The sequence below is a fragment of the Tsukamurella pseudospumae genome (genome assembly GCF_001575195.1).
Classification (GTDB): domain Bacteria; phylum Actinomycetota; class Actinomycetes; order Mycobacteriales; family Mycobacteriaceae; genus Tsukamurella; species Tsukamurella pseudospumae.
On the sequence record NZ_LSRF01000001.1, the window covers coordinates 965,525 to 1,012,984 of the forward strand.

Annotated in this window: 47 protein-coding genes, 1 tRNA gene, 2 rRNA genes and 1 pseudogene (1 of these 51 running past the window's edge); 9 read left to right on the plus strand and 42 right to left on the minus strand. The window is 70.3% G+C overall.

The window, feature by feature from the left end; all coding sequences use genetic code 11:
• From AXK60_RS04520 to AXK60_RS04560, 9 genes are all read right to left on the minus strand, one after another.
• Positions 1 to 1,169 carry the 5' portion of a macrolide family glycosyltransferase gene (locus AXK60_RS04520; RefSeq protein WP_068569814.1) on the minus strand. Its footprint begins 28 nt before the window's first position, so only the first 1,169 of its 1,197 coding nucleotides appear in the window; the start codon lies at positions 1,167 to 1,169; its stop codon lies off the left edge, out of view.
• Between the two features lie 54 nt (positions 1,170 to 1,223).
• Positions 1,224 to 1,853 (minus strand): MerR family transcriptional regulator, encoded by a 630-nt coding sequence (locus tag AXK60_RS04525; protein WP_082777809.1) that lies wholly within the window; start codon positions 1,851 to 1,853, stop codon positions 1,224 to 1,226.
• Between the two features lie 178 nt (positions 1,854 to 2,031).
• Positions 2,032 to 2,550: a bifunctional nuclease family protein gene (locus tag AXK60_RS04530; protein ID WP_068569815.1), complete on the minus strand. Its 519-nt coding sequence runs from the start codon at positions 2,548 to 2,550 to the stop codon at positions 2,032 to 2,034.
• Positions 2,551 to 2,577: 27 nt separating this feature from the next.
• Complete coding sequence (gene ftsR / locus AXK60_RS04535; RefSeq protein ID WP_483368393.1) at positions 2,578 to 3,309, minus strand: transcriptional regulator FtsR; 732 nt, start codon at positions 3,307 to 3,309, stop codon at positions 2,578 to 2,580.
• A 5-nt stretch (positions 3,310 to 3,314) separates the two neighbouring features.
• On the minus strand, positions 3,315 to 3,755 hold the full coding sequence (gene odhI / locus AXK60_RS04540) for an oxoglutarate dehydrogenase inhibitor Odhl (RefSeq protein WP_068569817.1): 441 nt from the start codon (positions 3,753 to 3,755) through the stop codon (positions 3,315 to 3,317).
• Positions 3,756 to 3,922: 167 nt separating this feature from the next.
• Positions 3,923 to 4,327 carry a glycine cleavage system protein GcvH gene (gcvH, locus tag AXK60_RS04545; protein WP_068569818.1) on the minus strand — a complete coding sequence of 135 codons (405 nt, stop codon included), beginning with the start codon at positions 4,325 to 4,327 and terminating at the stop codon, positions 3,923 to 3,925.
• A gap of 86 nt (positions 4,328 to 4,413) precedes the next feature.
• Positions 4,414 to 5,043: a CDP-alcohol phosphatidyltransferase family protein gene (locus AXK60_RS04550; RefSeq protein ID WP_068569819.1), complete on the minus strand. Its 630-nt coding sequence runs from the start codon at positions 5,041 to 5,043 to the stop codon at positions 4,414 to 4,416.
• A 7-nt stretch (positions 5,044 to 5,050) separates the two neighbouring features.
• Positions 5,051 to 7,357, minus strand: coding sequence for an accessory Sec system translocase SecA2 (gene secA2 / locus AXK60_RS04555; protein WP_068569820.1), 2,307 nt, complete (start codon positions 7,355 to 7,357; stop codon positions 5,051 to 5,053).
• Positions 7,358 to 7,422: 65 nt separating this feature from the next.
• Positions 7,423 to 8,865, minus strand: a complete 1,443-nt coding sequence (locus AXK60_RS04560) for a M28 family peptidase (protein ID WP_068569821.1) — start codon at positions 8,863 to 8,865, stop codon at positions 7,423 to 7,425.
• Between the two features lie 75 nt (positions 8,866 to 8,940).
• Between AXK60_RS04560 and AXK60_RS04565 the strand changes: the two genes are divergently transcribed.
• Both AXK60_RS04565 and AXK60_RS04570 read left to right on the plus strand, forming a co-directional pair.
• Positions 8,941 to 9,402 carry an OsmC family protein gene (locus tag AXK60_RS04565; protein ID WP_068569822.1) on the plus strand — a complete coding sequence of 154 codons (462 nt, stop codon included), beginning with the start codon at positions 8,941 to 8,943 and terminating at the stop codon, positions 9,400 to 9,402.
• Positions 9,403 to 9,418: 16 nt separating this feature from the next.
• Positions 9,419 to 12,352 (plus strand): FAD-binding and (Fe-S)-binding domain-containing protein, encoded by a 2,934-nt coding sequence (locus AXK60_RS04570; RefSeq protein ID WP_068569823.1) that lies wholly within the window; start codon positions 9,419 to 9,421, stop codon positions 12,350 to 12,352.
• Here AXK60_RS04570 and AXK60_RS04575 read toward each other — a convergent pair.
• Positions 12,315 to 13,148 carry an alpha/beta fold hydrolase gene (locus AXK60_RS04575; protein WP_068569824.1) on the minus strand — a complete coding sequence of 278 codons (834 nt, stop codon included), beginning with the start codon at positions 13,146 to 13,148 and terminating at the stop codon, positions 12,315 to 12,317. The two genes, AXK60_RS04570 and AXK60_RS04575, sit on opposite strands and share 38 nt — an antisense overlap.
• Positions 13,149 to 13,200: 52 nt before the next feature.
• Here AXK60_RS04575 and AXK60_RS04580 point away from each other — a divergent pair, with 52 nt between their 5' ends.
• Positions 13,201 to 13,770, plus strand: coding sequence for a maleylpyruvate isomerase N-terminal domain-containing protein (locus tag AXK60_RS04580; protein ID WP_068569825.1), 570 nt, complete (start codon positions 13,201 to 13,203; stop codon positions 13,768 to 13,770).
• On the opposite strand, the gene AXK60_RS04585 is transcribed toward AXK60_RS04580, so the two are convergent.
• The 5 genes from AXK60_RS04585 to AXK60_RS04605 all read right to left on the minus strand — a co-directional run bounded on the left by AXK60_RS04585 (position 13,771) and on the right by AXK60_RS04605 (position 16,641).
• Positions 13,771 to 14,388 carry a hypothetical protein gene (locus tag AXK60_RS04585; protein WP_068569826.1) on the minus strand — a complete coding sequence of 206 codons (618 nt, stop codon included), beginning with the start codon at positions 14,386 to 14,388 and terminating at the stop codon, positions 13,771 to 13,773.
• 74 nt (positions 14,389 to 14,462) lie between these two features.
• Positions 14,463 to 14,903, minus strand: a complete 441-nt coding sequence (locus tag AXK60_RS04590) for a nitroreductase/quinone reductase family protein (protein ID WP_068569827.1) — start codon at positions 14,901 to 14,903, stop codon at positions 14,463 to 14,465.
• A 216-nt stretch (positions 14,904 to 15,119) separates the two neighbouring features.
• Positions 15,120 to 15,716 carry a sugar O-acetyltransferase gene (locus AXK60_RS27775; RefSeq protein ID WP_068569828.1) on the minus strand — a complete coding sequence of 199 codons (597 nt, stop codon included), beginning with the start codon at positions 15,714 to 15,716 and terminating at the stop codon, positions 15,120 to 15,122.
• Positions 15,717 to 15,753: 37 nt separating this feature from the next.
• Positions 15,754 to 16,500 carry an NAD(P)H-dependent oxidoreductase gene (locus tag AXK60_RS04600; RefSeq protein WP_139057731.1) on the minus strand — a complete coding sequence of 249 codons (747 nt, stop codon included), beginning with the start codon at positions 16,498 to 16,500 and terminating at the stop codon, positions 15,754 to 15,756.
• A 64-nt stretch (positions 16,501 to 16,564) separates the two neighbouring features.
• Positions 16,565 to 16,641 (minus strand) — tRNA-Pro (locus AXK60_RS04605).
• A 107-nt stretch (positions 16,642 to 16,748) separates the two neighbouring features.
• Here AXK60_RS04605 and AXK60_RS04610 point away from each other — a divergent pair.
• Entirely contained in the window at positions 16,749 to 17,207 is a 459-nt protein-coding gene (locus tag AXK60_RS04610) for a hypothetical protein (protein ID WP_139057732.1), read from the plus strand.
• On the opposite strand, the gene AXK60_RS04615 is transcribed toward AXK60_RS04610, so the two are convergent.
• The 4 genes and pseudogenes from AXK60_RS04615 to AXK60_RS04630 all read right to left on the minus strand — a co-directional run bounded on the left by AXK60_RS04615 (position 17,204) and on the right by AXK60_RS04630 (position 20,725).
• On the minus strand, positions 17,204 to 17,938 hold the full coding sequence (locus AXK60_RS04615; RefSeq protein ID WP_068569831.1) for a tyrosine-protein phosphatase: 735 nt from the start codon (positions 17,936 to 17,938) through the stop codon (positions 17,204 to 17,206). The genes AXK60_RS04610 and AXK60_RS04615 overlap by 4 nt on opposite strands.
• A gap of 34 nt (positions 17,939 to 17,972) precedes the next feature.
• Positions 17,973 to 18,835: pseudogene (locus AXK60_RS04620) on the minus strand (DUF1684 domain-containing protein).
• Positions 18,720 to 19,286, minus strand: a complete 567-nt coding sequence (locus AXK60_RS04625; protein WP_139057733.1) for a hypothetical protein — start codon at positions 19,284 to 19,286, stop codon at positions 18,720 to 18,722. The pseudogene AXK60_RS04620 and the gene AXK60_RS04625 overlap by 116 nt, the downstream one beginning before the upstream one ends.
• 68 nt (positions 19,287 to 19,354) lie before the next feature.
• The gene (locus AXK60_RS04630) at positions 19,355 to 20,725 is read right to left on the minus strand and encodes a DUF2252 domain-containing protein (protein ID WP_068569833.1); all 1,371 of its coding nucleotides are present in this window, start codon (positions 20,723 to 20,725) and stop codon (positions 19,355 to 19,357) included.
• A gap of 104 nt (positions 20,726 to 20,829) precedes the next feature.
• On the opposite strand from AXK60_RS04630, the gene AXK60_RS04635 reads away from it, so the two are divergent.
• From AXK60_RS04635 to AXK60_RS04645, 3 genes are read left to right on the plus strand one after another with little or no spacing between them, the layout of a single operon-like run.
• Complete coding sequence (locus tag AXK60_RS04635) at positions 20,830 to 21,618, plus strand: siderophore-interacting protein (protein ID WP_068569834.1); 789 nt, start codon at positions 20,830 to 20,832, stop codon at positions 21,616 to 21,618.
• A gap of 21 nt (positions 21,619 to 21,639) precedes the next feature.
• Complete coding sequence (locus AXK60_RS04640) at positions 21,640 to 22,905, plus strand: glycosyltransferase 87 family protein (RefSeq protein WP_244881009.1); 1,266 nt, start codon at positions 21,640 to 21,642, stop codon at positions 22,903 to 22,905.
• An 11-nt stretch (positions 22,906 to 22,916) separates the two neighbouring features.
• The gene (locus AXK60_RS04645; RefSeq protein WP_068569836.1) at positions 22,917 to 24,044 is read left to right on the plus strand and encodes an MlaD family protein; all 1,128 of its coding nucleotides are present in this window, start codon (positions 22,917 to 22,919) and stop codon (positions 24,042 to 24,044) included.
• A gap of 377 nt (positions 24,045 to 24,421) precedes the next feature.
• Here AXK60_RS04645 and AXK60_RS04650 read toward each other — a convergent pair whose 3' ends face one another.
• The 15 genes from AXK60_RS04650 to steA all read right to left on the minus strand — a co-directional run bounded on the left by AXK60_RS04650 (position 24,422) and on the right by steA (position 38,344).
• Positions 24,422 to 25,738 carry an MFS transporter gene (locus AXK60_RS04650; RefSeq protein WP_068569837.1) on the minus strand — a complete coding sequence of 439 codons (1,317 nt, stop codon included), beginning with the start codon at positions 25,736 to 25,738 and terminating at the stop codon, positions 24,422 to 24,424.
• 4 nt (positions 25,739 to 25,742) lie between these two features.
• Complete coding sequence (der, locus tag AXK60_RS04655; RefSeq protein ID WP_068569838.1) at positions 25,743 to 27,185, minus strand: ribosome biogenesis GTPase Der; 1,443 nt, start codon at positions 27,183 to 27,185, stop codon at positions 25,743 to 25,745.
• The gene (gene cmk / locus AXK60_RS04660; protein WP_068569966.1) at positions 27,182 to 27,901 is read right to left on the minus strand and encodes a (d)CMP kinase; all 720 of its coding nucleotides are present in this window, start codon (positions 27,899 to 27,901) and stop codon (positions 27,182 to 27,184) included. The genes der and cmk overlap by 4 nt, the downstream gene beginning before the upstream one ends.
• A 14-nt stretch (positions 27,902 to 27,915) precedes the next feature.
• Entirely contained in the window at positions 27,916 to 28,860 is a 945-nt protein-coding gene (locus AXK60_RS04665; RefSeq protein ID WP_082777785.1) for a pseudouridine synthase, read from the minus strand.
• Positions 28,861 to 28,902: 42 nt separating this feature from the next.
• Positions 28,903 to 29,502: a hypothetical protein gene (locus tag AXK60_RS04670; protein WP_068569839.1), complete on the minus strand. Its 600-nt coding sequence runs from the start codon at positions 29,500 to 29,502 to the stop codon at positions 28,903 to 28,905.
• Positions 29,495 to 30,148: an SMC-Scp complex subunit ScpB gene (gene scpB, locus AXK60_RS04675; protein ID WP_068569840.1), complete on the minus strand. Its 654-nt coding sequence runs from the start codon at positions 30,146 to 30,148 to the stop codon at positions 29,495 to 29,497. The genes AXK60_RS04670 and scpB overlap by 8 nt, the downstream gene beginning before the upstream one ends.
• Complete coding sequence (locus AXK60_RS04680; RefSeq protein ID WP_175399922.1) at positions 30,145 to 31,077, minus strand: segregation and condensation protein A; 933 nt, start codon at positions 31,075 to 31,077, stop codon at positions 30,145 to 30,147. The genes scpB and AXK60_RS04680 overlap by 4 nt, the downstream gene beginning before the upstream one ends.
• Positions 31,074 to 31,961 (minus strand): ParA family protein, encoded by an 888-nt coding sequence (locus tag AXK60_RS04685; RefSeq protein ID WP_068569968.1) that lies wholly within the window; start codon positions 31,959 to 31,961, stop codon positions 31,074 to 31,076. Before AXK60_RS04685 ends, AXK60_RS04680 begins: the two co-directional genes overlap by 4 nt.
• Before the next feature lie 105 nt (positions 31,962 to 32,066).
• Entirely contained in the window at positions 32,067 to 32,411 is a 345-nt protein-coding gene (locus AXK60_RS04690) for a type II toxin-antitoxin system PemK/MazF family toxin (protein ID WP_068569841.1), read from the minus strand.
• The gene (locus AXK60_RS04695; RefSeq protein ID WP_068569842.1) at positions 32,405 to 32,653 is read right to left on the minus strand and encodes a ribbon-helix-helix protein, CopG family; all 249 of its coding nucleotides are present in this window, start codon (positions 32,651 to 32,653) and stop codon (positions 32,405 to 32,407) included. The genes AXK60_RS04690 and AXK60_RS04695 overlap by 7 nt, the downstream gene beginning before the upstream one ends.
• A gap of 160 nt (positions 32,654 to 32,813) precedes the next feature.
• Positions 32,814 to 33,767 (minus strand): site-specific tyrosine recombinase XerD, encoded by a 954-nt coding sequence (gene xerD, locus AXK60_RS04700; protein ID WP_068569843.1) that lies wholly within the window; start codon positions 33,765 to 33,767, stop codon positions 32,814 to 32,816.
• A gap of 2 nt (positions 33,768 to 33,769) precedes the next feature.
• Positions 33,770 to 34,453, minus strand: a complete 684-nt coding sequence (locus AXK60_RS04705; protein ID WP_244881010.1) for an NUDIX domain-containing protein — start codon at positions 34,451 to 34,453, stop codon at positions 33,770 to 33,772.
• Positions 34,434 to 36,167, minus strand: a complete 1,734-nt coding sequence (locus AXK60_RS04710) for a CTP synthase (protein WP_068569844.1) — start codon at positions 36,165 to 36,167, stop codon at positions 34,434 to 34,436. Before AXK60_RS04710 ends, AXK60_RS04705 begins: the two co-directional genes overlap by 20 nt.
• Before the next feature lie 65 nt (positions 36,168 to 36,232).
• On the minus strand, positions 36,233 to 37,153 hold the full coding sequence (locus tag AXK60_RS04715; RefSeq protein ID WP_068982473.1) for a copper transporter: 921 nt from the start codon (positions 37,151 to 37,153) through the stop codon (positions 36,233 to 36,235).
• Complete coding sequence (steA, locus tag AXK60_RS04720; protein ID WP_068569846.1) at positions 37,154 to 38,344, minus strand: putative cytokinetic ring protein SteA; 1,191 nt, start codon at positions 38,342 to 38,344, stop codon at positions 37,154 to 37,156.
• Positions 38,345 to 38,726: 382 nt separating this feature from the next.
• Between steA and AXK60_RS25570 the strand changes: the two genes are divergently transcribed.
• Positions 38,727 to 39,281: a hypothetical protein gene (locus AXK60_RS25570; RefSeq protein WP_175399923.1), complete on the plus strand. Its 555-nt coding sequence runs from the start codon at positions 38,727 to 38,729 to the stop codon at positions 39,279 to 39,281.
• A 719-nt stretch (positions 39,282 to 40,000) separates the two neighbouring features.
• Here the strand turns inward: AXK60_RS25570 and recN are convergent.
• From recN to AXK60_RS04750, 6 genes are read right to left on the minus strand one after another with little or no spacing between them, the layout of a single operon-like run.
• Positions 40,001 to 41,788: a DNA repair protein RecN gene (recN, locus tag AXK60_RS04725; protein WP_068569847.1), complete on the minus strand. Its 1,788-nt coding sequence runs from the start codon at positions 41,786 to 41,788 to the stop codon at positions 40,001 to 40,003.
• A 4-nt stretch (positions 41,789 to 41,792) separates the two neighbouring features.
• Positions 41,793 to 42,695: an NAD kinase gene (locus tag AXK60_RS04730; protein ID WP_068569848.1), complete on the minus strand. Its 903-nt coding sequence runs from the start codon at positions 42,693 to 42,695 to the stop codon at positions 41,793 to 41,795.
• Positions 42,692 to 43,507 (minus strand): TlyA family RNA methyltransferase, encoded by an 816-nt coding sequence (locus AXK60_RS04735; protein ID WP_068569849.1) that lies wholly within the window; start codon positions 43,505 to 43,507, stop codon positions 42,692 to 42,694. Before AXK60_RS04735 ends, AXK60_RS04730 begins: the two co-directional genes overlap by 4 nt.
• Positions 43,508 to 43,511: 4 nt before the next feature.
• The gene (locus AXK60_RS04740) at positions 43,512 to 43,730 is read right to left on the minus strand and encodes a hypothetical protein (RefSeq protein ID WP_231855569.1); all 219 of its coding nucleotides are present in this window, start codon (positions 43,728 to 43,730) and stop codon (positions 43,512 to 43,514) included.
• 10 nt (positions 43,731 to 43,740) lie between these two features.
• Positions 43,741 to 44,691 carry an HAD-IIA family hydrolase gene (locus tag AXK60_RS04745; protein WP_068569851.1) on the minus strand — a complete coding sequence of 317 codons (951 nt, stop codon included), beginning with the start codon at positions 44,689 to 44,691 and terminating at the stop codon, positions 43,741 to 43,743.
• Complete coding sequence (locus tag AXK60_RS04750) at positions 44,688 to 45,389, minus strand: hypothetical protein (RefSeq protein ID WP_197466826.1); 702 nt, start codon at positions 45,387 to 45,389, stop codon at positions 44,688 to 44,690. The genes AXK60_RS04745 and AXK60_RS04750 overlap by 4 nt, the downstream gene beginning before the upstream one ends.
• Here AXK60_RS04750 and AXK60_RS27880 point away from each other — a divergent pair.
• Positions 45,378 to 46,184 (plus strand): hypothetical protein, encoded by an 807-nt coding sequence (locus tag AXK60_RS27880; RefSeq protein WP_068569852.1) that lies wholly within the window; start codon positions 45,378 to 45,380, stop codon positions 46,182 to 46,184. The genes AXK60_RS04750 and AXK60_RS27880 overlap by 12 nt on opposite strands.
• Before the next feature lie 225 nt (positions 46,185 to 46,409).
• Here the strand turns inward: AXK60_RS27880 and rrf are convergent.
• A 5S ribosomal RNA gene (gene rrf, locus AXK60_RS04760) occupies positions 46,410 to 46,526 on the minus strand.
• 139 nt (positions 46,527 to 46,665) lie between these two features.
• Positions 46,666 to 47,460: ribosomal RNA gene (locus AXK60_RS04765) — 23S ribosomal RNA — on the minus strand; the annotation flags it as partial.

Consider the following 47,460-nt stretch of genomic DNA (forward strand, 5'->3'; position numbering starts at 1 on the left):
TCGACCGCGCGGGTCAATCCGCCCAGCTCAGCGAGTTCGTGCGCGAGTTCCCGGGCGCGGGGCGACAGGGCCAGCGCAGCGTCGCACGCCTCGCCCAGCGACCCGCCGGACAGCTCCTCCGGCGCGGGTACTCCGATCCCCGCGGCGGCGAGCATCGTCGCGTTCTCGAACTGGTCGGCCGCCTGCGGCGCGGTCACGACCGGCGTGCCCGTCAGCATCGCCTCGCTCGACCCACCCATGCCCGCGTGGGTGAGGAAGATGTCGGTCTCCTGCAGGACGGCCACCTGGTCGATCCACGGGTGCACCTCGACGTTCGGCGGCACCGCACCGTCGGAGGCGGTCACCGTCGACGGGTCCGTACGTCCGCCGACCTGCAGGATCACCCGCCAGTCGGGCCGCAGGGCCGCCAGGTCGCACGCCGCGCGGTAGGTCTCGGGTTGATCCGTGAAGGCGGAGCCGAAGGAGACCAGGAGCGTCGTCCGGCGGTCCGCGCCGCCCGACGATGCCGCCCGCACGTCCGGTAGCCGTCGAGCGGGACCGGTGAAGGTGTAGACGCGACGGTCCACGCGGTCGGCGTTCGGCTGCATCGAGGGCACGATGAGGACGAGGGAGCGTTCCGGACGCCCCAGGAAGTGCAGCGAGTCCTCCTCGATCCCGTGGCGCGCGAGTAGCGCGTCCTGCCGCTCGAGCATCGCGATCCCGCGCGGGTCGGTCCGGAGCATCGTGTGGAAGTCCGCCATGTCCTCGTCGTAGCCCTCCCACGCCACGTAGGTCGGTGAGATCTGGAGCGTCGGGATCCCCCACGTACGGGCCAGGACGACGCCCATCGCGCCGGCGATGTCGTAGACGATCAGATCGGGACGGTCGTCCTCGTACAGGGCGAACCACTGGGGCAGCTGGTTCTCGTACTCGTCGGTGAACACCGTGAGCTGATCGATCACGTCACCGGAGAACGCGTCGCCGTCCGCCGCGGAGGCCGCTTCACCGATGGCCGGGAGGACCGACCGGTAGGGCTTGAGTTCCGCGCCGGTGGCCTCGATCGCGGACCGCATGGACGGATCGTTCGCGTAGGTGACGCGGTGGCCCCGCCAGACCAGCTCGGCGAGCACGTCGAGCGCCGGGAGTACGTGCCCCGGAGCGGGAATGGAGAACATCGCGATATGGGCCATATCGCCCAAACTAGGCGACGTGCCGATAGCGCGTCGAACGTTTTTCCGAGACCGCTACCCGGTGGCGCGGGCGCGGTTGCGGCGACGCGAAGCCAGTTCGTCCTCCGGGGCGGCCTCGGCGGCCACGCCGTCGGCACGCTCGCCCGGGAAGTCCGCGATGGTACCGGTGAGCTCGCGCATGGCACCGGAGACGGCGATGCCGAACACGCCCTGGCCGTGCTGCAACAGATCCACGACCTCCTCGGCGCTCGTGCACTCGTAGACGGTGGTGCCGTCGGAGAAGAGGGTGATCCGGGCCAGGTCCTCGACGCCGCGCTGGCGGAGGTGATCCACGGCGACGCGGATGTTCTGCAGGGAGATACCGGTGTCGAGGAGGCGCTTGACGATCTTGAGGACCAGAACGTCCTTGAAGGAGTACAGGCGCTGCGTGCCCGAGCCACCCGCGCTGCGGATGGACGGCACGACCAGCGAGGTCCGTGCCCAGTAGTCGAGCTGGCGGTAGGTGATACCGGCGATCTGGCAGGCACTGGGGCCGCGGTAGCCGAGAAGCTCATCGGGGATCGTGTCGTTCGGGAACAGGCCGGGCGCGATGTCGTCCAGCGAGCCCTGGGTGCCCACAGCGGAATCCGCCTGCGGCGCGTTCTGCCCGGTGCCGTCCTGATCGGTCACTGCCGTCTCCCTCATGAGGTCCGTGCGCACTCCTGAGAGTACGCCTGCCGCGTGCAGGCCGTCGGTGTAATTCCCTCGGTGCCATTCGCGGTGTTCGGCGTGAACGCTATGGCGCGAAGGGCGCCGAATCAACGCGACACACCCACAACCTCAAGTTGAACTTTAGGTCGAGACCGAATCGTGACCAAACCGGTCAGGACTCCCCCGGCGCCTTGAAGTCGTCGGCGGAGATCGAATCGAGGAACTCCTTGAACGCCTCGACCTCCTCATCGGCGGGCGCCTCTTCCGCGGATTCGCCTGTCTCCGAATCGGTCTCCTCGTCGGGCAGCAGGAGCCCCGCCTCGGCGAGCACCTCCTCCTCGGCGAAGATCGGCACCTCGAGGCGGACCGCCATCGCGACGGAGTCCGACGGCCGGGCCGAGACGGTCTGGTCACCGTCGAGCACGAGATCCGCGAAGAACGTGCCCTCCTGGAGGCCCGTGATGCGCACCTCGGTGACGGAGCGACCCAGGGTCTCGAGCAGGTCGACGATCAGGTCGTGCGTCAGCGGGCGCCGCGGCTCGACGCCCTGCAGCTTGATCGCGATCGCCGTGGCCTCACCCTGCCCGATCCAGATGGGCAGGTACCGGGGGCCGGAGACCTCACGCAGGAGCAGCACCGGATCGTTCTGCGGCGGGTCCATCCGGATGCCCGCGACGGTCATCTCGATCATGCCTTCAGCTTACCGGCGCACCGGTCGTCAGCGAACGGCGTCCTTGACCGCGGCCTTGACCAATTGAGTGTGGAAGGTCACCGACAGGGCGGCCAGCTCTCGCACCAGCTCCGCGGCGCGCTCCGCGGCCCCCGCGTCGCCGCCCCGGGCGATCGGGTTGGCGATCTGTGCGATGAGGCCGGCCTCGCGGTCGGCGGAGGTCTTGAAGGCGCGCAGGTGCCGCGCCTCGAGTCCGTACTCGGCAAGCGCCTTGGCGGCCTGCACGAGCGCGACCGCGTCCTCGTCGAAGAAGCCCGCCTTGCCCGAGGTGAGGAGCGCGGAACGCTCCAACTCGCGGAGGAAGGCCTCGTCGGCGCCGGACCGTGCGAGCAGGTCGGCGCGGCTGATCCTGGTCTGCCGGCGCGCGGAGAAATCGGTGGCGGGCGCCGTCTTCGAGGACACCGCCGCGAGCGCGCGGGGCGCGCGCGGGGCGGGGCCCTCGACGGCCTCGCCCCGATCGTGCGCGTCCAACTGCTCCTTGATGATCTTCAGCGGCAGGTAGTAGTCGCGCTGCGCGGTGAGCACGTACTTGAGCCGCTCGCAGTCCTTCGGCGAGAACCGCCGGTACCCCGACGGGGACCGGTCCGGCGTGACCAACCCCTCCGACTCGAGGAATCGGATCTTGGAGATGGTCACGTCCGGGAACTCGTCACGAAGACGTTCGAGGACCGCCCCGATCGACATCGCGCTCGGGGCGGTTTCCTGACGTGGTGCCGTCACAGAGTTCAGCCGGCCGCCGGGACGAAGAACACCAGACGGAACTTGCCGATCTGGACCTCGTCACCGTTCGCCAGGGGCGAGGCGTCCACCGGCTCGCGATTGACGTACGTGCCGTTGAGGCTGCCCACGTCGACGACGGTGAAGCCGCCCTCGACGGAACGGAACTCCGCGTGACGACGCGACACGGTCACGTCGTCCAGGAAGATGTCGCTGTCGGGGTGGCGGCCGGCCGAGGTGGTCTCCTGGTCCAGCAGGAAGCGGGAACCCGCGTTCGGGCCGCGCTTGACCACGAGCAGTGCCGCGCCGGCCGGGAGGTTCTCGAGGCCCGAGACGGGCGCATCGCTCTCGGTGCCGCCGGAGGCGTCCATCTCGCGGATGATGTCGGCGCGGAACACCGAAGTGGTCTCAACGGGGGCCGAGTCGTTGCCCTGGTCGTTCTCGCTCACATCGCTCCTTCGTCAGTGATTACTGCACAGGTCTTGTCGTGCACGGAACCTGGTGGACCTACCGTCCACGGTACCGCGCCCGGCGCCCGAAAGGCGGCCGGATTCAGCGGCTCTAAAGCCGCTCTAAGGAAAAACATCGGTCGCGGGACAACCGTCCCGCGGGTGTGTCAGGCCTCGGCCGTGAGCGCCTTGTAGGCGTCCGCGTCGAGCAGCTCGCCGAGCGCGGTCTCCAGGTCCTCGGGAGACGCGGCCTCGATCTCGACGATCCAGCCCTCACCGTACGGATCCGAGTTGATCAGGTCGGGGCTGGAATCCAGCTCGCCGTTGATCGCGACGACGGTGCCGGCCAGCGGCGCGTAGATGTCGGAGACGCTCTTGGTCGACTCCACCTCCGCGAACGAGTCACCCGAGGCGACCTCGGCGTCGTCCTCCGGCAGCTGCACGAACACCACATCACCCAGCTGATCCTGCGCGAAATCGGTGATCCCGATCCGCACCACGGTGTCGCTCTTCTTCAACAGCCACTCGTGATCGGGGGTGTACAGCAGTTCTCCGGGAAAGCTGGCGCTCAACGTGAGAATCCTTTCGCGAGGGCGGCGCGGGTTGCGCAGCGCTTACAACTTAGTGGGCGGGCGTGGGATCGAGCAACACACCCCGGCTACCGGGCTTGGGGCGGCAGCCGTTTCACCACCAGCACCGTCTGGCACCAGTAGAGCACCAGGGTCCACCAGTACATGCCCAGCCCCCAGATCAGGAACGCCCAACCGAGCGGGTGCATGACGGCGCCGAGCCAGTTGTCGAAGGTACCCGCCAACAGCATCGGCAGCGCGTACATCAGCGCCATGGTGGCGGCCTTGCCCAGGTAGAGCGTCGGCAGCGCGGTCAGCCCCCGACTGCGCAGCAGCGGAACGGTTCCGGCAAGGATCACCTCGCGGCCGATCACCAGGCCGATCACCCACCAGGGCAGGATCTCCCGCACGCCGAAGGCGATGGGGATCGCGATCATGTACAGCCGGTCGGCGGCGGGGTCGAGCAGTTCGCCGAGCCGCGTCTGCTGGTTCAGCAACCGCGCCAGTTTGCCGTCGAGCCAGTCGGTGAATCCCGAGATCATGAGCACCAGCAGCGCCCAGCCGTCACTGTGCTGCACCAGCAGCAGCCACAGGAACAACGGCACGCCCAGCAGGCGCAGAACGCTGAGCGCGTTCGGGACGTTGAGGGGGCTGCTCGCGCTCCCCCGGTCCGACGGTGCGCCCTCGCCCCCGGATTCGGTCCTCCCGGACGTGTTCACGTGCGGCTCAGATCATCCCGAACATGTTCGCCATGCCCTTCGTGGCGAACGGATTGTCGTGGACCATGTAGGTCCAGGTGAGGGTGTTCCGATCCAGATCGGCGGCGACGAGGTCGATGCCGTCGGCGGTGATCTCGGCCTCCCGCAGCGTCTCCCGGGCGCGGCCCAGTGCGTCGTCGGGCAGCTTGCGGAACTCCTCGATCACGAGCCGGTGGAACTCGTCGAGCGGCGACTGCCGGCCCAGCGCGCGCAGGTGGATCGTGGTCTGCACCTCGGACACGAAGGCCAGGTGCTCGGCCCACGTGCGATCGAGGTGGAACAGGAAGGCCTCGCGGGCGGCCTGCTCGAGCACCTCATCGGAGACGCCCGCCTCGCGCAGCTCCTCGAGCCGCTCCGGCTCGAGCTCCGCGAAATCGACCAGCGGCCGGTCGGTGGTCAGCAGCGTGTGGCGACGGGCCATCACCAGGTCGCGCTGCTGATTGACCAGCTGGTTGTAGCGCCACGTGTTGGCGTGGGTCTCGAGCATCCCGCCCTCGGCGACGCGCTGCGCCGAGTCGAGCATGTCGGCGGCCTTGCCGCGGGGGAACTCACCGGAGTCGGGGTCGGCACCGCCGGGGGAACGCTTCAGCGGCAGGTGCCGCTCGACGATCGGGTCCTCGACGGAGGCGAAGATGACCGAGGTGCCCGGATCGCCCTGCCGGCCGGCGCGGCCGCGCAGCTGCTGGTCCAGGCGCTCGGTGTCGTGCAGGCCGGTGCCGACGACGGCGAGGCCGCCCAGCTCCGCGACCTCGTCGTGTTCCGCGCTCTCGTCGCCCGCGTCGTGGCCGCCGAGCTTGATGTCGGTGCCGCGGCCCGCCATCTGGGTGGAGACGGTCACGGCGCCCTTGGTGCCGGCGTCGGCGATGATCCGGGCCTCGTCGGCGTCGTTCTTGGCGTTGAGGACCGTCGCGATCACGCCGGAGATCTTGAGCATGTGCGCGAGTTCCTCGGACTCCGCCACGTCGTGCGTGCCGATGAGCACCGGCTGCCCGGTCTCGTGCACCTCGCGCACGTACTCGACGATCGCCGCGACCTTGTTGCCCTTGTTGTCGAAGACACGCATCGGCTGATCGACGCGCACCGTCGGCGTGTTCGGCGGAATCTGCGAGACGCCCAGGTCGTAGAACTGGCGCAGCTGCTCGCCCGCGGCGATCGCGGTGCCGGTCATGCCGCACACCAGCGCGTAGCGCTGGAGGAGCGCCTGCACGGTGATCGTGTCGATCACCTCGCCGGAGTCGGTCTGCGAGAGCCCCTCCTTCGCCTCGACCGCGGCCTGCAGACCGTCGGGCCAGCGCTGCAGCTCGGCGACGCGACCGCGGGAGGAGTTGATGAGTTTCACCTGGCCGTCGCGCACGATGTAGTGCACGTCCCGCTCGACGAGCGAATAGGCGTGCAGCGCGATGTTCACCTGCGGGAGCGTCGACGCCACGTGCGCGTCGGAGTAGAGGTCGATGCCACCGAGCTCCGCCTCGACCAGCTGCGCGCCCTCCTCGGTGAGGAAGGCGGACTTGCCGTCCGAATCGATCTCGTAGTGCTTGCCCTGGCGCAGCCGCGCCACGACCTCCATGATCGCGGCCTGCGGCACGTCACCCTTGACCGAACCCGCCAGGACCAGCGGGATGAGGGCCTCGTCCACGAGCACGGAATCCGCCTCGTCGACGATGGCCACGTCCGGCTTCGGCGAGAGCAGGTCCTCGGCGCGGGTCGCGAGCTGGTCGCGCAGCACGTCGAACCCGATCTCGTTGACCGAGCCGTAGACGACGTCCCGGGCGTAGGCCTCGCGGCGCTCGGCCCGGGTGGACGATTCCGCCACGTAGCCGACCGTGACGTCGAGCAGGTCGAAGAAGGGCTTCATCCACTCCGCGTCGCGCCGAGCGAGATAGTCGTTCGGGGAGATGACGTGGACGCTGCGACCGGCGAGCGCCATGCCGGCGGCCGCGACCGCGCCGGCGAGGGTCTTGCCCTCGCCGGTCGCCATCTCGACCACGTCGCCCTCGAGGAGCCGGTCGGCGCCCTGCAGCTGGACGTCGAAGGGCCGCAGACCCAGGGCCCGGTCAGCGCCCTCCCGCGCGATCGCGATGAACTTCGCGCGGTCCTCGGACTTCTCGTTGTAGACGTCCAGCGCGAGGGCGGCGTCGGGGAACTCCTCGTCGGACAGGCCCTGCGCCCACTCGTCGAAGTCCGCGGACCGCTCGATCAGCGCGACGGACCGGGACTGGTTCCGCGTGCTCTGCGCGCCGAGCACCTTCCACACCTTGCTGCTGAACCTGCCCACGTGACCTCCGCACTCGACGCTCGACCGCTTGCGCAGTCGAGACTACCGGTGCCGGTCCGTCCGGTTCAGAGCGCCGCGAAGTACGCCGTGGAGAACGCCACCGATCCGATGGACACGCGGTACATGTCGCGGTTCACGTTCTGCAGGGTGTCGCGGGCGCTGTGGTAGTTCGGGTCGTAGATGTCGCCGACGGTGCCGCCCCACTGCCGCTGCTGGTCCTCGGTCTTCTTCCCGTCGGCGCCGGTGTCCATGCCGCCGGCCGCGATACCGACCTCCTTGAAGGGCCCGTAGTCGGAGCGGCCGTCGAACGCCGAGGCCTCGACGTGGACGTTCCGCCACGCGAAGTAGTTCCGGAAGACCTGCTCGATGACGCCGGAGCCGGCCGGTCCCGCGCCGCCCTCGAGCTTGGAGGAGCCGTCACCGTCGAAGGTGAAGTAGCCGCCGTTGGGCGAGCCGAGCATGTCGAAGTTGAGGTAGCGCTTGATCTTCGACGACTCCTCCGGGCTCAGCGAGGTCACGTAGTGCTCCGAGCCGACGAGGCCCTCCTCCTCCGCGCCCCACAGGGCGAACCGGACCTTGTTCTTGACGTCCGCGTTCACCCCGAGCTTGACCGCCGTCTCGAGCACGGCGGCCGAGCCCGAGCCGTTGTCGTTGATGCCGGGGCCTTCGGGGACGCCGTCGAGGTGCGCACCGACCATCTGGACGTTGTCGGCGTCGCCCTTCGCGGTCTCCGCGAGGACGTTCCAGGTCCTGGCCTTCTCGGTCTTCGCGTCGACGGTGAGGACGAGGTCCTGCCCGTCGGCGATCGCCGCGTTCTGCGCGACCCCCACGACGGGGATGGAGGCGCCGTCGTCGAGGCCCAGCGTGCCGCCCTTCCAGTCCCCGTCGGCGTTGTTGGTGATGACGAGCGCCTTCGCGCCCTTCGCCGCCGCGGCCTTGTACTTCTCGCCGAACTGGCACTTTCCGCGCTGCACCACCGCAATGGAGCCGGGCGTGACCTTCTGCAGGTCCTCCGCGGTGCAGCCGAGATTGCCGGTGACGACGGCCTTGGCGGTGAGGGCGCCGTCCGTGGCGCCCGAGTACTGCAGAGCCGCCGCCTTGACCGGCGCTCCTGCGGACTGCAGTTCGACCTTGGTCGCGCTCCAGCTGGCCTGGGTGAACTCCTGCCGGACCGGGCTGTAGCCCGCGTCCCGGAGCACCTCCTCCACGTACTCGACGCTCTGCTCGTAGCCGGGCGTCCCCAGTGCGCGGTTGCCGCCGTTGCGGTTCGCGATGTCCTGGAAGGCCTCCAGGTGCTTGACCGCGCCGTCGAGGGTCACGGCGTCCGCGAGCGCCTTGGCCTTCTCGGTGGCACCGGCGTCGTCGGCCGTGCCCGCGGGCGCGGGCCGGGCGGAGCTCGGGACTCCCGCCGCGGACGACGACGCGCCCGGCGTGCTGGACGACGCGGCATCGTCGCCGGAGGTGCCGCACCCGGCGGCCACGAGACTCACGGCGGCCAGTGCGGACACGACCCGGACAGTGGTGGATTTCCTTCGCCTCTGCAACATGAACCCATTAGACACACATGGGAGGAGGATTGCGGCGTGAACACGCACACTTATCCGGTGGAGGTCGAGTGGTCGGCGCCGGGCGGGACCGCCGACTACCGCACCTATCCGCGCGAGCACCTGCTCAGCTCCGCGGCGACGACGTCGATCGCCGCGTCCGCCGACCCGCACTTCCTCGGCGATCCCGCGCTGTGGAACCCGGAGCAGCTGCTCGTGGCGGCGGCCGCGAACTGTCACATGCTCTCCTACCTCGCACTGTGCGCGCTGCGCGGCGTCACGATCGTCGAATACACCGACACCGCGGTCGGCACGATGGTCGAAACCTCCGGTGCCGGAGGCCGGTTCACCGAGATCCGGCTCGCCCCGCGCGTGGTGCTGGCGCCCGGCGCCGATGCGGACCTGGCGCTCGCGCTGCACCACGAGGCGGGCGAGCAGTGCTACATCGCCGCCAGCTTGAGCTGCCCCGTGACGCACTCCCCACGGATCGTGACCGCGTAGCGATACCGTCCCGGGTATGGCCGAGACACGATCCACCGCCACCGACCCCGCCGGAGCGGAGCTCGCCCACCGCCTCGCCGGGTCGGGAATCGCCGTCGAGACCTCGGCGCTGCGCCGCGCGCAGTACGCGTACGACGCGTCCAACTACCGGGTCGAGCCCGTGGCGGTCGCGTTCCCGCGCACCGTCGACGACGTCGTCGCTGCGGTCCGCGCGTGCGCGGAGCTCCGGGTCCCCGTCATCGGGCGGGGCGGCGGAACATCGATGGCGGGCAACGCGATCGGCCCGGGTCTCGTGCTCGACTTCTCCCGACACATGACGCGCATCCACACGATCGACGCGGCGACCGGCATCGCCGACGTCGATCCCGGCGTCGTGCTCTCCGTCCTGACCCGCACCGTCGAGGAGCGGACCGGGGGCGCGATGACCTTCGCCCCGGACCCCTCGTCGCGGACCCGGGCGACGGTGGGCGGCGCGGCCGGCAACGACGCCTGCGGCAATCACTCAGTGCGGTACGGCCGGATGTCCGATCACGTGCTCGAGCTCGACCTCGTCACCGCCGACGGTGCGCGCCTCACCGCCGGCCCGGGCGGCCTGCGCGCGACCGACCCGTCCGACGCGCACACCGCGACGCGCACCGAGGAGCTGAACGGTCGACTCCGGGCCCTCGCCGCCGAGAACCGCGCGCGGTTCCGGCTGGAGCTCAGCACGATCCCGCGCCAGGTGTCCGGGTACCACCTCGACCACCTGCTGCCGGAGCGCGGGTTCGACGTCGCCCGCGCCCTGGTCGGCTCGGAGGGCACCTGTGCGATCGTCGTCCGCGCCCGGGTCCGCCTCGTGCCGCGCCCGGCGAGCGCGCTGCTGGTGTGCCTGGGCTACCGGGACGTCGTCGAGGCGGCACGCGACATCGAGACCGTTCTCGCCTTCTCCCCCGCCGCGGTGGAGGGCGTCGACGACGCCATCGTCACGACGATGCGCGCCCGCCGCGGCGCCGACTCCGTGGCGGCTCTGCCCGAGGGCGCCGCCTGGCTGTACGTGGATCTCGACGGCGACGACCCGGACACCGTCGCCGGACGGGCACAGGACCTTCTCGTCGAGCTGAGCGCCGCAGGACGGCTGGTGGACGGCCGCACCGTGCCTGACCCGGCCGAGCGTGCGTCGCTCTGGCGCGTCCGGGAGGAGGGAGCCGGGCTGTCCTCGCGCCTGGCGTCCGGGCGGGAGTCGTGGCCGGGGTGGGAGGACTCCGCGGTGGCCCCCGAGCGGCTCGCCGACTACCTCGCCGACTTCCGCGATCTGCTCGCCGAGCACGGCCTCGACGGCGTGATGTACGGGCACTTCGGCGCGGGTTGCATGCACATCCGCATCACCTACGACCTGCGTTCGGAGGCGGGCCTGTCCGTGTTCCGGCGATTCACCGCCGCGGCCGCGGAACTCGTCGTCCAGCACGGCGGTTCGCTGTCCGGCGAGCACGGCGACGGTCGCGCCAGGTCCGAGTTCCTCCCGGTCATGTACTCGCCGGCGATGCTCGCCGCGTTCACCGCCTTCCGCCGGATCTTCGACCCCACCGGCCTGCTCAATCCCTCGTCGATCACCGATCCGGCGCCGGTCGACGCGGATCTCGCGTTGGCGGGCGTGCCGGACCGCGCCTGGCCCACCCGGTTCGCCCTGTCCGACCCCTGGGCGGCGAGCCTGCAGCGGTGCATCGGCGTCGGCAAGTGCCGCTCGGACGTGGGCGGGGTGATGTGCCCCAGCTACCGGGCCACCGGCGACGAGACCGACTCCACCCGCGGGCGCGCGCGGGTGTTGCAGGAGATGGTGCGCGGCGCACCGTCGGTCGACCGGGGCTGGCGGTCGGAAGAGGCGCGCGAGGCCCTGGATCTGTGCCTGTCCTGCAAGGCGTGTTCGACCGACTGCCCGACCGGCGTCGACATGGCGACCTACAAGTCGGAGTTCCTCTCCCACTACTACGAGGGCCGGCTGCGGCCACTCTCGCACTACTCGATGGGTCGGCTTCCGTTGTGGCTGAAGATGACCGGATTCGTCGCACCCGTGGCGAACGCGGCGCTGCGCACGCCCCTCGCCCGTGTCGCGCGCAGCCTCGGCGGCGTCGCCCCGGACCGGCTGTTGCCGCGGTTCGCCTCCCGCCGGGAGTGGCGGCGCGCGGTGCGTGACGCGCTCTCCGCCCGGCCCGTACCGCCCGACGGTCCACGCGTGGTCCTGTTCGTCGACACCTTCACCCGGGGCCTGCGTCCCGCTGCCGCGGGAGCCACCGCCCGCGTGCTCGCGGATGCGGGCCGGCGCGTGGATTGCACCGCCGCCGCGTGCTGCGGCCTGACCTGGATCTCCACCGGCCAGCTGGGCACCGCGCGCACGCTCCTCCGCCGCGCGGCGGACGCGCTCGACGACGGCACCGACGACCCGATCGTCGTCGTCGAGCCGAGTTGCGCCGCCGCGCTGCGGATGGACCTGCCGGAGCTCGTTCCCACCGACCGCGCACGCCGGGTCGCCGCGCGGGTGCACACCGTCGCCTCCTACGCCGATGCGATGCTGCGCGCGGGCTGGCGCCCCGCGCCCGCGGTGCCGCTGCCGGACGAGGTGGTACTGCAGACGCACTGCCACGAGTACGCCGTCTTCGGCGCCGGTGCCCATCGCCGGGTGCTCGCCGCCGCGGGCACCGTGCCGCGCGACGCGACCGGATGCTGCGGCGTCGCAGGCAACTTCGGGTTCGAACGCGAGCACTTCGCCGTCAGCATGCAGGTGGCGGAGCAGGCCCTCGCCCCGGCCCTGCGCGGCGCGCCCGACGGTGCCGCCGTCGTCACCGACGGCTTCTCCTGCGCCATGCAGGTGACGCAGCTCGGGCTGTCGGGGCCGGGCTCGCACCTCGCGGAACTGCTCGATCCGGGCCCGCCCGCGGTCACGTCGCGTCGAGGTGCTCGAGGATCAGCGTCGTGATGGCCTCGGGCGCCTGCTCGGGCGCCCAGTGCGAGACGTCCTCGAGCATCTCGAACCGGTACGGCCCGGTGCAGTGCTCGCGCGTCCCGAACGCAGCGACGTCGCCGAACGCCGCGTCTTCGGTGGACCAGACGTAGAGCGCGGGGGTCTCGACGGCGCCGATCGCCGCGGGCGGGCGCCCTGCCCGGTACCAGTTGAGCGCGGCCGTCATCGCGCCCGGTTCCTGCAGGCGCTGCACGTACTCGTCGACGGCGTCGCGGGGCACGTCGCGCCCGAACACCTGCCGGAGCGCGCGGGCATCGTCGGCCAGCATGGCCTTCTCCGTCGCGGGCGTGTTGCGCCACTCGGTCATGTACCGCGACCGGTTCGCCTGGTCCTCGTCGGTCCGCATGGCCACCGCCAGCGCGGCCGGATGCGGCGTCGAGACGACGGTGAGCGACCGCAACCGGTCCGGATGCTCGGCAGCGGTCCACCAGGCGACGGCGCCGCCCCAGTCGTGGCCCACCAGGTCGAACCGTGCCCAGCCCAGCGCGTCGGCGATCGCGATCACGTCCTCGATGAGGGAGGTGATGCCGTACTCCGCGGGACGCTCGGGCCGCACTCCTGGCGAGTAGCCGCGCTGGTCGGGCGCGACGGCGCGGAATCCACGCTCCCCCAACACCGCCACCTGATGACGCCATTCGATCGACGCCTCGGGGAATCCGTGCAGCAGGAGCACGGGACGGCCGTCCTCGGGCCCGGCGGCGATGGCGTCGAAGGAGCCCGCGGCGGTGGGGATGCTCAGATGTTCGGTCACGGATCTCACGCTAGGCCACGCGCGTGTGGGTGGGGCGTGCGACAGTGACGCCATGACCGAACTCAGCACCCTGTCCCCCGCCGAACGGCACCGCGCCGTCGCTGCGACCTTCGCCGGCGTCGCCGACGCGATCACTGACTGGGATGCACAGACGCCCGTCCCCGAGTGGAGGGCGCGCGAGGTCGTGGGCCACCTCGTCGAGTGGCTTCCCGGCTTCCTCGCGATGACCGGCGTGGAGCTGCCGGGCGCGCCGTCCGACGCAGCGGAGCCCGCCGCGGCCTTCGGTCAGCTGACGGAGGCGGTGCAGGCCCTGCTCGACGCGCCGGACGCATCGCGGATCGTGAGCACGCAGATGTTCGGCGACAAGCCGGTCGACGGGCTGATCGACCAGTTCTACACCGCGGACGTGTTCATGCACACGTGGGATCTGGCCCGCTCCAACGGGATCATCCCCGACCTGGACCCCGCGTTCGCGAAGACCCTGCACGACGGCCTCGAGGCGATGGGCCCGATGCTGCAGCAGTCGGGTCAGTTCGGCGCGCCGATCCCGGTACCGGACGGCACCGACGAGGCGACCGCCCTCATGGCCTTCATCGGGCGGGATCCGGCGTTCGGCGCCTGATCAGCGCGCCTGGATCTGCAGGCCGGACACCATCGTGCTCCGTGCGGCACGGTACGCGGGTGCGTCGCCGCGCGAGGTCATCAGGGTCAGGGTCACGGTGTGCACGCCCCCGCGCGAGGGGACGCCGACCGCGACGAGGGTCGCAGGGTGCGGCTTCGGCTCCGCACTGCTGGTGAAGTCGTAATCGACAGTGGCACTGGGGAAACCGCACACGGTACCGGTGCGCACCGACTTCGCCCCGAAGGAGGAGCGGATCGCCCCGACCTCACGGTCGACCGCCGCCTTCGCGTTCGCGTTGTCGCTCTTGTCGACGGTGACGACGGCGACTGGCGCGAACTCATCAGCGATGAGCGAACGGTTGACGAGGGCGAGCCGAACGTCCCGGCCGGCGGTGTCGAAGCGCTCCCATCCGGCGGGCTTGGGCACCTGAACGATCGGCTCCGTCGCCGCGCGGGAGGGCACGGTGACGAGCTGCGCGGTGCTCGCCGCACAGCCCGGCGCCGCCGAGGCCGCGGGAGCGAGCAGCGTGCCGGCCGTCGCGCCCACCGTGAGCGCGAGGGCGAGGCCCGCCGAGCCAGCGATCGTCGCGGTCTTGAAGCGAGCATTCAGATCAGTCATATACGGACGGTAACACCCCGATTTGCGATGATCAATACCGCTCGTTCGGTGCCGGTCGCCGGGCAGCGATCACCTCAGCGCGGCGTGCAGATCACGACGGGAATGTCGCGATCGGTGCGCTTCTGATAACCCTCGTAGCCGCTGTAGGCCTTGACGATCTGCGGCCACAGTGCCGCCTTCTCCTCCGTCGTGGCGGCCTTCGCCGTCCAGGGCGTGGTCACCTCGTCGACGGTGATCTCGACCTCCGGGTTCGCGGCCAGGTTCTTGAACCAGTCGGGGTTATCGGAGTGCCCGCCCTTGGACGCCACGACCACGACCCGGTCCGGCGAGTACAGCGGAGCCGTGAGCATCGTCGAGCGACGCTGCCCGGACGTGCGGCCGATCGTGTGCAGCTCCAGCGTCTGCATGCCCAGCACGCGCTTCGGGAACCGCCCGCCGGTGACGGCGAGCAGGGCGCGGTGCCCGTTCTCCAGTCCCCACGCGCCCATCTCGGTGACCTTGTCGGAAAGACTCATGCGGTCATTGTGCCCGGCAGGGTGTCCCGGCGCTCGGGAGGGCGGCCCCGAACCGCCCCGTCACGACCACGAGCCCCCTGAGGCACGACGATCACGGGTACCGCGAGAATGCCGACCTCGGCATCCGGGCGGACGGCGAAGGAGGCGAGGCGAGGGGCTGCCGCCTGAGCCGGCCATGATGAAGCTCCCCCCGGACGTACGTCCCTCAGGACGGAATCACCTGCGTGGTTCTCGACGGTGCCCGGTCCACACCGGAGGGGACTCGGCGGGCGCCAGCGCCCGGCGTTCGATGTGACCGGCGCTGCTGACGACGCAGTTGGCCGGAACGTCCCTCGTCACGAGCGCGCCCGCAGCCACGACGGATCCCTCACCGATCCGCACCCCCGGCACCACCGTCGAGTTCGCGCCGATCCAGACGTTCGGCCCGATGTCGATCGGTGCGGTCGTGATCCCGTCGAACCTGCCGGCAGGGTCGACCGGGTGCCCGGCCGTCGTCAGCGTGACGCCGGGGCCGATCATGGTGCGGTCGCCGATGCGGATACCGCCGATGTCGTAGAACGAGCAGTTCTGGTTCACGAAGACGCGCTCGCCGAACTCCAGGCCGAGCCCGTGGTCGCAGTAGAACGGCGGGTACAGGGTGAGCGTCGCGGGCGCGGGACGCCCGAGTATCCGGCTGAGCAACTCCCGCCGCGCCTCGATGTCGCTGTGCCGGAGGCTGTTGAGCTCCGAGGTGAGCTCCATGACCACCTGCGTCCGTTCGGTGACCGCCCGCGACGCGGGCGTGCCCCGGGGGATCAGCCCTTTCTCACGCACTGGACTCCCATCTTCGTCACCGCGCTCAGCTGCGCCATCACGCCCGCCGACGACGATGGGCGGCTCCACCGGTCAGCCCCGGCGAGACGTGCGGGCGCAGAGCGATCGAGTGGTCGTAGTACTCGTCGGTCATGGGCAAGTACGGTATCGGATCCTCGGTCCCGACGGCGCCGAGCCGTTCCGCCAGATCGTCGCCGAGCCGCCGGACACCGTCGGCGTCGATGCCGTGCACGTTCGTGACCAGATGCGGCTCCAGGACTTCCATACCCGAGTACCAGAAGGTGCCGTGCAGCAGCGGCCAGAAGACGTCCTCGACGTCGCCGCTGATCCCGCGCGGCGAGATGGAGCCGGGCCTGTCGCCGGCGGTGACCACGGCCAGAGCCCGGCGCCCGGCGAGGCCGCCGTCGCCGTACTTGCGGTTCCTCCCCGTGCTGGGATCGGGCACGTCGTAGGCGAACCCGCGCTCGAAGACCCGGTCGATCCACCCCTTGAGCATCGCCGGCGGCCCGTACCACCAGAGCGGGAACTGCAGCACAACGAGGTCGGCGGCGACAAGACGTCGCTGAGCGGCACGGACGTCGGCACTACCTTCCTCGACGAGGATCGGATCGAAACGCTCGGCGTAGAGGTCCGCGACGTCGACGGTCCAGCCGTCCCGCCGCAGCCGCTCGACGCCGGCATCCCGCAGCGCCGAGTTCAGCGATTCCGCCCGCGGATGCGCGTAGACCCAGTGTGCGTGCTTGTGCGCGTCATCGCCCATATCCGGAGCAACGATACGGATCACCGACCGATTCCATCGACCCGGGGAACGCAAAAAGTCCCGAGACACCTTGTGTCTCGGGACTTCTTGGTCGGGCTGACAGGATTTGAACCTGCGACCACCTGACCCCCAGTCAGGTGCGCTACCAAGCTGCGCCACAGCCCGTGGCCCGCTCTTGCGTGCTGTCAGAGAGTACCCCATGCGTCTCTCGGACAAGAAATCGCCAGTACTGCACCCCCGACGGTCGGTGAATCCGCGCTACAGTCGACCGCATGAGGCGTGGACTACTCGTGCTGGCGGCCGTCGTGGGGTCCGTCGCCGTCGCGACGCCCGCGCTCGCGGAACCCGCCGTCGACGCCGACCGGTACCGCACCGACGGCGGCGACTACGCCTTCGTGTACCGCTACGACGGCGGCAAGCGCATGTGCACCGTCTCCGCCGATCCCACCACCGTGCGGTGCGGAATATCAGCCCCCGCCGGCACCCGGATCACCGTCAAGGGGCGCAGCGTGCGGCCCGAGGCGATCGAGATCACCGGCCGTGGCTGGCACTATCTGGACCGGATGACCTCACAGGACCGCCCCCGCACGCTGCCCGAGGGGGCACGGCTGTCCGTGCACGGCGCTTCCTGCACATCGATCCGCGACGGTGGCCTCGAGTGCTCCATCGACTCCGTCGGCTTCAAGCAGGACGACGGCCGGTTCTCCACCCGGGGCACGAAGACGGGCTAGGCCACCAACTTCGCGCGCAGCCGCTCGACGATGCCGTCGTTCAGGCCCAGGCCGTCGCGCACGTAGCCCTCGAACCCGCCGTACTGCGCGTCCGCCTCGGCGAAGGCCGCCTCGAGCGCCTCGGGGAACACACCGGCCAGCACCCGCGCGGCCTCGCCCACCGCCGCGCCGCGCTCGGCGGCGGCGCCCGCGGCGATCTTGTCGATCGTCGCAGCCGAGTACTCGTTCGTGAGCAGGTAATCGGCCATCACGTCGTCCGCGGACACCCCGACCAGACGCTGCGCGATCGCCGCGGCCCAGCCCGTCCGGTCCTTACCCGCGCTGCAGTGGAAGACCTGCGCACCGGGATCGCCCGCGATCGCCCGCACCAGGCCGGCGAACTGGGCGCGCGCATTGTCCTCGGTGACGAACATCCGGTAGACGTCGGTGAGCAAGCCCCGAGCACCGTCGGCGTCCTTGAGCGACCTCGGATCCAGGGCACCGAGCTCGACCTCGTCGCCGATCACGTTGAACCGGACGTACCGCGCACCGTCGGGCACCACATCGGGCTTCGGCGTGACCTCGACCGTCATCCGCAGGTCGAACACGCCCGTCAGGCCCGCCGCCGCGAGCCGCTCGGCGTCGATCGACGTCGCGTCGAGGGCGTTGGAGCGGTAGAGCACCCCTCGCCGCATGCGCCCACCCTCGGCCGCGTATCCGTCCAGCCCTGCCACATCGCGGAAATTGTCCACGCCCCGAGCGTAATCGACCGCCCGGGCCGGCCGGTCAGCGCCGCTCGTGGGGGATCTTCTCCCCCGCCGTCACAGCGAAGGGCAGCCGGTTCCCGGCGGGCGGAAGCGGGCACGTCGCGAAGTCGATGAACGCGCACGGCAGGTTCACCGCGCGGTTCAGATCGACGGTCACGGGTCCGCCCCGGACGAGAGTCCCGGCGTCCAGCGGGACCGACACGCTGCGGTTCGCGGCGTAGGTCGACACCCCGAGGTTTCGTCGGTGAACAGCACCTGCAGCCCGCCGGCTTTGCCGTTGAAGGCGACCAGGCGGTGCTCGGACCCGTCGCGCTCGACCACGATCTCGCCCGGGGCGAGGTACACGTGCTCGAGCCCCTCGGCGACCGCCCCGACCGTGATGGACCGCGGCGCGGCGTAGGGCTCGAACCGGCCGGTCAGCACCCACGCGGGGTCGGGGGCGAACGCGGGCACCCCGCGGAAGTCGCGCACCGTCGAGGCGCTCGGGTCGTGCACGCGGATCAGGTACCCGTGGCCACGGTGCGCGACCTCGATCTCGACGGCGCCGGCGGCCACGAGCTCACCGGCGGCGACAGGGCCCGATTCGAATCGGCGGGTGCCCCGAACCGCGATGTCGTCGCCGGGCCCCGCGGTCACGTACGCGGCGACCCCATCGTGGTGCCACCGGCCCGGGATCCCGTCGAACCGTTCCGGTTCCGAGCCGAGTCGCTCGAGCCGTGTGATCGACAGCCAGCCGTTCGACGCCGCGAGCTCGCGCTCACGCTGCTCATGCCAGTCGTTCCAGGCTTCGGTGTACTCCGGTGTCGCGGTAGCGGCGGTCATCGTTTCTCCTCGGATCGTTGAACTTCCCCTCGGTCCAACTCTCGCGGCCGGCATCGCCATCGCATTGCACGCACCCTGCGCGAAGACCTGGCGTCCTGACGCCGTGCGGCATCCGCAGCGCGAGCGCGATCAGCGCATCGACCGGCACGTCGACCGGCACCTCGACGCGGGCGGCGAGCCGAGCACCGTCGCACCCGCGGACCAGCAGTTGGCGCATCCGCGCCCCGGCGAGCCTCGCCCCCGGCCACGCGACATCGGCGAGCTCGGCGTGCGCGGGGACGGCACCGTCGATCTCGCACAGGACGACGGGGCCGGAGCGCACCAGGCGCGCGATCCGCACGACCGCCACGGGGTGGCCCGACGGTCCGCCGCCGGCCAGCAGGGACGCCGGGATGCCGGCGATGAGTACCTCGTCGCCGTCCATCGCGGTGCCGTCCGGCCAGATCGTGGGGTCGAAGGACCGGGCGATGCCGGCGCGGGCGAGTGAGGGCAGAACCTCCATCAGAGTCACGACTACCGGTCTACGCGGGCCGTGGCACGGGCGGAAGGTCCGGCGCCGTCAAGGTCGCGCTAAGAGTGTCAGACGCCGTCCTCGGCGCACGGGAGGACGCCGGCCTTCACCGCGGCTCTGACTGCGGCGTAGTCCTTCTCGTTCTGATCGGCGTAGGTGCCGGCGAACCGAGCGATGGCCTCGTCGAACTCCGTGGACTTGCCGAGATAGGCCGAGGCCGACGCCGCGCCGGGCGACTGCGCGTGCGCCCGCGCGAGCACCACCGCGCACGCCCGGCCGTACTGCGCGAACTGGTCGACGGTGAGCAGCTCCGGCGCGATCGAACCCTTCATGTCGCGGAATTGGCGCCAGTAGAAGTCGTACCCGCTGATGGTGGGCGTGTAGCCGAGGAAGGAGTCGGACTGGGCCTGCAGCGTCTGCTGTCCGGCAACGACGCGCCAGGCCTGGGCCCCGCTCGACGGTGCCCGGGGCGGCATCACTGCGGGGCCGAGCTTGCCGTAGGTCTGCAGGACCGACTGACTCGCCTCCTTGACCTGCAGAAAGAGCGTTTCCGTGGTGCCGTCCGCGGTGTCCCGGCCGAGGAGCACGATGAAGCAGCGGGTACCGACGCTGCCCACGCCGACCACCCGCAGCGCCCAGTCGAGCACCCGGAACTGGCCGAGTAGCGCGGCCGCGTCGGGGCGCAGGGTGTCGAGGTAGCGGCCGAAGACGCCGTCGAAGCCCTCGACGAGCTTGGCCGGAGCGGGGACCAGCGTGGGAGGGTCGGCGACGATGTGCGGCTCGCCGTCCTCCCGGGTGGCCGTGATCTTCTCCACCATGCGGGCCGAGGTGCGCTTACGGGCCTTCTTCGCCGTCTGCTCGATGAGCTCCTTGAGGGGCTTGTCGCCCGCCGCTCGGGCGGTGAGCTCGTCGACGTCGACCGACGCGTAATAGCGGTCGAGCGCGGTCATCGCCGTCATCCGGGTGAGCGTCGCACGGTAGGCGCCGACCGCGCCCACGACCGCGTCGTGTCCCTGCGCCTCGGTCTGCCCGTTGTCGCGCGCCGAGATCATGACGCTGGCCGCGAGGCGCTTGACGTCCCACTCCCACGGTGCGTTGCCCGCCTCGTCGAAGTCGTTGACGTCGAACAGTTGCCTCCGCTCCGGCGAGGCGAACAGGCCGAAGTTGGCGATGTGCGCATCGCCGCAGCTCATCACGGTGACCCTGGTGTTCGGCTGATCGGAGAGGTCGTGCGCCATGAGCGCGGCGCCGCCGCGGTAGAAGGCGAAGGGCGAGTGCAGCATCCGCGCGATCCGCACCGGGACCAGTTCCTGGATCCGCGTGCTGTTCTGCTCCCTGATGATCGCGACCGGATCGCGACCGTCCGGGGTGAACACCGCCTGCGACGCTCGGAAGACCGTCTTGCGCAGATCCTTGCCACTCGCAGCACGTGCCGTCATGGTCAACGATCGTAGTCGCGCGACGCCCCGTCGAGGGTGTGGTCCGCGCCGTCGGCGCACCGTCGAATTAGGACACCCTAAGAATCGAGGCGTACGGTGGAGACGTGACTAATACTGAAACCGATAACCGCACCGCACCCTCCCGCCGCCAGCGCCCCGTCCACGAGCTGACGGTCGTGCGCACCGAACCCATCGGGCGTCACCTCGTCCGCGTGACCGCGGAGGGCGAGTCCCTCGCGACCTTCGGCGACCCGGACCTGCCCGGCCTGGCAGCCACCGACTCCTACGTCAAGCTCCAGTTCGGCGACGCCACCCGCACGTACACCGTCCGCTCCTTCGACCGCGCCGCGCGGCGGATCGCGATCGACTTCGTGGTGCACGGCGACGAGGGGCTGGCCGGGCCGTGGGCGCAGCGCGCGCAGCCCGGCGACACGATGCGCCTGATGGGACCCGGCGGCGCCTACTCCCCCGACCACGGCGCCGCCTGGCACCTGCTCACCGGCGACCTGTCGGCCGTGCCGGCGATCACCACCGCGCTGGAGGCCCTGCCGGGCGACGCCCGCGGCGCGGCGATCATCGAGGTCGAGACCGACGACGACCGCGTCGATCTGCGCCCGCCCGCGGGCGTGGACGTGCGATGGGCGGTCAATCCGGACGTGACCGACACCGAGTTCCTGGCGCGGCAGATCGCCGTCGCACACTGGCCGGCGGACCGGACGAGCGCGCAGGTCTTCGCGCACGGCGAGCGCGAGTCGATCAAGGCGATCCGCAAGGTCCTGCGTGAGCTGGAGGTGCCGCGTGAGCGGATCTCCATCTCGGGCTACTGGGCCCGCGGCCGCGCAGAGGACGCCTTCCAGGCGGAGAAGCGCCAGCCCATCGGCCAGATCGACTGATCCGCGGGCTACCCTGGCTCGGTGCCGAGCCCGATGCATCATCTGTCATCCGCGATATCCACCCCGCGTCGCCGGGTCGCCGCAGCGGCGGCCCTCCTCGTGGCCGCGACGGTCATCGGACTGCTACTGAACACCTGGCACGGGTTCCTCGACCTGCTCGTCTACCGGCTCGGCGCGCGCACCTGGCTGGACGGCGGCGCGCTGTACGGGCAGCTGCCGCCCATCGGCGACATCGCACTCCCGTTCACCTACCCGCCGCTCGCCGCGATCGCCTTCGCCCCGCTCGCGATGCTCCCGGAGGGAGCCGCCGGGGCGGTGATGTTCGCGCTGTCGCTGGGTGCGATCGGACTCACGCTGTGGCTGGTCCTCGCCCGGGTGCGGCCCTCGATGGACCGGGGCACCCGGCTCGCGATCGTGCTCGCCGGCACGGCACTGGCCGAGTACCTGGAACCCGTCCGGCAGACCCTCGGTTTCGGTCAGGTCAACGCACTGCTCATGGCAGCGATCGCGGCCGACGTGCTGGCCCGGAACCCGCGCTGGCCGCGTGGACTGCTGATCGGCATCGCGATCTCCATCAAGCTGACCCCGGCGGGCTTCCTGCTCCTGTTCCTGTTGCACCGCGACTGGCGCGCCCTCGCGACCAGCATCGCCGGGGCCGCCGGTTCGGTCGCGCTGGCGTGGGCCGTGATGCCCGACGAGTCGCGCCAGTACTGGTTCCACACTCTCAAGGAGACGAGCCGGATCGGACCGCCGTACTTCGCCGGCAACCAGTCGATCAAGGGCATGGTGTTCCGCCTCGGATTCGACAAGGGGATCTCGACCGCGCTGTGGCTGGCACTGTCGCTGGTCGCCGTGGCGCTGGCCGCCGTGTGGATGCGCCGCCTGCTCGCCGACGGCGCGCTCCCGGTCGCCCTGATGGTCAACGCCGCCGCGGTGCTGCTGATCTCGCCGGTGAGCTGGTCGCACCACTGGGTCTGGGTGGCACCGGCACTACTCCTCGGCGTCCTCGCCATCGCCGACGGTGCGCGTGGTGCCGCGTTCCGCCGGACGGTCGCGTTCGCGACGGTGCTGTTCTACATCGGGCCGCACTGGCTGCTGCCGAGCCGCTCCGACCGCGAGTTGGCGTGGGCGTGGTGGCAGCAGATCATCGGCAGTTCGTACGTGCTGTTCACCGTCGCCGTCCTCGCCGCCGGGGCGTGGAGTGTGCGCCGTCACACCGACGACACACAGGTGACAGTCAGCACAAATGCACCTCGTGGAGCGGGGATTTCAGACAACACCGGATAATTTGTCTATTCGTGGATCTCAATCCGGTGCCGGGCTTCTCCCCGTCCTCCGCCCAGCTCCGGCGACGCGGCGTCGCGTTCATGGTGTGCGTCGCTCTCATCGCGCTCGCGGTGTGGGGCGTGCAAGCCCTCCGCCCGCAGGACGTGTTCACCTTCACCCTCCGCACGCCGACGGTGGCCGCCGGAATCACCGAGGGCGCGAAGGTCCGTATCCAGGGCGTCGAGGTCGGCACCGTCGCCTCCATCGCCGCGCTCGGCAACGCGCAGCAGGGCGTCACCCTGCGGCTCGACGGGCCTCAGGGCCGCAGCCTGACCAACAACGTCGAGGCGGCCTTCTCGGCCGGCAACCTGTTCGGCGTCTCCGAGGTGATCCTCACCCCGCACGACGGCGGCGGCGCCCTGCGCGACGGCGCCGAGCTGGCCCCGACCAGGCAGATCAAGGACAGCACCGTCTCGAACATGATCGCCACGATCGGCGATGTCAACAACGACGCGCTGCGACCGCGGATGAGCCAGGTCCTGATGAACGTCGACGCGTCCTCGAAGGCGATGCTGCCGCTGCTCACCGCGCTGGGAAGCGTGGCGCAGGCGATGCAGGACACGCAGCGGCTCTCGACCGCGACGACCTTCCCCACCGTGGTGGCATCGATCAAGGCCGCGGACCCCGCCATCGGCGCGATGATCCCCGCCTTCCGCTCCGCGCTCGACTTCAAGCCCCTGCACAACGGCGACTCGAAGCGCGTCATCGCGATGCTCGACCAGATCAACAACAAGCGCTACGGGTTCACCGCCGCGCTCGAGGCCATCCTCACCCCCGACGCCATCGAGGGCCTCAAGACCGCCTCGCCGATGCTGGTGAGCCTGATGCAGCCGATTCTCGCGGCGTTCCCGGGCGGCAGCGCCACCGGCGTCGGCATCCAGCTCGGACAGCTCATGGACAATGTCCGCAAGGCGATGCCGAACACCGCTAACGGGCCCGTACTCAATCTGCGCCTGTCCGTGGACTACCCGGCCATCGCCGCAGTGCTCCCTCCCGGCGCCGACGTCCCGCCCGCGCCCGCCAAGCCCGCATCGGCCAATCCCGCGGCGCCTGCGAAGCCCGCCACCCCGTCGACGACGGCCGCCGCCACTCCCCGCTGACCCGGGCACCACGGAGCCGACCGTCGGCGGCTGCGGCTGCGCTCGGCGGCGGCGGGCTGCGCTCGGTGAGCGTTGGCAGTCCCGATTCGGCGGCGGCGGGCCACCGTAGTCCCCCGCGCGGCGCCGAACCGCGACTCCGGCGTTCGCTCCCCCATCGGACGCCGCGCGTCTCGTCGGGGGTCGGCCGTCCCCCATGCGGCACCGACTCCCCACCTGACGCCAGCTCTCCCCCTCGATACACCCATTCCCCACCCTCGCGCCGGGTGGGTTCAGCCGTCCCCCACGCGGCGCCTACTCCCCACCGGGCGGTCAGCGGTGCACCGCTGACCGGCTCGTCCGAGCCGGACGCAGTCCGAGTGCGCGTGGAAGGATCCAGGTCAGGTCAGCGCGCGATCGCGGGCCGGCCGCACTCGCGCCAGAAGCAGCAGCCCCAGTGCCAGCACCACGATGATCCCGCCGATGCCGGCGCGGTCGGTGCCGAACGCCCACACGAAAAGACCGAACAGCGCCGGACCGAGGAACGACGCGGCGCGCCCGGTGGTCTGGTAAAGCCCGAACATCTGCCCCTCCCGCCCGGGCACCGTCATCCGCGCCAGCATCGACCGGGCGGAGGATTGGGCCGGGCCGACGAACACCGTGAGCATCAGGCCGAAGATCCAGAACATCGCCTCGCCGCGGACGAACAACAGCACCGTCCCTGCGACCAGCATGCCCACGAGGCACGTCACGATCACCGGCTTCGGGCCGATCCGGTCGTCGAACCGCCCGGCGGTCACCGCGCCCAGCGCGGCCACCACGTTCGCCGCCACACCGAACAACAGCACCGTCGACTCGCTCATCCCGTACACGGAATGCGCCAGCACCGCGCCGAAGGTGAAGGTCGCCGCGAGACCGTCGCGGAACACCGCCGACGAGACGAGGAACCACACGACATTGCGGTCCTCGCGCCACAGCGATCCGATGGTCGCGAACAGCTCGCGGTACGCGCCCACGATCCCCCGACGGTGCGCCGTCCCGTCGGGCGGGAGCTCGGGAACGACGAACAGCACCGGCAGCGCGCACACGCCGAACCAGACCGCCGCGAACACCGCCACCAGCCGGATGTTCAGGCCGCCCTCGGTGGGCACGTTCAGAAATCCGCGGGTGGGTCCGTCACCGGCGATGAAGCCGAAGTTGCACAGCAACAGCAGCACGATGCCGCCGAAGTACCCGCAGGCCCAACCGATTCCGGACACCCGACCGATCGTCTCGGGTGTCGAGACCTGCCGCAGCATCGCGTAGTAGGGCACGTTCGCCAACTCGAAGGCGACGGTGCCGACGGCCAGCAGCAGCAGGCCGAGCCAGAGGTACTGGTACTCGTCGCGCACGAAGAAGCAGCCCGCGGTGCACACGGTGACCACGGCGCTCCACACCGCGAGCGAGAATCTCCGCCGTCCCGCGGCATCGGATCGACCGCCGAGCACCGGCGCGAGCACCGCCACGACGAGGCCCGCCGCAGCCATCGCCCACGACAACCAGCTGGTCGCGCTGATCGACCCCGGCAGGTCCTTCCCGACGGCACCGGTGAGGTACACGGTGAAGATGAACGTGGTCATCACCGCGTTGAACGCGGCGCTCCCCCAATCCCAGGTGCACCACGCCACCACCTGGCGGCGCGGCACGGGTGCGGTCGGTACCTCCACCCCGGCGGCCACGGTGCTACTTCTTCGCGCGCTTCTCGCGTACCCGGACGTTCACCCGCACGGGCGAACCCTCGAATCCGAACTCCTCCCGCAGCTTCCGCTCCAGGAAGCGCCGGTAGCCCGCCTCGAGGAAGCCCGAGCTGAACAGCACGAAGGTCGGCGGGCGGGTGGCGGCCTGCGTCGCGAACAGCACCTTCGGCAGCTTGCCGCCGCGCAGGGGCGGCGGAGTCGCGGCCATGACCTCGCGCAGCCAGTTGTTCAGGCGGCCCGTCGGGATGCGCTTGTCCCACGACTCCAGCGAGGTCTCGATCGCCGGGACCAACTTCTGCAGCGCGCGACCGGTCTGCGCGGAGATGTTCACGCGCAGCGCCCACGGGATCTGCACGAGCTCCCGGTCGATCTCCTTCTCCAGCTGGTAGCGCCGGTCCTCGTCGACGAGGTCCCACTTGTTGTAGGCGATCACCAGCGCGCGGCCCGACTCGATCACCATCGACAGCACCCGCAGGTCCTGCTCGGTGATCGGCTGCGAGGCGTCGATCAGCACGATCGCGACCTCGGCGGCCTCGATCGCGCCCTTGGTGCGCAGCGACGCGTAGAACTCGTGGCCGCTGGCCTGGTTGACCTTCTTGCGCAGGCCCGCCGTGTCGATGACCTTGTAGGTGTGCCCGGCCAGTTCCACGAGCGAGTCCACGGGGTCGACGGTGGTGCCCGCGACGTTGTCGACGACCGAGCGGTTCTCGCCCGTGAGCTTGTTGAGCAGCGAGCTCTTGCCCACGTTCGGTTTGCCGATCAGCGCTATGCGGCGCGGTCCGCTGCCACCGGTGCCCTCGCGGGGCGTCTCGGGCAGGGCCTGAAGGATCACGTCGAGCAGGTCACCGGTACCTCGGCCGTGCACCGCGGAGATCGTGTGCGGCTCACCGAGACCCATGGACCACAGCGATGCGGCCTCGGCCTCGGTGCGCTGATCGTCGACCTTGTTCGCGGCGAGGATGACCGGGGTCTTCGACCGGCGCAGCACGCGGGCGACGGCCTCGTCGGTCGCCGTGGCGCCGACGGTGGCGTCCACGACCACGACGACCGCGTCGGCGGTGCGCATGGCGATCTCGGCCTGCTGTGCGATCGACTGCTGCATGCCCTTGGCGTCGGGCTCCCACCCGCCGGTGTCCTGCACGAGGAACCGGCGGCCGGCCCAGTTGGCCTCGTAGCTGATCCGATCGCGGGTCACGCCGGGGATGTCCTCGACGACCGCCTCACGACGGCCCAGGATGCGGTTCACCAGCGTCGACTTGCCGACGTTCGGGCGACCCACGATCGCCACCGTCGGCAGCTTCGCCGCGGCCTCAGCGGCCTCCGCCTCGAGGTCGCTGAAGTCGCCCTCGTACTCGGCGAAGTCGCCCTCGTCCTCCCAGGTGCCGTCCTCGGCCCCGGACCCGCCGTACTCGAATTCGTTGTCGCTCATCGTGTGACCTCCTCGTGCTGGACCGGAATCGATTCGGCCCGCTCGCTCCGCTCCCGGCGCCGCGCGAGCGCACGGTCGGCCAACTCGGCCACCGCCGCGACGGTCTCCTCCAGGTTCATGTCCGACGAGTCCAGTTCGATCGCGTCGTCGGCCGGCCGCAGCGGCGAGACCTTCCGCGTCGAGTCCAGACCGTCGCGGCGCTGCACCGAGGCGAGCACCGCCTCGTAGTCGCTGGGCAGGCCCAGCTCCAGGTTCTGTGCGTGGCGGCGCTGCGCCCGCGCCTCCGCGGAGGCGGTCAGGTAGATCTTCACCGGCGCGTCGGGGAAGACGACGGTGCCGATGTCCCGGCCCTCCACCACGATCGGCGTCTCGTCGTCGGCCGCGATCGCGCGCTGGTAGTCCACCAGCTGCTCCCGCACCTCGGGGACGGCGGAGACGGCGGAGACCGCCGCGGTCACGTCGTCCTCGCGGATCCGGCGGGTCACCGAGATCTCGTCGAGCTCGACCTGCTCGGACAGCGGGTCGCAGCCGATCGCCAGCGGCAGATCGGCGGTGCCGGCGGCGATGGCCGCCGGATCCGCCAGATCGAGCTCCTGGTCCAGGGCCCACACGGTCGCGGCGCGGTACATCGCGCCGGTGTCCAGGTACCGCGCGCCGAGGTTCTCGGCGATGCGGCGGGCCACCGTCGACTTACCCGTCCCGGACGGGCCGTCCATGGCGATCACAAGCGTCACAGTCCCACCGCCTTGTAGAGCGAGCCGACCTCGTCGCGACCGAGGACACGCAGCGTGCCCGGGCGCTGATCGCCCAGTGCCACGGAGCCCACGTGCGTGCGCACCAGCCGCTCGACGGGGTGACCGACCTCGGCCAGCAGCCGCCGCACGATGTGCTTGCGGCCCTCGTGCAGCACGATCCGGACCATCGAACGGCCCTCGGACGACTCCAGCACGGAGAACTTGTCGGCCCGAACCGGACCGTCCTCGAGCTCGATGCCGCCGCGCAGCGTGCTGCCCAGGCTGCGTGGCACCTCGCCGTGCACCCACGCGAGGTAGGTCTTGGGCACCTCGTACGACGGGTGCATGAGGCGGTGCGCCAGCTCGCCGTCGTTGGTGACCAGAAGCAGCCCCTCGGTGTCGGCGTCGAGCCTGCCGACGTGGAAGAGCCGCTGCCCTGCGGCGACGCGCTCGGCCACGATGTCGCCCACGCAGGGGCGGCCCATGTCGTCGCTCATGGTCGACTGCCAGCCGCGCGGCTTGTTGAGCACGAGGTGCACGAGGTTCTCGTTCACCAGGACGCGCACCCCGTCGACGCGGACCACCGCGACGTTCGGGTCCACACGCCGCCCCTGCTCGATGACGATCTCACCGTCGACCTCGACGCGGCCGTCGGCGATCATGTCCTCGGCCACGCGCCGCGACGCGACGCCGGCCTGCGCGAGCACCTTCTGCAGGCGGATTCCCTCACCCAGGTTCTCGGGTCCGGTCCCCCGGTTCGACGGTGTGCGGTCGTCCGAGTCGTGCTGGGGGACGTTCTGCGTGCGTGCGGGTTTCGCGTTGGAGAGGCGGGGTACGCCACCCTGGCGCCCGGCCCGCTTCTGGGTCTTCTTGGCACCCTGTTTCGGTGCGCTGGATCGGTTTCTGTCCGGTGTGCCATCACGGCGAGCGGGTCTGTTCATGATCCCTCCATGATCGCAGGTCGCGGCCGAAATCGGTATTCGTCAGCGCGCCGCGGCCGCCGCGACGTTCAGCGAGCGGTTGCGGCGGCCCATGAACAGCATCGTCGCGCCCACGGAGGTGAGCACGATCGTCCAGACCAGACCCGCATTGGGGACGAAGGACAGGGCGTATCCCGAGGCGCTCGCTGCCGTCTGCTCCTGCACCGCATCAGCGAGGTCGCCGAGCACCATCCCGGGCGCCATCCACACGACGATCGACAGCCCTGCGGCAATACCGAGGAGCGCGCTCGCGATCGAGCGGCAACGGACGCCCACAGCGGGTCGCACCGCCGCCACGAAGACCAGCACCAGAGCGGCGATCGCAAGACCTGCGGTCACGTATCCCAGGGGGATCATCCCGTCGGTACGCACGGACTCGGCTGTTCCCGCCGCCCGTCCGACGAGTTCCGTCCGCCCCGTACCGGTGAAGCCGTACGGCAGCCCGATCTGCCCCACCTTCGCACCGAACCACGGCACCGTCGCCGCCCAGACGGTGAACACGGCCACGAGCCCGGTGAGGACCGGCGGCCACCAGCGGCGCACCGTCGGACCTGCGGCACCGAGCGGGAAGGCCTCCCGGAGGACGACGGAGAGATCAGGCATCGGGATCGAATCCGATCACGTCGGCGCTCTTACGGCCGAGTTTGGCGAACCGCGGCTCCTCGTCGAGGTGCGAGCTGAGGTCCTCGATCACATCGACCTCGGGGAGCAGCGGCGCGAGCGGCGGCAGCTCGTCGAGGGAGGTCAGGCCGAGCCGTTCGAGGAACATGTCGGTCGTCACGTAGGTCGTGGCGCCGGCGATCGCTCCGGCCTCGGCGATGAGGCCGCGGGCCGCGAGGGTGCGCATGACGCCGTCGACGTTGACGCCGCGCACCGCGCCGACCTGGGAGCGGGTCACGGGTTGCTTGTAGGCGATCACCGCGAGGGTCTCCAGCGCGGCGCGGGTGAGCTTCGAGCGCACCCCGTCCAGCAGCAGGCGCTCGACGTAGGGCGCGTACTCCGCCCGGCTGTAGAGGCGCCAACCCTCGGCGGACTCGCGCAGCTCCATCCCGGAACGGCGCTCGGCGAGCTCGCCGGCCCACGTACGCAGGTCGGCGGTGATCCGTTCCTCCGGCTCCTCCAGGGCGGCGCCCAGCTGTTCCGCGGTCGCGGGGGCGTCGACCACCAGTAACAACGCTTCCAGCGCGGATCGCAGCTCGTCGGGTTCCATGCCCTCGACCAGGGCGAAGTCCTCCGCCTGCTCGCTCATTCGTCCTCCTCCGCGGGGATGTCGTCGTACTCGTCGCGGGTCCCGCCCACCACGGTGCCGTCGTTCTCGCCGGACCAGCGGACCTTGAGGTCGCCGAGGGCCTCGGGCTGGTCGAACAGCACCGCCCGCTCGCGATAGAGCTCGAGCAGGGCGAGGAACCGGGCGATGACGGCGATGCCCGAGTCGCAATCGGCGACGAGCTCCGCGAAGCCCGACCAGTGGTCGGGTCGCTCGCGCAGCCGCGCCGCGATGAGCTTGGCCTGCTCGGGGACCGACACCTTCGGCACGTGCAGGTGCCCGAGGCCCACCGTCGGCTTCACCTTGGGCGTGAACGCCGACGCCGCGACCAGGGCGAACTGCTCCCTCGTGACGCCCAGCCGGACGGGCGGCACGAGCTCCTCGAACCGCTGTTCCAGGCCCACGGCCCGGGGGTATCGACGGTTCGCCTTCGCCTCCAGCTGGGCCATCAGCTCGGCGACCTGTTTGTAGGCGCGGTACTGCAGCAGCCGCGCGAACAGCAGGTCGCGGGCCTCGAGCAGGGCGAGGTCCTCCGCGTCCTCGACCTCACCGGATGGCAGCAACCGCGCGGCTTTGAGATCGAGCAGGGTGGCCGCGACGACGAGGAACTCCGTGGTCTGGTCCAGGTCCGCCTGCGCGCCGAGCTGCTTGGTGTACGCGATGAACTCGTCCGTGACGACGTGCAACGCCACCTCGGTGACGTCCAGGCGGTGCCCGCCGATCAGCTGTAACAGCAGGTCGAACGGTCCCTCGAAGTTCGCGAGCTTCACCGTGAAGCCCGACGGTGCCTCCGGCTCCCCGCCCACGGGGGCGGCACCGTCGGGAACCGGTCCGGAGACGTCGGACGCGACCGGTTCCGCGACGGCCTCGATCGGCTCGACGCCGACCGGTTGCGTGTCGGTGGGGCTCACTTCTCCTGCGCGATCACCTCGCGCGCGAGGGCGCGATAAGCATTGGCGCCGGACGACTTCGGCGCCCAGGACGTGATCGGCTCCCCCGCGACGGAGGTCTCCGGGAAGCGGACCGTGCGCGAGATCACCGAGTGGTACACCGCATCGCCGAACACCTCGACGACGCGGGCCATCACATCGCGCGAGTGCAGCGTGCGGGCGTCGAACATCGTGACCACGATCCCCGCGAGGTCGAGCCGCGGGTTGAGACGGTCCTTGACCTTGTCCACCGTGTCGGTCAGCAGCGCGAGCCCGCGGAGCGCGAAGTACTCGCACTCCATGGGAATCAGCACCTGCTCGGCGGCCGCGAGCGCGTTCACCGTCAGCAGCCCCAGCGAGGGCTGACAGTCGATGAGGATGTAGTCGTAGCGGTCCAGCACCGGGTACAGCGCCCGGCCGAGCGTCTGCTCGCGCCCCACCTCGTTGACCAGCTGGATCTCCGCCGCCGACAGATCGATGTTCGACGGCAGCAGGTCGAGCCCGTCGACCCGCGTGCGCAGCAGGACGTCGTCGGCGGAGACGCGCGACTCCATGAGCAGGTTGTGCACGGTGAGCTCGAGCTCGTGGTGCGCGACACCGAGGCCCGCGGACAGCGCGCCCTGCGGGTCCAGGTCGACGAGCAGCACCCGACGGCCGTACGCCGCGAGCGAGGCGCCGAGGTTGATCGTGGTCGTGGTCTTGCCGACGCCGCCCTTCTGGTTGCACACCGCGATGACGCGCGCGGGGCCGTGGCTCGTCTTCGGCGTGGGCTCGGGGAACTCGACGCTCGGCCGACCGGTGGCGTCCAGCCCCTCCTCGGCCGTGGGCTTCGGTGCGTGGTGATGCTCCAGCTCACCCAGGTCCAGGCCCGGGTTCTCCGCGTCCGGCGCTGCCGCCACTAGCCCACCTCCTTCTTGCTTCCCCACCACCCTAATGCGCGTGTCGAAATGCGTGCCGCATCGGCACGCGGGTCACAGATCCACGACGCGCCGCAATCCCGCGTCGATCGCGGTCATGACACTGTCCGGCAGCTCGACTCCGGTGTCGTCGACATCGGAGCGGTCGACCGTCATCGGTTGCGAGACATTGACCACCGAGTCCTTCGGCAGGCCCGACGCGGACGCAGACAGAAAGACATTGCCCGGATGCCGCGCAAGGTCGGTGTTCGAGGTGATCGGCAGGACGACGGTCGTGGAGATCCGCGACGCGTTGTACCGATCCGACTGCACGATCACGGCGGGCCGGGGTTTGGCGGGTGCACTCCCCTTCGGCTCACCGAAATCGACCCAGCAGATCTCCCCACGCCGGATCACCAATCGTCCTCGCGATCGACCAGGCGCACGTTCGCCGTTCGACGCAGTTCGGCGGTGTCGTCGCCGGGCTGGCCGACGGCTTCGATCGCCTCGTTCAGCTGCTCCGTTAGCCGCGCGTCCGCTAGTTCGTCCGCGTAGCGTTCCGCCGCGCGGCGGTAGAACTCCGAGCGCGACATGCCATGTTTGTCTGCGACACGGTCGAATCGTTCCGCCGCGTCGTCCGGGAGGCTGATCGCAGTCTTCATATCTCTACGGTAATACTCTTTATACCGCTGTCGACAGATCACCCGCGCAGCTGCGTGGGTGCGCCCGGATCGAAACTCCCATTCATGCGTGGGGCGCATCGCTATTCGGCAACGCCCTCGACTTTTCGGAGGTACCCGTGTTCGCGTACGCGCGGCCGCGTCAACCCAGCGCCCGCGGATGCGCGGACGCGTACACCTCGCGCAGCGCCTGCACCGTCACCAGCGTGTAGACCTGCGTCGTGGTCACCGACGCGTGCCCGAGCAGCTCCTGCACCACGCGCACGTCGGCGCCGCCCTCGAGCAGGTGCGTCGCGAAGGAATGCCGGAGCGTGTGCGGGGAGACGTGCACCGTCGAAGTGTCGATCCCCGCCCGCTCCGCCGCCGCGGACAGCACCTGCCACGCCGACTGGCGCGACAGCCGCCCGCCGCGCACGTTGAGGAACAGCGCCGGGTTCGACCGCTTCACCAGCGACGGCCGCCCCCGGACCAGGTACGCGTCCAACGCCGCCAACGCGGGCCGGCCGATCGGCACCACCCGCTGCTTACCGCCCTTGCCGAGCAGCACCACGGACCGGGACTCCGCGTCCACGTCGTCGACGTCCAGGGCCGTGACCTCGGAGATCCGCGCCCCGCACGAGTACAGCAGTTCGAGCATCGCCCGATCCCGCAGCCGCGACGGCGTATCGGACTCGGCGTCTCCGCCCGCGGCCTCGAGCAGCGCGATCACCTGCTCCACCGGCAGCGCCTTCGGCAGCCGCTTCGCCGGGGCGGGCGGGCGCACCTCGCGGGCCACGTCGGCCGCGGCCATGCCCTCGGCGGCCGCGAACCGGTGCAGCCCCCGCACGGCGATGAGCGACCGGGCGGCCGAGCTCGCCGCCAGCGGCGGATGCTCATCGGAACCGGAGCGCAGCGCCACGAGGAACCCGCTGACCTGCGCCTCGGTCACCGCACCGAGGTCGTCGACACCGAGCCCGGACAGGTACTCGCGGTACCGCGCGAGGTCCCGGCGGTAGCTGCTGAGCGTGTTCGCGGCGGCACCGCGCTCGACCGTGAGATGGTCGAGGTAGGCGCGCAGCTGGTCCTCGAGCGAACCGGCGAGCCGCGCGTCCGCCACCCCTACGCCCCGCCCTCCACGGGCCGGCCCTTGCGGGCCGCGAGTGCTGTCGGGCGACCGGGCCAGGGCGCATCGGAACAGCGCAGCGGCGTGTCGTCGTCGGTGACCATGGTGGCCGCCAGGATCGCACTCACCGACGTGGAGTTGACGATCTCGCCGGAGAGCACCATCCGAACGGCGTCGGGCATGGCGATCCACTCGACCGTCATGTCGAGCTCCTCGTCCTCCTGCTCGGCCATCTCGCAGTACCGCAGGTCCGTCGCGAGGTAGACGCGCACCATCTCGTCGGTGAAGCCGGGCGACGGCGCCAGGTCGACGAGGACGTGCCAGTCGCGGGCGCCGAGTCCCGTCTCCTCCGCGAGCTCGCGCTGCGCGGCGCAGACCGGCTCCTCCTCGCCCGTGTGATCCAGCAGGCCTGCGGGGATCTCCAGCAGCCGCCGCCCCATCGGGTGGCGGTACTGGTTCACCATGGCGATCGCGCCGTCGTCGTTCATCGCGACGACCGCCACGGCACCGTCGTGCTCGACGACGTCACGCATCGCCGTGCCGCCGCCCGGCATCGTCACCTCGTCGCGACGGACCGCGAAGATCGGCCCCTCGTAGACGGTGTCACTGCTGAGCGCCTGGAAGTCGTGCGTCTGCACGGAACCGAGCGATTCGAGCTGCTCAGTCATCTGCGTGGTCATCTTCCGACGGTACCTCTTCCGCGGCGGCGCGGACGCCGACCGGCAGTTCGAGCTCGGACCGGTACTTCAGCGCCGCGCCGACGAAGGCCGCGAACAGCGGATGCGGCCGCGTGGGACGCGACTTCAGCTCGGGGTGCGCCTGCGTACCCACGAGGAACGGGTGCACGTCCTTCGGGTACTCGACGAACTCGACGAGGTGCCCGTCGGGCGAGACGCCCGAGAAGGTCAGGCCCGACTCGGCGACCTTGTCCCGGTAGGCGTTGTTGACCTCGAAGCGGTGCCGGTGCCGCTCCAAGACCTCAGTGGCGCCGTAGGCGTTCGCGACGATCGAGCCGCGCTCGAGGGAGGCCGGGTACGCGCCGAGGCGCATGGTGCCGCCGAGGTCCGCCTCGCCGGCGACGGCCTGCTCCTGGTCGGCCATCGTCGAGATGACGGGGTACCGCGTGTCGTCGTCGAACTCGGTGGAGCTGGCGCCGTCGAGGCCCACCGACCGGGCGGCCTCGATCACGATGCACTGCAGGCCCAGGCACAGGCCGAGCAGCGGCACGCCGCGCTTGCGGGCGTAGCGGATGGCGCCGAGCTTGCCCTCGATGCCGCGGATGCCGAAGCCACCGGGGATGAGGATGCCGTCCATGTCGCGCAGGGCCGCCGACGCACCGGCGTCGGTCTCGCAGTCGTCGGAGGGCACCCACGAGATCTGGACCTTGGCCCAGTTGGCGAAGCCCCCGGCGCGCAGCGCCTCCGTCACCGACAGGTAGGCGTCCGGCAGGTCGATGTACTTGCCGACGAGCGCGATGTTCACGGTCTCCCGCGGCTCGTGGACGCGCTTGAGCAGATCGCCCCACACGGTCCAGTCCACGTCACGGAAGGGCAGGCCCAGCTTCCGCACGACGTACGCGTCGAGCTGGTTGCGGTGCAACACCTTCGGCACGTCGTAGATCGAGCCCGCGTCGGGGCAGGAGATGACGCCGTCGATGTCGACGTCGCACATCAGCGCGATCTTGTTGCGCTGCCCCTCGGGCACGTCGCGGTCGCAGCGCAGGATCAGCGCGTCGGGCGTGATGCCGATGCTGCGCAGGGCGGCGACGGAATGCTGGGTGGGCTTGGTCTTGAGCTCGCCGGACGCGGCGAGGTACGGGACCAGCGACACGTGCAGGAAGAAGACGTTGTCGCGGCCGACGTCGTGGCGCACCTGGCGGGCGGCCTCGAGGAAGGGCTGCGACTCGATGTCGCCGACGGTGCCGCCGATCTCGGTGATCACGACGTCGGGCACGATGCCCTCGGCGTCGGGGGCCTGCATCGCGAGGATGCGCGCCTTGATCTCGTCGGTGATGTGCGGGATCACCTGCACCGTGTCGCCGAGGTACTCACCGCGGCGCTCCTTGGCGATCACGGTGGAGTACACCTGGCCGGTGGTGACGTTCGCGATGCCCGAGAGATCGCGGTCGAGGAACCGCTCGTAGTGCCCCACGTCGAGATCGGTCTCGGCGCCGTCCTCGGTGACGAAGACCTCACCGTGCTGGAACGGGTTCATGGTGCCCGGATCCACATTGAGGTACGGGTCGAGCTTCTGCATGGTCACACGCAGACCACGTGCGGTGAGGAGCTGTCCCAGACTGGAGGCCGTCAGGCCCTTACCCAGCGAGGACGCAACGCCCCCGGAGACGAAAATATGCTTGGTGGCGACACGCGCGCCAACGCGAGGAGAGGGCAACGAGACTCCCGTATTCGAGCGGACAAACCTGCTTCATCTACGGGACTCCAATCTATCACCTGCCGTCAGCGAACACCCGATCCGTAGGCGCGGACATCGCCGCGCGTCGCCTGAACGAGGGCGAGCACCGTCGACACCTGCCCCACGACGGTGTCGGCGTCGTCGACCGTGGCGAGCCGCGCGGAGAGCTCCTTGTCCTGCCGCACGACGACGACGGGGCCGCTGCCCTGCGACGATCCGGTCCGGCTGGCGAGAACGGCACCGTCGCCGTGCCGGGACAATGCGGCCGCGAGCCGTCCGATCGCCTGCCCCTGTCCGGCCCGATCCCCCGGAACTGTTCCGCCCGTCACGATCACCGCGGCGCGCGCGCCGGGCACCGTCGGGCCCGCGAAATCGACGAAGCCGGCCTGCTTGAGGGCGGCCAGCGCGTCGGCCCGCCCGTTCGACGGCGGCCGGACGCTCCCCTGCGACAGCAGCACGGCGCCCAGCAGATCGCCGGCGCGGGCGCGGGGGTCCACGAGGGACGCATCGACGGTGACGCCGTTCGGGGCCGCGTTGTCGACCACGCCCCGCAGGCGCTCCGCGCGATCCTCCGCGTACAGCGCGTCGGTCAGCTTCAGGGTGCCGGCGACGGTGCCGCCGGCCTGCGTGATGCGTCGGGTGATCTGCCCGACGTCGCCGCCGTCGGCGCTCGGCGCCGTCACCAGCAGGACCGGGACGCCGTTCAACCCACGCCCCAGAGCCGACGGTGCCGCGGCGTCCGCGAAGGAGTCCGCCGCGCGGGCACGGTCTGTGAGCTGGGCGTTCTGCCGCTCGAGCTGGGCCACCTGCGAGCGCAGGTCCTTGAGGTCACCATCGGTGGTGAACCGGGCGAGGACGCCCCCGCCCAGCGCGATGCCGACGGCGAAGGCGAGCAGCACCGCCGCCCAGACCAGGGCCGGGCGCCTGGCGCCGGGCGAACGGAGTCGGCGCGACGGGCCGGGCACCTACAGGGCCCGGAACTGGCCCTGGACCCAGAGCGCGAAACGGTTCCACTGGTCGATGACCCACTGCAGCAGGTCGTGGCCCTGGTTGGAGACCAGTACCGCGACGACCACGGCGACCAGCGCCGCGAGGATGAACAGCGCGATCGCGCCACCGTGTCCGCGGCTGCGGTAGAGGGTGGCGACGGCCTTGCCGTCGACGAGCTTGGTGCCCACCTTGAGGCGGGTGAGGAAGGTCGACGGATTCGACTCGCGACGGCCGGCGTCGAAGAACTCCTCCAGCGAGGCCGAGTGGCCGACGGAGACGATGAGCGACGCACCGTGGTGATCGGCGATGATCAGCGCGAGGTCGGCCGCGGAGCAGGTGGCCGGGAAGGTCATCGCGCCGATGCCGAGGTCCTGGATCCGCTCGAGGCCGGGAGCGTGGCCGTCGGGCGCGGCGGGCAGCACGACCTGCGCACCGGAGCGCAGCGTGTTCGTGGTGATCGTCTCGGGGTCGCCGACGATGAGGTCCGGCCGGTACCCGGCCTTGACGAGGGCGTCGGCACCGCGGTTCACGCCGATCAGCACCGGCGCGTACTCCTTGATGAAGGGCTTGAGGCGCTTGAGGTCCTCGACGTGGTCGGCGCCGTCGGAGACGACCAGCACGTGGCGGTCGCTGAGGTTGACCTCGACATCGGGGATGCCGACGCCGTCGATGAGCAGCGGCGACTCGACGCGGATGAACTCGACCGTGTTGCCGGCGAAGGCCTCGAGGTGATCGACCACGCCGGAGCGCGCCGCGAGCATCCGCGAGGTGACGTCCGTGTCGGTGAGCTCCTCGCCCTCGGCCAGCTCACGCTCGCCCGCGTAGACGCGACCCTCGTGCACGCGGACCTTGGCGCCGTCCTTGATGCGGGAGAACACCTCCTTGCCGGCGTCGTCGACGAGCTCGATCCCGGCGGCAGCCAGCACCTCGGGGCCGAGGTTCGGGTACCGACCGGAGATGAACGGCGACGCGTTGACCACCGCCGCGACCCCCGCCTCGACCATGAGGTCGGCAGTGGTGCGGTCGAGGTCCAGCTCGTCGCACACTACGATGTCGCCGCGGCCGATCCGGCCGAGCAGACGCGTGGTGTCCTTGTCGACCCGGGCGGTGCCGGTGACGCCGGGCAGGTTCGACGTGTTGCGGGACAGCAGGCCAGTGAGCTTCATGCCGCACATACTGCCCCGTGAGTCACAGAAGTCACGGGAGGCGCGCCGACAACACGCGAAACTTGAATCACACAGGTGTTAGTCGAGTGGAAGACCGGCGAGGTCCGATTGGTCCGAACAGAGGACAGACTTCTTCGGGGTCGCGTGCAACAGTCCAGGTGTGCGCTACAACCCGCCACCGAACTGGCCCCAGCCGCCTGCAGGATGGAACCCGCCGACCGGATGGCAGCCCGCCCCGGAGTGGGGACCAGCACCCGAAGACTGGCAGATCTGGATCGCAGATGATGGGGCCCCGACCACGCCTCAGCGAAAGCAGTCGACAGCCGTAGCCCTCGTCGGAGGACTGGCTCTGGTATTCGTCGCCTTCATTGCAATAGTAGTAGTGCCGAAGGCCTTCGAAGCACCTCAATCCACCGCCGATCCCGATACCCGCCCATCCTTCTCCGTAGGCAACGGCTTCGTCGCACACCTGACGCTTCCGAGCGCGTGGCGCGTGGTCGAGAACTCAGTCGCGGACTTTGGCTACGACGAAGGTGCACTCGTGGCGATCCCCGAATCGGAGACCCGTAGCGTGGAGCAACTCGCAACCGAAATCTCACGCAAGTCATCTGAAGCGAGATCCGGCACGACGACAAGACTCATCATTGTCCATGTGAATCCGGAATGCGGCACCAGCAGTGAGAAGGGCCAGAAATTCTTCCAAGGATCTGACGAACCGAATCTCGCCCCGTTCACCACGACCGTCGACAGCAAGCCGATTACAGACCACTCCGGAAACGCGCTCAAAACATCGTCCTGGCACGGCGGCGTCGGATTGGGAGGTTCAAAGTGCGGGATGGTATACGGAGGAGAATTCGGACTCGCTCCACAGACCACGACTGCAGAGTTGGCTCGACTGATCTTTGAGTCCATTATATTCGCCCCCACACCGAAGTAGGTCGCCGTGCGATACAACCCTCCACCGAACTGGCCGAAAGCTCCAGACGGTTGGAGCCCTCCTCCTGGCTGGAAACCCACCCCAGAGTGGGGACCGGTCCCCGACGGGTGGGAACTGTGGCTTGCTGACGCCCCTGCAAGCCGGTCGCGAGTCGGGATTCGAGCCGTCACCGCGGTAGGCGTCACTGTCGCCGTAGCGGCTGCTATAGCCGGCCTCCTGGTCTGGAAGCCTTGGGCTCAACCCGACGATCAATTTGCCCTCGACTACCACGGATCAAAGATCAGTGTAGGGATCTCCGTCCCGGACGGATGGCGCATGGAACTCGGGAAAGGATTCGTCGGCCCCACAGTCTTTATCTCGCAGTCCTCCGAATCGAGAAGTCGTTCTGAAATCGAGAGCGATTCAAGAGCGATCTCAAAGGGTGGATCGAAGAACCCCATTCACACGGCCCGAGTGTTCGCCAACAACTGCATGCACCTAGGGTACGAGCAGACAGTCGGTCAGTGGGCGAAGGATGAACCCCCGTCCTTGGAGTCGAATAATCGCCTCAACTTGACATGGTCGAATCAGATGCAATTGTCGAACGGCGGATGTCTGTACGTCGTCGGCGACGACTACGGCAACCCACCCGAAGACGTAGCGTCCAGCCTGGCGCGTCAGCTGGTGACATCCGGTTCGGTTCGGCTGACGTCGGGAGCGTGACCCACCGGTAATACTGATCAGCCTCGGGCGTGTGCCCCCGACTGCGCGACCTTGTCCGAGTCCGCCGCCTCGAGCAGCTCCTCCGCGTGCGCGCGGCCGGTGTCGGAATCGCCCAGCCCGGCGAGCATCCGGGCCAGCTCGGCGATCCGCTCGTCGCGGGACAGCGCGGTCAGCGTCGAGGTGACCGAGCCCTTGCCGGTCTGCTTCCCCACCGTCAGATGCGTGTCCGCGAAGGCGGCGACCTGCGGCAGGTGGGTCACGACGATGACCTGGTGCCGCTGCGCGAGCGCCGCGAGCCGCCGGCCGATCTCGACGGCGGCCTTGCCGCCGACGCCGGCGTCGACCTCGTCGAAGACCATCGTCAGCCCCGACTCGGTCGCCGCGAGCACCACCTCGAGCGCGAGCATCACGCGCGAGAGCTCGCCACCCGACGCGGACTTGCCGATCGGCAGCGGGTTGGCGCCGTCGTGCGCGACGAGCCGGAACTCGACGACGTCCGTGCCGTGCGCACCGGCGCGGCGCGGCGCACCGTCGACCAGGACGCCGGACCCGTCGGCCTCGGGCGAGAGCGCGTCGGGCGCGACGTCGACGGTGATCGACGCGCCGCCCATGGCCAGCTTGCGCAGCTCGCCGGTGACCTTCTTGCCGAGCGACCCCGCGGCCTTGACGCGGGCCGCGGTGAGTGCGACCGCTGCCTCCGCGAGCGAGGATTCGAGGGAGGTGACCCGGGTCTGCAGCGCCGCAAGGCCTTCCGCGGACGTGTCGATCCCCTCGAGCCGCATACGGGCCTCGTCGGCCCAGGCGATGACGCCGTCGATGTCGGGCGCGTACTTCCGGGTCAGGGTCTTGAGCTCGGACTGGCGCAGCAGCAGCGACTCGAGCTCCGACGGGTCGCTGGGCAGGTCCGAGAGGTACGCGCCGAGCTCGGTGGCCACATCGCCGGCGACGGTGGCGGCCTCCTCCACACGCTCGGCGAGCACGCGCAGCGCGGCGTCGTCGGACCCCGACAGCGCCGCGCGGACGGTGCCGAGCAGGTCGAGCACCGAGCCGGCGCCCTCTCCGTCGGCGCCGTACCCGGAGCCCGTCAGCGCGGCGTACGAGGTGTCCGCGGCCTCCCGGAGGCTGTCCAGATCGGACAGCCTTTTGATCTTCTCGACGGTGTCCACGTCCTCGCCGGGAACCGGCTCCACGCCGTCGATCTCGGCGAGCGATGCGGTGAGATGGTCCTGCTCCAACGCGAGCTCCCGGGACCGGGTGGTCCGGTCGGCGAGCTCGGCGCGCGCGGCGAGCCACTCCTCGCGCACCGCCTGGTACTTCCGCAGCGCCTTGCCCGCGGGTGCACCCGCGAAGGCGTCGAGCAGGTCGCGCTGCCGCTCGGGGCGCAGTAGCCGCAGCTGGTCGTTCTGGCCGTGCACGGTCAGCAGGGGCCCGGCGAACTCGGACAGCGTGCCCACCGGGACACTCCGGCCGCCGAGGTACGCGCGGGATCGACCGTCCGCGGCGACGCTGCGCACCGCGATCACGGCGTCGTCGTCGAGCTCTCCCCCGGCACCGTCGACGACCTCCCGCACGGCGCCGGCGGAGCTGGCTCCCGACAGCGAGAAGCGCCCCTCCACCACGGCCTTGTCGGCCCCGGCACGGATGCGGCCGGGGTCGGCGCGCGCCCCGGCGAGCAGGTGCAGGCTGGTGACCACCATGGTCTTGCCCGCACCGGTCTCGCCGGTCAGCACCGTCAGGCCCGACGCGAACTCCGCGGCGGCCTGCTCGATGACGCCGAGCGAGTTGATCCGGATCTCTTCGAGCACGTCCCTATCCCTCGATTCCGGCGTCGTGCCGACGCCCCGCGCCGTCCGTACCCTCGCGGCGGCCGCGCCAGCCGCTGATCGGCAGTTGGAACTTCGTCACCAGGCGGTCCGTGAACGGGCCCGCCCCCAACTTGATGAACCGCACCGGCTCCGCACCGCGGCGGATCTCGATGCGCCCCCGCTCGGGCACCTCCAGCGTGCGGCGTCCGTCGCAAAAGGCGATCGCCTCGGACCGGCTGCCCTCGACCTCGACGGCGATGGTGGACCGCGGGCTCGTGACCATGGGCCGCGCGAACAGGGCGTGCGCGTTGCTCGGCACGATGAGCAGAGCCTCCAGGTCGGGCCACATCACGGGGCCGCCCGCGGAGAAGGCGTAGGCCGTGGATCCCGTGGGGGTCGCCACGAGCAGCCCGTCGCAGGCGAAGCGGGAGACGGGGCGCCCGTCGACCTCGGTGACCAGCTCCAGCAAGCCCTGCCGGGACCGGTTCTCCACGGAGACCTCGTTGAGCGCCCAGCCCTGCGTGACCAGTTCGTCGCCGTCGTGGATCGCGATGTCGAGCGTCATCCGGGGGTGCACCGCGTACCGGCGGTGCACGAGGTCGTCGATGGTCTCCGGCACGGTGTCGAGCTCGGACTCGGCGAGGAAGCCGACGTGACCCAGGTTGATGCCGATGATGGGGACGTCCGCGCGGCGCGCGAGCTCGGCGCCGCGGAGGAATCCGCCGTCGCCGCCGAGGACGACCACGACCTCGCAGCCCACCGCGGCGTCGTCCGCGGCCTCCTGCACGTCGCTCTCGAGTTTCATGCGCACGCCGGCCGCGTCCAGCCGGCGGCGGATGTCGTCGACGGTCCGGTCCACGTCGTGGCGCAGCGTGTGCACCACCACCAGGAACGTGCGGTCGCTCATTGCGGTCCCTCCGTCACTGCCGTCATGATCATCTCGTCCACATCGCCAGGAAGGCCGACGGGGCCCTCCTCGCGCCGCAGGTGCAGGAAGTACTCGACGTTGCCGGACGGGCCCGGCAACGGGCTGAAGGCGACGCCTCGCGTGGCCAGTCCGGACGCCGCTGCGGCCTCCGCGACACCGCGGACCGCGCTCGCGCGGAGCTGCGGATCCCGGACCACCCCACCGGTTCCCAGGTTCCCCTTGCCCACCTCGAACTGCGGCTTGACCATGGGCAGCAGGTCACCCCCGACGGCGGTGCAGCGCGCGAGCGCGGGCAGCACCAGGCCGAGCGAGATGAACGACAAGTCGCCCACCACGAGGTCGACGGGGCCGCCGACCTGTTCGGGCTCGAGGAACCGGACGTTGGTGCGGTCGAGGACGGTGACGCGTGCGTCGTCGCGGAGCCGCCAGACGAGTTCGCCGTAGCCGACGTCGACGGCGTACACCCGCTCAGCGCCGCGGTGCAGGAGGACGTCGGTGAAACCCCCGGTCGACGCACCGGCGTCGAGGCACCGTCGGCTCTCGACCGGGACGTCCGGGAAGGCGGCGAGCGCCCCGAGCAGCTTGTGCGCCCCGCGTGAGGCCCATTCGATCTCGCCGGCGACGGCCGTCACGTGCACCGGGTCGGCAGGGTCGATCTGGTTCGCGGCTTTGCGCGCGACCTGTTTGTTGACGGTGACCCGCCCGGCCTCGATCAGCTCCCGCGCGTGCTCCCGGGACCGGGCCATGCCGCGGCGGACCAACTCGGCGTCGAGCCGCACTCTGCGCGCCATCGCGTCAGGCCCGATCCACGGTGTCCAGGGCGTCGACCAGCAGGTGGTGAGCCTGTTCGAACAGGGCGGCCTGCCGCCCGAGGGTCGCCAATTCGCCGACCCCCGCGACCGCTCCGGGGTCGACGACCGGGGCCGCGTCGAGTTCGTCGACGCGGTGCATGAGGTCCTCGACGGCGATGCGCACATCGGCGGGCTCGTCCCCGCGAAACACAGCTGCGTCCACGGTCACCACGCTATCGGATGACCAGACGCAGTCCCGCGCGGCGCTCCTCCGGAAGCTCCCGCGCCGCCGCGACCGCGGGGTACGAGGCCTGCGCGGGATCGGCACCGCGAGCGCCGGTCAGGATCAGTTCGTCACCCTCGACGGTGGCGGTCCACCCGTCGCGGGGCCCGGGCAGGGATTCCGCCCGCGGGGCGCGGAGCCCCGCGAGGGTCGCCGCGAGGTAGGTGGGCTGGTGCACGTCCGGCGCGGAGACGACGTCCGCGACGCCGTTGACGCCGGTGAGCACGAGGTAGGTGTCGGCGCCCACTGCGTTGCCGCCCTCGATGTCGGTGTCGAGGCGGTCGCCGACGACGAGCGGGGTCCGTGCGCCGGTCGCCTCGACGGCGTCCGTGAGGATGCGCGTGCCGGGCTTGCCCGCGACCTGCGGGGCGCGGTCGGTGGCGTTCATGACGGCGGCGACCATCGAGCCGTTGCCCACGAGGAGTCCGCGTTCGGTGGGGAGCGTCGCGTCGGTGTTGGTGGCGACCCAGACCGCGCCGGCGCGGATCGCCAGCGCCGCCTCGGACAGCAGCGCCCATCCCGTCTCCGGGTTGTGCCCCTGGATCACGGCGCGCGCCTCCTCAGCGCGGTCCACCAGGATCAGGCCACGCGCCGTGACCTCCTCGCGAAGCGCCTGCGCACCCACGACGAGCACGGGCGTGCCCGCGGGGACCAGGGACGCGAGCAGACCCGCGCCCGCCTGGGCGCTGGTCACGACGGCATCGTCGGGGGCCTGGAAGCCCAGGTCCCGCAGGTGCTGTGCCACGTCCGACGGTGCGCGGCTGGCATTGTTGGTCACGTAGGTGACCGGTAGGCCTTCGAGCGCCTCCGCGGCGCCGGGGATCGCCACGGCCCCCGCGTAGACGGTGCCGTCGAGGTCGACGAGCAGGCGGTCGTACGCGGAGACCAGACCGGCGGTCATTCGCGCGCGTCGTCGGTGCTGTCGGCGGCCTCGAGGTCAGCGGCGTCGTCCGCGGTCCCGACGTTCTCCGCAGCTTCGATGATCTCGTCGGTCTCGATGTTCTCGTCGGTCTCAGCGAAATCGTGGGGATCCTCGGAGGACAGCTCGGCGACCCGCTCCTCGGCGTCGGTGAACTCATCCTCGTCGGCGGCCGCCGCGTTCAGGAACCAGGTCAACGCGTCGGCACGACGATCCGCGTTGAGCAGAGCGTCGGCGTAGGCGTAGAACAGGCGGGCGGCGTGGAAGCCGCGCCGGGACGGGTCGAGGTCCTCGGCCTGCAGGGTCACGACGGCCTTGTCGTAGTCCCCCATGTCCATCCGCGCGCCGGCCTCGACGATCCGCAGCTCGGTCCGGTCGTCGCCCGTGAGCGTGGCCGCCTCATCACCGCGCGCCGTCTCGATGGCCTTCTCGGGACGGCCGAGGCCGCGCTCGCTGTCGGCGATCATCGGCAGCAGGTTGAGCGTCCCGCCCATCCGCTTGGCCGCTCGCAGCTCGCTGAGCGCCTCGGACCACTCGCCGTTCATGTAGGCCGCGATGCCGCAGGCCTCACGGACCGCCGCGATCCGGCCCGCACGCTCCCTTGCCGCCCGCGCGTGTGCCAACGCCGCGGCAGGATCGGAATCGAGCAGACGGCCGGCCATCACGAGGTGCGAGGACACGAGCTGTGCGTTGTTCTTGTCGAGGCTGAGCATGTCACGGCGGATCGCCGGATCGAGCTCCCTCGGATCGACGTCGTTCGGGATCGACGGCTCGCCCGCGCGTGTCCGGGGCCGCTCGGACCGCTGGTCGTCGCGCTGGAAGCCGCCGCCCGGGCGACCGCCCTGGCCACCGGGGCGCGAGCCGTTGCGGGGGCCCGATCCGCCCGAGCGCCGGTCGCCGCCGAAGCTCCGACCGCCGCGGGAGTCTCCACCGCGGGAGTCACCCCCACGGTTGCCACCGAACTCACGGCGCTCGCCGCCACGGGAATCACCACTACGGTTCGCGCCGAAGCTGCGCCGATCGCCACCGCGGGAGCCTCCACCACGGTTGCCACCGAACTCACGACGGTCACCACCACGGGAATCACCACTACGGTTCGCGCCGAAGCTGCGCCGATCGCCACCGCGGGAGTCTCCACCACGGTTGCCGCCGAACTCACGACGGTCACCACCACGGGAGTCTCCACCACGGTTGCCGCCGAACTCACGACGCTCGCCGCCACGGGAATCACCGCCGCGGTTCCCACCGAAGTCGCGACGCTCACCACCGCGCGAGTCACCGCCGCGGTTGCCACCGAAGTCACGGCCTCCACGCGAGTCGCCGCTCCGGTTGTCGCGGCGGTCGCCGCCACGGGAGTCCCCGCCTCGGCCCTGGTACCCGCCGCGCTGGCCGCCCGAACGCTCGCCGCTTGCGCGACGGTCATCGTTCGAGCCACGGCCGGCGCCCCGATCGTTGCTCCGCCCGGTGCCACGTGACGAATCTCCGCCGTTGCCTCGGTCCGCCCGATCGGCGGGATTGGTGAATCCGGCACGCTGCCGGCGGTCGCCGTTCGAATCGGCCACGGTGCACCCACTTCCCGTCGCCTCCGCGGCGACTCACGCTATTACTGTACTTGGACATGACGAAGGCCCCTGGGGAGTGGAACACTCACTGAGCGTTCGACACGATCCCCAAGGGCCTTCATCCTGTATCTAATTTTAGTCCGGCGGTGTCCTACTCTCCCACACCCTCACGAGTGCAGTACCATCGGCGCTGAAGGGCTTAGCTTCCGGGTTCGGAATGGAGCCGGGCGTTTCCCCTTCGCTATGGCCGCCGTAACACTGCGAAACAACACATGTGTTGTCTCAGACATTGCATAGTGGACGCGAACCAACCCTCTCGGGCCGGATTTCTGTGAATTGTTACACGCATAATCTTCTGTGAGCCATCAGTGCTCGTTTTGGCGAATGTTATGTGTGTGGTAAGTCCTCGACCGATTAGTACCAGTCACCTGCACGCATTACTGCGCTTCCAGTTCTGGCCTATCAACCCCATAGTCTGTAGGGGGTCTTACCCACTCAAGGTGGTGAGAATCCTAATCTTGGAACAGGCTTCCCGCTTAGATGCTTTCAGCGGTTATCCCTTCCGAACGTAGCCAACCAGCCGTGCTCCTGGTGGAACAACTGGCACACCAGAGGTTCGTCCGTCCCGGTCCTCTCGTACTAGGGACAGCCTTCCTCAAGATTCTAACGCGCGCGGCGGATAGAGACCGAACTGTCTCACGACGTTCTAAACCCAGCTCGCGTGCCGCTTTAATGGGCGAACAGCCCAACCCTTGGGACCTACTCCAGCCCCAGGATGCGACGAGCCGACATCGAGGTGCCAAACCATCCCGTCGATATGGACTCTTGGGGAAGATCAGCCTGTTATCCCCGGGGTACCTTTTATCCGTTGAGCGACACCGCTTCCACTTGCCGGTGCCGGATCACTAGTCCCGACTTTCGTCCCTGCTCGACCTGTCAGTCTCACAGTCAAGCTCCCTTGTGCACTTGCACTCAACACCTGATTGCCAACCAGGCTGAGGGAACCTTTGGGCGCCTCCGTTACATTTTGGGAGGCAACCGCCCCAGTTAAACTACCCACCAGGCACTGTCCCTGAACCAGATCATGGTCCGAGGTTGAGGTATCCAATACGATCAGAGTGGTATTTCAACAACGACTCCACGAACACTGGCGTGCCCGCTTCACAGTCTCCCACCTATCCTACACAAA

Excerpts from the sequence above, each read along its gene's own strand:
- AXK60_RS04705 (WP_244881010.1), bottom strand. The coding sequence starts at position 34,453 with ATGACCACGCAGATGACTGAGCAGCTCGAATCGCTCGGTTCCGTGCAG.
- AXK60_RS04580 (WP_068569825.1), top strand. The coding sequence starts at position 13,201 with ATGACCGAACTCAGCACCCTGTCCCCCGCCGAACGGCACCGCGCCGTC.
- cmk (WP_068569966.1), bottom strand. The coding sequence starts at position 27,901 with ATGGACGGCCCGTCCGGGACGGGTAAGTCGACGGTGGCCCGCCGCATC.
- steA (WP_068569846.1), bottom strand. The coding sequence starts at position 38,344 with ATGAAGCTCACTGGCCTGCTGTCCCGCAACACGTCGAACCTGCCCGGC.
- AXK60_RS04745 (WP_068569851.1), bottom strand. The coding sequence starts at position 44,691 with ATGACCGCCGGTCTGGTCTCCGCGTACGACCGCCTGCTCGTCGACCTC.
- AXK60_RS04730 (WP_068569848.1), bottom strand. The coding sequence starts at position 42,695 with ATGAGCGACCGCACGTTCCTGGTGGTGGTGCACACGCTGCGCCACGAC.
- AXK60_RS04530 (WP_068569815.1), bottom strand. The coding sequence starts at position 2,550 with ATGATCGAGATGACCGTCGCGGGCATCCGGATGGACCCGCCGCAGAAC.
- AXK60_RS04590 (WP_068569827.1), bottom strand. The coding sequence starts at position 14,903 with ATGAGTCTTTCCGACAAGGTCACCGAGATGGGCGCGTGGGGACTGGAG.
- AXK60_RS04525 (WP_082777809.1), bottom strand. The coding sequence starts at position 1,853 with ATGAGGGAGACGGCAGTGACCGATCAGGACGGCACCGGGCAGAACGCG.
- AXK60_RS04570 (WP_068569823.1), top strand. The coding sequence starts at position 9,419 with ATGGCCGAGACACGATCCACCGCCACCGACCCCGCCGGAGCGGAGCTC.
- der (WP_068569838.1), bottom strand. The coding sequence starts at position 27,185 with ATGAGCGACAACGAATTCGAGTACGGCGGGTCCGGGGCCGAGGACGGC.
- AXK60_RS04585 (WP_068569826.1), bottom strand. The coding sequence starts at position 14,388 with ATGACTGATCTGAATGCTCGCTTCAAGACCGCGACGATCGCTGGCTCG.
- AXK60_RS04735 (WP_068569849.1), bottom strand. The coding sequence starts at position 43,507 with ATGGCGCGCAGAGTGCGGCTCGACGCCGAGTTGGTCCGCCGCGGCATG.
- AXK60_RS04670 (WP_068569839.1), bottom strand. The coding sequence starts at position 29,502 with ATGCCTGATCTCTCCGTCGTCCTCCGGGAGGCCTTCCCGCTCGGTGCC.
- AXK60_RS04610 (WP_139057732.1), top strand. The coding sequence starts at position 16,749 with ATGAGGCGTGGACTACTCGTGCTGGCGGCCGTCGTGGGGTCCGTCGCC.
- AXK60_RS04695 (WP_068569842.1), bottom strand. The coding sequence starts at position 32,653 with ATGAAGACTGCGATCAGCCTCCCGGACGACGCGGCGGAACGATTCGAC.
- AXK60_RS04630 (WP_068569833.1), bottom strand. The coding sequence starts at position 20,725 with ATGACGGCACGTGCTGCGAGTGGCAAGGATCTGCGCAAGACGGTCTTC.
- AXK60_RS04665 (WP_082777785.1), bottom strand. The coding sequence starts at position 28,860 with ATGAACAGACCCGCTCGCCGTGATGGCACACCGGACAGAAACCGATCC.
- scpB (WP_068569840.1), bottom strand. The coding sequence starts at position 30,148 with ATGAGCGAGCAGGCGGAGGACTTCGCCCTGGTCGAGGGCATGGAACCC.